This window comes from Microbulbifer sp., assembly GCF_051659245.1.
Taxonomy (GTDB): Bacteria; Pseudomonadota; Gammaproteobacteria; order Pseudomonadales; family Cellvibrionaceae; genus Microbulbifer.
Map to the genome: position 1 here is coordinate 1 of NZ_JBOFOC010000108.1, position 44,587 is coordinate 44,587.

Annotated in this window: 43 protein-coding genes; 19 read left to right on the top strand and 24 right to left on the bottom strand. The window is 62.9% G+C overall.

The annotated features are described in order from the left end of the window. Positions 1–240 precede the first annotated feature (240 nt). A complete protein-coding gene (locus tag ACRC0P_RS11380) occupies positions 241–672 on the top strand; it encodes a TonB-dependent receptor plug domain-containing protein (protein ID WP_438631029.1) in 432 nt (143 codons plus the stop codon). Here ACRC0P_RS11380 and ACRC0P_RS11385 read toward each other — a convergent pair. Then, positions 669–1,625, bottom strand: coding sequence for a nucleotidyl transferase AbiEii/AbiGii toxin family protein (locus tag ACRC0P_RS11385; protein WP_438630950.1), 957 nt, complete (start codon positions 1,623–1,625; stop codon positions 669–671). The two genes, ACRC0P_RS11380 and ACRC0P_RS11385, sit on opposite strands and share 4 nt — an antisense overlap. After that, a complete protein-coding gene (locus ACRC0P_RS11390; protein WP_438630952.1) occupies positions 1,615–2,196 on the bottom strand; it encodes a hypothetical protein in 582 nt (193 codons plus the stop codon). Before ACRC0P_RS11390 ends, ACRC0P_RS11385 begins: the two co-directional genes overlap by 11 nt. Before the next feature lie 420 nt (positions 2,197–2,616). Between ACRC0P_RS11390 and ACRC0P_RS11395 the strand changes: the two genes are divergently transcribed. Further along, positions 2,617–3,447, top strand: coding sequence for a MurR/RpiR family transcriptional regulator (locus ACRC0P_RS11395; RefSeq protein WP_438630954.1), 831 nt, complete (start codon positions 2,617–2,619; stop codon positions 3,445–3,447). A 337-nt stretch (positions 3,448–3,784) separates the two neighbouring features. Here ACRC0P_RS11395 and ACRC0P_RS11400 read toward each other — a convergent pair whose 3' ends face one another. Next, on the bottom strand, positions 3,785–4,975 hold the full coding sequence (locus ACRC0P_RS11400; RefSeq protein ID WP_438630956.1) for an acetyl-CoA C-acyltransferase: 1,191 nt from the start codon (positions 4,973–4,975) through the stop codon (positions 3,785–3,787). Positions 4,976–5,197: 222 nt separating this feature from the next. On the opposite strand from ACRC0P_RS11400, the gene ACRC0P_RS11405 reads away from it, so the two are divergent. After that, complete coding sequence (locus ACRC0P_RS11405; RefSeq protein ID WP_438630960.1) at positions 5,198–5,794, top strand: LemA family protein; 597 nt, start codon at positions 5,198–5,200, stop codon at positions 5,792–5,794. Positions 5,795–5,838: 44 nt separating this feature from the next. Beyond that, a complete protein-coding gene (locus tag ACRC0P_RS11410; protein ID WP_438630962.1) occupies positions 5,839–7,734 on the top strand; it encodes a M48 family metallopeptidase in 1,896 nt (631 codons plus the stop codon). A 54-nt stretch (positions 7,735–7,788) separates the two neighbouring features. Here ACRC0P_RS11410 and ACRC0P_RS11415 read toward each other — a convergent pair whose 3' ends face one another. From ACRC0P_RS11415 to zapE, 9 genes are all read right to left on the bottom strand, one after another. Continuing rightward, positions 7,789–8,403 carry a Yip1 family protein gene (locus ACRC0P_RS11415; protein WP_438630964.1) on the bottom strand — a complete coding sequence of 205 codons (615 nt, stop codon included), beginning with the start codon at positions 8,401–8,403 and terminating at the stop codon, positions 7,789–7,791. Between the two features lie 276 nt (positions 8,404–8,679). Then, complete coding sequence (locus ACRC0P_RS11420; protein WP_438630966.1) at positions 8,680–9,900, bottom strand: GGDEF domain-containing protein; 1,221 nt, start codon at positions 9,898–9,900, stop codon at positions 8,680–8,682. Positions 9,901–10,026: 126 nt separating this feature from the next. Further along, positions 10,027–10,422, bottom strand: coding sequence for a ClpXP protease specificity-enhancing factor (locus tag ACRC0P_RS11425; RefSeq protein ID WP_183456101.1), 396 nt, complete (start codon positions 10,420–10,422; stop codon positions 10,027–10,029). A 165-nt stretch (positions 10,423–10,587) separates the two neighbouring features. Next, a complete protein-coding gene (locus tag ACRC0P_RS11430) occupies positions 10,588–11,214 on the bottom strand; it encodes a glutathione S-transferase N-terminal domain-containing protein (RefSeq protein WP_438630968.1) in 627 nt (208 codons plus the stop codon). 114 nt (positions 11,215–11,328) lie between these two features. Continuing rightward, positions 11,329–13,530: a cytochrome b N-terminal domain-containing protein gene (locus ACRC0P_RS11435; protein ID WP_438630970.1), complete on the bottom strand. Its 2,202-nt coding sequence runs from the start codon at positions 13,528–13,530 to the stop codon at positions 11,329–11,331. After that, positions 13,527–14,126 (bottom strand): ubiquinol-cytochrome c reductase iron-sulfur subunit, encoded by a 600-nt coding sequence (gene petA / locus ACRC0P_RS11440; RefSeq protein ID WP_438630972.1) that lies wholly within the window; start codon positions 14,124–14,126, stop codon positions 13,527–13,529. Before petA ends, ACRC0P_RS11435 begins: the two co-directional genes overlap by 4 nt. 329 nt (positions 14,127–14,455) lie before the next feature. Then, positions 14,456–14,848, bottom strand: coding sequence for a 30S ribosomal protein S9 (gene rpsI / locus ACRC0P_RS11445; RefSeq protein ID WP_183455724.1), 393 nt, complete (start codon positions 14,846–14,848; stop codon positions 14,456–14,458). A 14-nt stretch (positions 14,849–14,862) separates the two neighbouring features. Further along, positions 14,863–15,291: a 50S ribosomal protein L13 gene (gene rplM, locus ACRC0P_RS11450; RefSeq protein ID WP_183455722.1), complete on the bottom strand. Its 429-nt coding sequence runs from the start codon at positions 15,289–15,291 to the stop codon at positions 14,863–14,865. A gap of 454 nt (positions 15,292–15,745) precedes the next feature. Further along, complete coding sequence (gene zapE / locus ACRC0P_RS11455; RefSeq protein WP_438630975.1) at positions 15,746–16,870, bottom strand: cell division protein ZapE; 1,125 nt, start codon at positions 16,868–16,870, stop codon at positions 15,746–15,748. 152 nt (positions 16,871–17,022) lie between these two features. On the opposite strand from zapE, the gene ACRC0P_RS11460 reads away from it, so the two are divergent. Beyond that, on the top strand, positions 17,023–17,481 hold the full coding sequence (locus ACRC0P_RS11460; protein WP_438630977.1) for a YhcB family protein: 459 nt from the start codon (positions 17,023–17,025) through the stop codon (positions 17,479–17,481). 56 nt (positions 17,482–17,537) lie between these two features. Here the strand turns inward: ACRC0P_RS11460 and sat are convergent, their stop codons facing one another. Then, the gene (sat, locus tag ACRC0P_RS11465) at positions 17,538–18,728 is read right to left on the bottom strand and encodes a sulfate adenylyltransferase (RefSeq protein WP_438630979.1); all 1,191 of its coding nucleotides are present in this window, start codon (positions 18,726–18,728) and stop codon (positions 17,538–17,540) included. Positions 18,729–18,901: 173 nt separating this feature from the next. Between sat and ACRC0P_RS11470 the strand changes: the two genes are divergently transcribed. Continuing rightward, positions 18,902–20,050 (top strand): S1C family serine protease, encoded by a 1,149-nt coding sequence (locus ACRC0P_RS11470; protein WP_438630981.1) that lies wholly within the window; start codon positions 18,902–18,904, stop codon positions 20,048–20,050. Positions 20,051–20,153: 103 nt separating this feature from the next. On the opposite strand, the gene hisD is transcribed toward ACRC0P_RS11470, so the two are convergent. The 5 genes from hisD to ACRC0P_RS11495 all read right to left on the bottom strand — a co-directional run bounded on the left by hisD (position 20,154) and on the right by ACRC0P_RS11495 (position 24,542). Next, a complete protein-coding gene (gene hisD, locus ACRC0P_RS11475) occupies positions 20,154–21,455 on the bottom strand; it encodes a histidinol dehydrogenase (RefSeq protein ID WP_438630983.1) in 1,302 nt (433 codons plus the stop codon). 10 nt (positions 21,456–21,465) lie between these two features. Next, on the bottom strand, positions 21,466–22,095 hold the full coding sequence (hisG, locus tag ACRC0P_RS11480; RefSeq protein ID WP_438630985.1) for an ATP phosphoribosyltransferase: 630 nt from the start codon (positions 22,093–22,095) through the stop codon (positions 21,466–21,468). A 99-nt stretch (positions 22,096–22,194) separates the two neighbouring features. Continuing rightward, positions 22,195–23,457 carry a UDP-N-acetylglucosamine 1-carboxyvinyltransferase gene (gene murA, locus ACRC0P_RS11485; protein ID WP_438630987.1) on the bottom strand — a complete coding sequence of 421 codons (1,263 nt, stop codon included), beginning with the start codon at positions 23,455–23,457 and terminating at the stop codon, positions 22,195–22,197. A 103-nt stretch (positions 23,458–23,560) separates the two neighbouring features. Beyond that, positions 23,561–23,794 carry a BolA family protein gene (locus ACRC0P_RS11490; RefSeq protein WP_438630989.1) on the bottom strand — a complete coding sequence of 78 codons (234 nt, stop codon included), beginning with the start codon at positions 23,792–23,794 and terminating at the stop codon, positions 23,561–23,563. A 94-nt stretch (positions 23,795–23,888) separates the two neighbouring features. Further along, positions 23,889–24,542 (bottom strand): MlaC/ttg2D family ABC transporter substrate-binding protein, encoded by a 654-nt coding sequence (locus tag ACRC0P_RS11495; RefSeq protein WP_438630991.1) that lies wholly within the window; start codon positions 24,540–24,542, stop codon positions 23,889–23,891. Positions 24,543–24,782: 240 nt separating this feature from the next. On the opposite strand from ACRC0P_RS11495, the gene ACRC0P_RS11500 reads away from it, so the two are divergent. The 13 genes from ACRC0P_RS11500 to yjgA all read left to right on the top strand — a co-directional run bounded on the left by ACRC0P_RS11500 (position 24,783) and on the right by yjgA (position 35,906). After that, positions 24,783–25,748 carry a calcium/sodium antiporter gene (locus ACRC0P_RS11500; RefSeq protein ID WP_438630993.1) on the top strand — a complete coding sequence of 322 codons (966 nt, stop codon included), beginning with the start codon at positions 24,783–24,785 and terminating at the stop codon, positions 25,746–25,748. Between the two features lie 55 nt (positions 25,749–25,803). Next, positions 25,804–26,778: a KpsF/GutQ family sugar-phosphate isomerase gene (locus ACRC0P_RS11505; protein ID WP_438630995.1), complete on the top strand. Its 975-nt coding sequence runs from the start codon at positions 25,804–25,806 to the stop codon at positions 26,776–26,778. Between the two features lie 462 nt (positions 26,779–27,240). Next, a complete protein-coding gene (locus ACRC0P_RS11510; RefSeq protein ID WP_438630997.1) occupies positions 27,241–27,786 on the top strand; it encodes a KdsC family phosphatase in 546 nt (181 codons plus the stop codon). Then, the gene (lptC, locus tag ACRC0P_RS11515) at positions 27,786–28,352 is read left to right on the top strand and encodes an LPS export ABC transporter periplasmic protein LptC (protein WP_438630999.1); all 567 of its coding nucleotides are present in this window, start codon (positions 27,786–27,788) and stop codon (positions 28,350–28,352) included. The genes ACRC0P_RS11510 and lptC overlap by 1 nt, the downstream gene beginning before the upstream one ends. After that, a complete protein-coding gene (lptA, locus tag ACRC0P_RS11520) occupies positions 28,339–28,881 on the top strand; it encodes a lipopolysaccharide transport periplasmic protein LptA (protein WP_438631001.1) in 543 nt (180 codons plus the stop codon). Before lptC ends, lptA begins: the two co-directional genes overlap by 14 nt. 48 nt (positions 28,882–28,929) lie before the next feature. Further along, positions 28,930–29,655, top strand: coding sequence for an LPS export ABC transporter ATP-binding protein (gene lptB / locus ACRC0P_RS11525; RefSeq protein WP_438631003.1), 726 nt, complete (start codon positions 28,930–28,932; stop codon positions 29,653–29,655). Positions 29,656–29,812: 157 nt separating this feature from the next. Then, entirely contained in the window at positions 29,813–31,258 is a 1,446-nt protein-coding gene (locus tag ACRC0P_RS11530) for an RNA polymerase factor sigma-54 (protein ID WP_438631005.1), read from the top strand. 234 nt (positions 31,259–31,492) lie between these two features. Continuing rightward, positions 31,493–31,804 carry a ribosome hibernation-promoting factor, HPF/YfiA family gene (gene hpf / locus ACRC0P_RS11535; RefSeq protein WP_438631007.1) on the top strand — a complete coding sequence of 104 codons (312 nt, stop codon included), beginning with the start codon at positions 31,493–31,495 and terminating at the stop codon, positions 31,802–31,804. 3 nt (positions 31,805–31,807) lie between these two features. Continuing rightward, complete coding sequence (ptsN, locus tag ACRC0P_RS11540; protein ID WP_438631009.1) at positions 31,808–32,269, top strand: PTS IIA-like nitrogen regulatory protein PtsN; 462 nt, start codon at positions 31,808–31,810, stop codon at positions 32,267–32,269. A gap of 81 nt (positions 32,270–32,350) precedes the next feature. Then, entirely contained in the window at positions 32,351–33,211 is an 861-nt protein-coding gene (rapZ, locus tag ACRC0P_RS11545; RefSeq protein ID WP_438631011.1) for an RNase adapter RapZ, read from the top strand. 18 nt (positions 33,212–33,229) lie between these two features. After that, positions 33,230–33,499, top strand: a complete 270-nt coding sequence (locus ACRC0P_RS11550; RefSeq protein WP_438631013.1) for an HPr family phosphocarrier protein — start codon at positions 33,230–33,232, stop codon at positions 33,497–33,499. A 181-nt stretch (positions 33,500–33,680) separates the two neighbouring features. Continuing rightward, the gene (gene mgtE, locus ACRC0P_RS11555; RefSeq protein WP_438631015.1) at positions 33,681–35,048 is read left to right on the top strand and encodes a magnesium transporter; all 1,368 of its coding nucleotides are present in this window, start codon (positions 33,681–33,683) and stop codon (positions 35,046–35,048) included. A 345-nt stretch (positions 35,049–35,393) separates the two neighbouring features. Continuing rightward, complete coding sequence (gene yjgA / locus ACRC0P_RS11560) at positions 35,394–35,906, top strand: ribosome biogenesis factor YjgA (protein WP_438631017.1); 513 nt, start codon at positions 35,394–35,396, stop codon at positions 35,904–35,906. 25 nt (positions 35,907–35,931) lie between these two features. Here the strand turns inward: yjgA and msrB are convergent, their stop codons facing one another. The 6 genes from msrB to mreC form a co-directional block, all read right to left on the bottom strand. After that, on the bottom strand, positions 35,932–36,465 hold the full coding sequence (gene msrB, locus ACRC0P_RS11565; RefSeq protein ID WP_438631019.1) for a peptide-methionine (R)-S-oxide reductase MsrB: 534 nt from the start codon (positions 36,463–36,465) through the stop codon (positions 35,932–35,934). A 50-nt stretch (positions 36,466–36,515) separates the two neighbouring features. Next, positions 36,516–40,685, bottom strand: coding sequence for a YhdP family protein (locus tag ACRC0P_RS11570; RefSeq protein WP_438631021.1), 4,170 nt, complete (start codon positions 40,683–40,685; stop codon positions 36,516–36,518). A 216-nt stretch (positions 40,686–40,901) separates the two neighbouring features. Then, entirely contained in the window at positions 40,902–42,392 is a 1,491-nt protein-coding gene (gene rng, locus ACRC0P_RS11575; protein WP_438631023.1) for a ribonuclease G, read from the bottom strand. Next, entirely contained in the window at positions 42,389–43,066 is a 678-nt protein-coding gene (locus tag ACRC0P_RS11580) for a Maf family protein (RefSeq protein ID WP_438631025.1), read from the bottom strand. The genes rng and ACRC0P_RS11580 overlap by 4 nt, the downstream gene beginning before the upstream one ends. A gap of 137 nt (positions 43,067–43,203) precedes the next feature. Further along, positions 43,204–43,683 (bottom strand): rod shape-determining protein MreD, encoded by a 480-nt coding sequence (gene mreD, locus ACRC0P_RS11585; RefSeq protein WP_438631027.1) that lies wholly within the window; start codon positions 43,681–43,683, stop codon positions 43,204–43,206. Then, the gene (mreC, locus tag ACRC0P_RS11590; protein ID WP_438631031.1) at positions 43,670–44,536 is read right to left on the bottom strand and encodes a rod shape-determining protein MreC; all 867 of its coding nucleotides are present in this window, start codon (positions 44,534–44,536) and stop codon (positions 43,670–43,672) included. The genes mreD and mreC overlap by 14 nt, the downstream gene beginning before the upstream one ends. Positions 44,537–44,587: the final 51 nt, after the last annotated feature.

The following is a 44,587-nucleotide window of genomic DNA, read 5'->3' on the forward strand; positions in this document are numbered from 1 at the left end:
AATGCCACAGTTATTCATGTCAGTCCCCTTCTGGTTTAAGGCGCTTAGCGACCTTGTGTTTCAAAACTCAACCAGTTTAGGGGACTGACCTCCTACTGAGCTAGATCTTGGCTCGCCGCTTTATTACATCTCCTACAGACAAGCGAACAGCGCCGATCTAGCCGTTATTCCTCCACCACACCCGAAACAAGTTGTGCTTCACGTTCATCGCGCGGGTAACCCCATGTTATCGCTGAACCCCTGCAGCCCATCCCCGGCATTGCCATCGAGCGCAACGGCGGCGAGGGACAGTTCGTCACCGTGCGCAGTTTCGGCCCCAGCTTCAACACCGTGCTGGTCAACGGCCGCCGAATCGTCTCCGAGACCGGCGGCCGCGAATTCAGTTTCGACCTCTACCCCGCCGAACTGATCTCCGGTGCCCAGATCTACAAGAGCGGCGCGGCCAATATCGAAGACGTGGCGAACGGCAGTCTGCTCGCGGAAGGTGAAGCCGACACGCTGGTGGATGCGGAGGCCGGCATGGTAGATGTCAACGTGCAGCGCCCGCTCAACGCGGAAACCGCGGAAGTGGAAGATTGGGAAATTGTCAGCCAGTACGTATTCGATTTCGGCCTCGGCTTCAGCGCCAATGCCACCTTTATGGACTCCAACGTCGGGGTTTCCCCCGACTAGAGTTTGTCGATCTGTTTCCCGATCTTATCGAGGATACTCCCAAAGTCCGGTTGCCCGCTGAAATAGAGGGGCGCAGTAGCCTGGTAGGCAAGGACGTACTGCTCCCGAGTCGCCGGGTCTGCCAATAGAAATGCCTCGTTTTCGGTGATGATCAGCTTGTCACCTTTCCTGAATCGCTGCTCTTTCCGAGTGTGGTATTCCGGGGTGCCGATGAACGCTGTTACGTCCGGATGGTCCAGGAGTTGGCTGATGTCGTAATAGTGGCGCAGGAAGTTTGGCGACAATTCGCCGGTGCTCTGCTGCTGGCGGAATTTGGTGGAGATAGCTTGGAGTTTTTCGACAAAGGTGTAGCCGGGGTGGTAGCAGGATACTTCGATGGCGCGATTGTCACTAACAGCGACGCCTGCCTCGGAGGCGCGATCGAAGGCCCAGGATGAAATGGTCCGCGACATGTTCGGCGTGGTGTCATCGAAGCCGATCTCCAACAAGATGCCTTCCTTGAGACCGACCGGGAGGCCAAAGGGACTCTCGTAATGAAGACGAATTCCGCCACTCCGGTATTTCTCGTCATCGAATGCGTGATCGCGGGTGACGCCAACGATCCCATTGATGTGAATGTTCTCCGCGAGCCAGTCATAGAACTCCCGCCGTGATTCTATGTGCCGCGCCTTCTTGCTCTGATTCGGCGCGGTGAAGACCTCAAAAGGGGCACCGGCGGGGTCGATACGAATGTCGATGTCCTCGGAGAAGCGCTGGATGATGCCGAAACCCTTCGACAGCGAGGTGCCGCCCTTGAGCTCGAAGCCGAAACCCTGGGCACCCAGGCCATAAAGGCAGTGCATGATGTAGTAGTCCTTCTCGACGAGCCCCGGCAGCAAACCACGCTCGTCGGCGACGATTCGGATCAGGTCGACAAAATCGCCACGCTCGTGGAGGAAGGGTTCAGGCGCCATGTGATAACGCCTGCTCGAAGAACTTGCGCGTAGCGACCTTGCCGTAGTCCCGGGCGGCACGCCGGAGCTTGCCAGCGTTCAGTTCCTTCGCTTTGGCCCATGCCCGTTCGCGGACCACAGCCGGATCCTCCGCTAGCTTGGACAGGTTGTTCAGCAGCTCCACGAGCAGGAACTCTTCCGTCAATTGCCTGGGGAAACGGGGCTTCCTGCGGAACTCGAAGGACTTGCCACCCAAGGTGAAGCGACCATGGCGCTTGTGGTTGTAGACCAGGCGGGAGTTGTAGAGCTGCGTAGTACCCACGCCCAAGGCGTTGTAGGCATTGGGGGAGGTAAGCAGGAAGTCATCTTCCTTCAGGAAAGTGCGGACGAGCTCCGTCTCATCGGGCGGAACCCGGCCGAAAGCCGAGACCTTGGGATAGTAGTACAAGCCGTTGCGGAGCTTTTGCAGCACTCCCTGGTCGACCAATTCCCGCGCATGCCGGTCAACACTCTTCGACCACAGCGCAAGGTCCGCACGCCGGTACACGCGGTCGGGACGCAGGTGCCTTTTCAATTGTTCCAAACGATTCATAGCTGTTGCCTCTGTGGGGAAATATAGCCCCGGGAAGTATATCTGGCAATAATTTTAGTAAAAATTCATGCATCCTGAGCGTCTTTCGGTAGCGTAAAACATAGGCAATACAATGACTTAGCAGGCGTATTGGTGCTGGATTGCTCGGCTATGTGCGGGGGCGCCCCAACCGCCGCGGAGCATGTGTTTGGCCAACACGCTGTTCCTGTTCAAGCTCGACCGCCGCCTGCGCGCGGCAGGTTCCCCAGTAACGGCTGTCGGCTGTCATCCCGGTTTCGCCATAACCGACCTTGTCCGTCACATGAGTCACATGCCAGCATCCCGATAGGTCGCAGTTGAGAGATCTTAAACTCCCGGCAGAATTTTTATTTCACCGCGCAATCGTATATTTTAGGCGGTCGCCAATTCACGAGTTGCTCTATGACTACCGAACAAGAATCCCCGGACACGGAAGGCGTCAAGTGGCTGGAACTGCAGGAGCGGATCAAATCCAGCTATCCCTCCATGAGCCGGCGCCTGCAGGAAGTGGCGGCCTATATTCTCGAAAACCCCAAGATGGTGGCCTTCGAGACCATTGCGGTACTCGCTGAACAGATGCGGGTTCCTCCCTCCACTCTGATCCGTTTTGCTTCGGCGCTGGGCTTCTCCGGCTTTAACGAACTGAAGAATATCGTCAAGGAAGACCTGCTGGACCACACCGCCGACTACAGCAACCGCATCCAGCTGATGCGGGACCAGCACAGCTGGCACAGCGACGAACTGCTGCCCCGCTTCGCCAAGGCCAACCGGGATTCCCTGCGCCAGCTGGAGGAAACGGTACAGGAGGAGGATATCCGCCAGGCAGTGGAAATGATGAATCGCGCCAGGCACATATTCCTACTGGGCAACGGCCGCGCCCACACGGTGACCACCTACCTCAATTACGCCCTCAACCATATTCATAAAAAGGTGTTTATGATCGATGGTGCGGGGGGGATGTTCCGCGAGCAGATGTCCAATGTGGAGCGGGGAGACCTGCTGCTGGCGGTCAGTTACAGTCCCTATTCCTCGAATACCTGCGAACTGGCCGCGGAGGCGGCCAATCGCGGGGTCTCGGTGCTATCGATCACCGACAGCCCGGTCTCGCCCCTGGCCAATACCAGTCAGCTGTCCTTCGTGGTACACGAGGCCAGAGTGGATGCCTTCCGCTCGCTGTCAGCCTCCCTGCTGCTGGCCCAGGTTCTGGCGATCGCCCTGGCCGACGCGAGCTGAATGCGGAATGCGGAATGCGGAATGCGGAATGCGGAATGCGGAATGCGGAATGCGGAATGCGGAATGCGGAACAGCATCTAGGGCTCGGGCCTGACCGTCAAACCACCCGTTACGGAGGCTTAGGCGCGGACCGCGCTCCGGCGGAATACACGATGTTCAATCGCGTATTCATGAAGCGCATCCCTGTGCTTCACCCCTTCGGGGCGGCCTTCGGCCGTGTAAATCTGCTCCCGACAGATTTGTCCGCATTCATCATTCCGCATTCATCATTCCGCATTCACCATTCCGCATTCCGCATTCCGCATTCCGCATTCCGCATTCCGCATTCCGCATTTAATCAACCCCGTTCGATAGCCACCGCCGTGGCCTCGCCGCCGCCGATGCACAGGCTGGCAACGCCTTTTTTCAGGTCGCGCTTTTCCATCGCCGCCAACAGGGTGACGATGATCCGCGCACCGCTGGCGCCCAGCGGGTGGCCCAGGGCGCAGGCACCGCCGTTGACGTTGACCTTTTCGTGGGGCAGGTTCAGTTCGCGCATGGCGGACAGGGTGACCACCGCGAAGGCCTCGTTGATCTCGAACAGGTCCACCTCACCCGGAGACCAGCCGGTGTTGCCCAGCAGTCTCTGCATCGCCGCCACCGGCGCGGTGGTGAACCACTCCGGCTGCTGCGCGTGCTGGGCCTGACCGCGCAGTACCGCGAGCACTTTCAGGCCGCGGGCCCCGGCCTCGCTCTCGCGCATCAGCACCAGCGCCGCGGCGCCGTCGGAGATGGAGCTGGAATTGGCGGCGGTGACGGTGCCGTCCTTGCGGAACGCGGGCTTCAGCTGCGGGATCTTGTCCGGGCGGGCGCTGCCGGGGCCCTCGTCCACCTTCACTTCCACGTCGCCGCGGCGGGAGTGCACAGTGACCGGGGCGATTTCCCGCTCGAAGGCGCCGCTCTCGATGGCCGCCTGGGCGCGGGCCAGGGACTCCAGGGCAAAGTTGTCCTGCTCCTCGCGGGTAAAGCCGTACTTGTCCGCGGTGGCCTCGGCGAAACTGCCCATCAGCTTGCCGTCGTAGGCGTTTTCCAGGCCGTCGAGAAACATGTGATCCAGCACCTCGCCGTGCCCCAGGCGCATGCCGCCGCGGGCCTTGGGCAGCAGGTAGGGGGCGTTGCTCATGCTCTCCATGCCGCCGGCCACGATCACCCTGCCCTCGCCCAGCAGCAGCGCGTCCCGGGCCATCATCACGGTTTTCATGCCCGAGCCGCACACCTTGTTCACGGTGCTGCAGGGAACCCCTTCCGGGATGCCCGCACCCAGCGCCGCCTGGCGCGCCGGCGCCTGCCCCAGGCCCGCGGGCAGCACGCAGCCCATCATTATCTCGTCCACGTCCGCGGGCGCCACGCCCGCGTCTTCCAGAGCCCCGCGAATGGCCGCGGCGCCCAGTTCCGGCGCGCTGGCTCCCGCCAGGGCGCCCTGCATGGCGCCCATGGGCGTGCGCGCCATTCCGACTATCACTACGGGATCTGAAGTTACATCGCTCATACCGGCCTCTCCAAAAATCTGTTGGCGGCACAGCCGCCTGTTGTTATTTGCGGTCAGCATTATAACCGAAGGAGGCTTCTCCCCCGATATCCGCTTTGGCAGTAGGGATGGCCCAAGTTTCTCCGTCCTGATGTGACACAGAGCCACATCTCCCAGTTTCCCGCTGAACCCAAAACTTGAGTTAATATCGGCAGCGGACACACAATCATTTCGGGAAGCACTATGGAAATCTCCACCATTGTCTGGCTGGTGGCCATCGCCGCGCTGATGTTCTACGTGGTGGGCATCTACAACAAACTGGTTTCGCTGAAAAACCGCTATAAGAACGCTTTTGCGCAGATAGAAGTGCAATTGAAGCGCCGCTACGACCTGATTCCCAATCTGGTGGAAACCGCCAGGGGTTATCTGAAGCACGAGCGCGAAACCCTGGAGGCGGTCACCAGTGCGCGCAACACCGCGCTCGCCGGCCTCAAGACCGCCGCCGCCCATCCCGACAGCCCCGGGGCCATCACCGAGCTGGGCCACGCCGAGGGCGCACTGGCTGGCGCCCTGGGTCGCCTGAACGTGGTGATGGAGGCCTACCCGGACCTGAAGGCCGACCAGAACATGATGCAGCTCAACGAAGAGCTGACCAGCACGGAAAACAAAGTGGCCTTTGCCCGCCAGGCGTTCAACGATGCGGTGATGTCCTACAACATCTACAAGCAGAGCTTCCCGCCGGTATTTTTCGCCGGCTTCTTCGGCCACCGGGAGGACGCCAGGCTGCTGGAATTCGCCGATTCCGAAAGCTTCCAGACCGCGCCGAAAGTGGAGTTTTGAATCCCCTTGGCCCGCAACCAACAAACCTGATCGGTTCAGCCTGAATGAATTTTTTCGAATACCAGGACCGCGCGCGGCGCAACAGCGCCCTGCTTGTCGCGCTTTTCTCCCTGGCGGTGGTGTCGCTGATTGCCATCACCACTCTGCTGGCGGCGGCGCTGGTGGCCTGGTCCCGCGGCCAGACCTTCTCCCCGGTAGACGGCCAGTTGCTGGGCTGGGATACGGTCGCCGCCATCGCCCTGACAATCGCCGCGGTGATTGCCCTGGGCAGCCTCTACAAGCTGCGCCAACTGGCCGCAGGCGGACGGGCGGTGGCCGAGTCCCTCGGTGGGCGCAAGATCAATATCGCCCCGCACGGTGCGGCGGAGAAGCGCGCGCTCAATGTGGTGGAGGAGATGGCCATCGCCTCGGGTACTCCAGTGCCGGATGTCTATATTCTCGATGACGACGCCATCAATGCCTTTGCCGCCGGCTACAAGCCCGCGGATGCGGTGATCGGCCTGACCCGCGGATGTATCGAAAAACTCAGCCGCGACGAACTGCAGGGCGTGGTGGCGCACGAGTTCAGCCATATTTTCAACGGCGACATGCGCTTGAATATCCGCATCGTCGGTCTGCTCAACGGCATACTGATTATCGGCCTGCTGGGCTACTGGCTGTTGCGCGGCAGCTACTTCGGCTCGGGCCGCAGCCGCAGTCGCGCCGCATTGCTGGGGCTCGGTGCCGGGCTGGCGGTGATCGGCTATACGGGAACTTTTTTCGGCAACTTGATCAAGTCGGCGGTGAGCCGACAGCGGGAGTTTCTCGCCGACGCCTCGGCAGTGCAGTTTACCCGGGACAACAGCGGCATCGCCAGTGCGTTGAAAAAGATCGGCGGTTACAGCGGCGGCTCGCAACTCTCCGCGAACAACGCCGCCGAATTCAGCCATATGTATTTTGCCAGCGGATTGAAACGATCCTTCGCCAATCTGTTTGCCACCCACCCGCCACTGGATGAGCGCATCGCCCGGCTGGACCCACAGTGGAACGGGCGTTTTCCCCGGGTGGAAGAGGCGGCCGCTGGGCCCGCCGTGTCCGCGGAGCGGGATGCCCAGGCAATGGGCATCACCGCGGCCGCGCCTTTCGGTACAGTTGCCGATGCGGTGGACAACAGTATCGGCAACCCCGACGAGCGGCAGATGCAATACGGCCGGCAACTGTTGCAATCGGTGCCCGGGGCGCTGCAGCAGGCCGCCCGCGATCCCTTCGCGGCCCGCGCACTGGTCTACCACCTGTTGCTACACAGGGACGAGGCACAGCGGCAGGCGCAACAGCAACTGCTGCAAGAAATTGCCCACCCTGCGGTGGTGCGGGAAATGCACAAACTGCAACCGCAACTCCAATCGCTGCCCGCCACCGCGCGCCTGCCGCTGCTGGATCTCTGCGTGCCGGCGCTCAAGGCGCTGGCGCCGCAGCAGTACCAGGTGTTCAAGCGCAACCTGATCAAGCTGCTGCGCAGCGACAACCGGGTGGAATTGTGGGAGTGGTCCCTCTACCGGGTACTGATGCATGCGCTCGAAGGCGCGCCGGACCGCCACAGGCACTCGACGAAGTCCGCCGCCACCGGCGACGCCATGCGCTTTATCCTCGCCGCCGTGGCCCACGCCGGAAACCATGCCTACCTGCCGGCCAAACGCGCCTACGAGGCCGGGCTCAGGGCGTTGCAACTGGACATTACACCGCTGCCCGCCGCGGGCGACATCACCCTGCCGCGGCTGGACAAGGCCATCGCCATCGCCGCCTCTATCAAACCACTGCAAAAACCCGCGCTGCTGAAGGCCATGGCTGCAACCATGACCCACGACGGTATGATAGCGGCGGAGGAAATCGAATTGCTGCGCGCGGTGGCGGACAGCCTGGACTGCCCTATGCCACCAGTGATCGGGGACAACCGCCAGTGATCGACGGCCAAAGGAGCCGGCCAAAGGAGCGACTTGCTGCTTATTGACCGTTGATCAACTCTGATAAACCGGCCCCATGCCCAGGCTCCACAGAATCGCTGCCCCGACGCGCACTATTATCAACAGCACCAGACCCACGGTGATTACTGAGTAGGCATACAAAAAAGCCCGCTCCCTGCTCATGTTCATCAGGATCGGGATGCCTTCGAAGATCAGGTAGATGGAGTAGACTCCGGCCAGGCCGGTGACTGCGGCATTCAGCCACAGGTGCGGGTAGAGACCGACAATACCGGAGAGAAAGATCGGTGTGGTCACGAACACCGCCAGTGCGGTGCCCTCGTAGTGGCGCGTGGGTTCGTCGCCCTTAACGCCGTAGGATCTGGACATCCAGTTGATAAATTCACCGAACAGATAGACCCCGATCAGCAGCGAGAAATAAGTCACTATCGCCAGGGCTGCGGCACTGCCGGGAGTCAGCTTTGCCACGTGGCCGCCCACCCGGAAACCCACCAGGGTCACACCGAAATAACCGGCGACGCAGGGAATCAGTGCCAGTATCGGCACATGACTGAAGAATACCTGGGCAAAGGAGTAGCGTTCGTTGCGAATGGCCTCCCACTCTTTGCCGGGATGGATAAAGATGCCGAGGGTGTGGCTGAGGAATCGCACGCTCTGTCTCCCTTCGCTGCCCTGCCTTGCAGTATGGTGGGCGGCGGCGGATTAACCAATAACGAGCGGGAATAGGGCGCCAGTTTGTTGCGGTCCATCCCCTCTCTCCCCGGCGACGTTTGCCCCCCTGCTCTTCTGTAGGGGAGCCCATGGTCGCTGATTGGCCTGCGCTACGAAGCGAGTTCGATCGCGGCCATGGGCGGATGGCCGCCCCGCCGCTCCTACAGGGAAGGGGGACCGTCCCGAATCCCGAATCCCGGGTCCCGGGTCCCGAAATCACTTGTGCACACAGACCTTATTGCGCCCGCCGCGCTTGGCTCGGTACAGGGCTCGATCTGCGGCGCCGAGGACGTCCTCGGGGGATCTCATCTCCCGGCTGCTGCTGGCCAGCCCCACGCTGACCGTGGTCTTGATCACCTTACCGCCGCCCTGCCCGCGCTTTCGAATCGCACGACTGTCGCCCTTGCCGGAGCGGGGGGCACCGCGCAGGCGCAGGGGATAACCGGCGATTTTCTCCCGCATGCGCTCCAGGGAGCGGCTGGCGCGCTCGCTATCTCCTCCCCGCAGAACCACCACAAACTCCTCACCGCCGTAGCGAAAGGCGCGGCCGCCGCCGTAGCGGGCGATCTGACCGGCCACCATGCGCAGCGCCTGGTCCCCCACTTGGTGGCCATAGCGATCGTTGAGCTTCTTGAAGTGATCGATATCCACCACCGCGATGCTGTAGCGCCGTCCCAGCGTAAGCAGGTAGCGGCTGTAGGCGCGGCGCGAGGGAATGCCGGTAAGTTCATCGCGAAAAGCCAGTTCGTAGGCCGAGCGCAGTGCCAGCAGCGTCAGCAGCAGACCGGAGGAGGCCATCAGCAGCACCAGGGTGCCCTCCCCCGCGCCGGCGTAATAGGCCCCAAGCAGCAAGAGCACGCAGGCGAACAGGCCGACCCCGATATGCTCCGGTCGCCAGAAGGCTCTCAGACCGGCGAACGCGGCCGCCGACATCAACAGCAGGTCCTCCGATTGCACCCCCCTCAGGATATCCGGCAGCCAGGGGGGCAGCATCGATCCCACGGGGAAATGCAGCCAGCCGGCCAGTTGTGCGGAGCAGCATCGCTGCAGCTCGGCCAGCGCCGCCCCCTGGGCCGCTATAGCTGCCAGCAGCAGAACACCGAAGCCATTTAGCGGGCTGCGGTCTTCGCTGATGGAAACCAGGGAAATATTGACCGCCGCCAATGCCAGGGCGAGCCCCACAACCGCCTCACTGGCGGGAACCACCTGAAAGAAATCCACCGCCGTGTAACCGGCGAGCAGCAGTGCCGCGACAAAAGCCACCCGGCTCAATTTGAAGAAAATCCCCAGGGACAGGGCAATTCCCAACAGCAGATAGGGCAGCTTTGGCAGCAGCAGTCCGCGGAAACTGAGCAGATTGAAATATTGCGCGGCAACCGCGGCCAACAACAGGCCAGGCAGCCAGCAGTAGCGAAGCCGGTGCAGGAGTAAAGGCATGGCAAGCGAAAAATGTGAAATTTGCCGGCCATTATACCGGGTTGAAAGGCGTGCCTGTGGGAATAGGTCTCAGGCCTTTGAAGTGGCGAGCGATGAGCGAATCTTTCATCCGCTCACCACCGGCTACTACTTGACCACCCGCAACGAGGGCTTTTTCGCGGACTTGCGCCCGAGGCTGGTGGGCGGGGTGGGCTCGGGCGGCTCCGGAGTCTCCTCCGCCTCGAACACCATACCCTGGCCGTTCTCGCGCGCGTAGATACCCACTACGGCACCCACCGGCACCTGGATATCCGTGGGCACACCGCCGAAGCGGGCGTTGAAGCGGATGGCGTAGTTGTCCATGGCCAGGCCGGCCACCGCGCTCTCGGAAATATTGAGCACTATCTGGCCGTCTTCGTTGACGTGCTGCTGGGGTACCAGTACGCCGGGCAGATGAGTGTCCACCAGGATGTAGGGAGTGCACCGGTTGTCGGTTATCCACTCGTAGAATGCCCGCAGGATGTACGGGCGGTTGGACGTCATATCCGGCTTACTCAAGTCGCTCTCCGCTAATATTGCCAACGAGGGGTCAGTGCTTGCCATCCGTGGCGCGAGTTCATGGAGTTCGATCCACCCCCTGCCCCGCCATCCTGGCGGGGCGCCAATCCGCGCACAAAGCGGTGCTTTGTCTACGCGCGGCTTGGTCCCTCAGCGCATTTCCCGTTCGAACTCGGTCAGGCTCTGCTGGAAGGCCTCACGGGAGAACAGGCGATCCATATAGTCCAGTAGTGGTTTCGCCTGTTTGGTTTTCGGCAGGCTGACCTCGAACTGCTCCAAACGCCACAGCAATGGTGCCATACAACAATCCACCAGGGAGAATTCCTCGTTAAAGAAATAAGGCAGATCGGTGAATAGTGGCGCTATACCCGCGAAGCTGTCGCGCAGGTCTTTGCGGGCGGCGGCGACGTCTTTGCCACCGGCGAGAATCTTCTCCACCAGCGGGCACCAGTCGCGCTCGATGCGGTACATGATCTGGCGACTCTGCGCACGGGCCACCGGATAGACCGGCAGCAGCGGCGGGTGCGGGAAACGCTCATCCAGGTACTCCATCATCACCTTGGTCTCGAACAGCACCAGGTCGCGATCCACCAGGGTGGGCAGGGAGTTGTAGGGGTTGAGGTCAGCCAGTTCCGCAGGTTTGTCGTCGGGGTCCACATCTATAATATCGACGGATACTCCCTTTTCCGCGAGCACAATGCGCACGCGATGGCTGTAGTGGCTGCGACCATCGGAAAAGAAGGTCATGGAGGAGCGCTTGTTGGTCGGCACACCCATGTTCTAACTACCTCAAATTGATTGGCGGGCACGGCGGCCGGCCTTCTGTCAAAAAGCAAACAAGGGCGGCAGGCAGGCCCACCACCCTGTGAAAATATAAAGTCTACAGCTGCCTCAGTGGTCAACGTCCTTCCAGTACTCGCGGTTCAGCAGCCAGGCGAAGACAAAGAATACCAGGATAAATGCCAGCACGAAGAAGCCGGTGCGCTTGCGCTCCCCCGCCATCGGCTCGGCGACATACGCCATGAAATTAACCAGGTCATAGACCGCCTGGTCGAACTGAGCCTGGTCCATGGAGCCCTTGACGTCCTTCACCTGAAGGCTGCCGCACTCGGCGTCCATAATCGGGTTGCCCAACTCATCGCGCACCACATGGCCGTGCTCGCGCTTGGGTCCGGGGGCGCACTCCGGCAGACCCTGCAACTCCATCAGCACATGGGGCATGCCCACATTGGGGAACACCTTGTTATTCACCCCGACGGGGCGGCTGTCATCCCTGTAGAAACTGCGCAGGTAAGTGTAGAGCCATTCCGGTGAGCGGGCGCGGGCCACCAGGGTGAGATCCGGCGGCGCGGCGCCAAACCACACCTTGGAGTCCTCCGGGCGCATGGAAATCTGCATCAGGCCGCCGATCTTGTCGTCGCCCAGCACCAGGTTCTGCATCATCAGCTCTTTGGGTATCCCCAGGTCCGTGGACACTCTCTCCCAGCGGGAGAAGTTGGCGCTGTGGCAGCCCATGCAGTAGTTGACGAAATACTTGGCGCCCCTCTGCAGCGAGGGTTTGTTCTGCGGGTCGATATGGATGTAGTCCAGTTCGACCTCGCTCTCGGCGCCCACCGCCTTGATGGGCAGGAAGGCCAGCAGCGCCACCACGATCAGGCCACCGAACAACACACCGAAGGTCTTACCGCCGGAGGGACTGGTGACCCGTTCGGGCTCCGGATGCACCGCGTCGCGGCCGGTGAGCCAGGGCAGCGTCACAAAGAGCGCGGCAAGCAGCAGACTGGCAACACCCACAAAGAGACTGGCTTTCCAGTTGCTGACCGCCATCCACAGGAAGAATACGCCGAAGACACCGCTCACTACCCAGGACGGGATGCCCTTGCGCTCCACCGGGTTGCTCCAGATGGGCATGGTGACGAAATAGGCGAAGTAAAACAGAGTCGCCACCTGCGCCAGGAAATTGCGTCCCGGAGTCGGGGACTGGACACCCAGGTAGCCGAGTACGATAAACACCGCCGCGAACACCAGCAGCAGCGCCTTGGGCAGCGCGCCCTTGTAGCGGATCGAACGCACGGGGCTCTTGTCCAGCCACGGCAGCACGAACAGGATCGCGATGGCCGCACCCATGGCCACCAGGCCGAGGAACTTGGCGGTCAGCGGGCCGATATCGATGGTCACCGCACGCAGGATGGCGTAGAAAGGCGTGAAGTACCAGACCGGCGCGATATGCTCCGGTGTCTTCAGCGGGTTGGCCTCCTCAAAGTTGGCGTGCTCAAGGAAGAAGCCGCCCATCTCCGGGAAGAAGAACACCACCACGCAGAAGATGAACAGGAACACCGCCACACCCACCAGGTCGTGCACCGAGTAGTAGGGATGGAAGGGCACACCGTCTCTGGGTACGCCGTTCTCGTCCTTGTTCTTCTTGATCTCCACGCCGTCCGGGTTGTTGGAGCCCACTTCGTGCAATGCCAGGATATGCAGCACCACCAGCAGCACCAGTACCAGCGGCAGCGCGATCACGTGCAGGGAGAAAAAGCGTGTGAGGGTGATACCGGAGATCAGGTAGTCGCCGCGGATCCACTGCACCAGGTCCTCGCCGATGCCGGGGATGGCACCGAACAAAGACACGATCACCTGCGCGCCCCAGTAGGACATCTGCCCCCAGGGCAGCACGTAGCCCATAAAGGCCTCGGCCATCAGCACCAGGTAGATGCACATACCGAATATCCACACCAGCTCCCGCGGCGGCTTGTAGGAGCCGTACATCAGGCCGCGGAACATATGCAGGTAGACCACCACGAAGAAGGCGGAGGCGCCGGTGGAATGCATGTAGCGGATCAGCCAGCCCCACTCCACGTCGCGCATGATGTACTCAACCGAGGCAAAGGCGCCCTCGGCGGTGGGGTTGTAGCTCATCACCAGCCAGATGCCGGTGATCAGTTGGTTGACCAGCACTAACAGCGAAAATACGCCGAAGAAGTACCAGAGGTTGAAATTCTTGGGCGCGTAGTACTTGCCCATATGCCTGTCCCAGGCTTGGTAGATCGGCAGCCGCTGATCGACCCAATCCCCCAGTGCGCTTAGCCAGTTCATGCGCTGCCCTCCTCATCCACGCCAATCACAATTACGTCGTCGCTCTCATAGGAATAAGGCGGCACGTCCAGGTTGGTGGGCGCGGGCACACCCTTGTACACGCGGCCGGCCAGGTCGTACTTGGAGCCGTGACAGGGGCAGAAGAAGCCGCCCATCCATTCGTCGCCGCCCAGGTCCGCAGCGCCCACTTCCGGGCGATACATGGGGGCGCAGCCCAGATGAGTGCAGAGGCCCACCAATACCAGCAAGTGCGGCTTGATGGAGCGGTTTTCCGGATCCACATAGGGGGGCTGGATGGACTCCTCGGAATCCGGGTCCCGCAGCATGGGCTCCACCTTGACCAGGTTCTCCAGTACCTGTTCGGTGCGGCGTACCACATAGACAGGCTTGCCGCGCCACTCCACAGTGACCATCTGGCCCGGCTCCAGCTTGCTGACGTTGTATTTGACCGGCGCGCCGGCGGCCTTGGCCTTGGCGCTCGGATTCCAGGACTTCACAAAAGGCACAGCGATACCGACTGCTCCGGCACCACCGACTACCGACGTGGCGGCGGTCAGAAAACGACGCCGCCCCGCGTTTACACCGTCATCACTCATGACGTATTTCTCCCATCACAGCGCCCCTTACTTCTGATGAAGAGGTCTGACCCAAACCCAAAAACCTTCCGCACCGCTTTTTCGCGCGAACTTCCGCACCGCTTTTTCGCGCGAATAAACCCCATAAATCAAGCGGATACAAATCCGCGCAATGTTAAAGAAAATGCCAAACTGATACAAGGCAAGCCAGCGGGAACGTCGGGAAACCCGCAGCGAACTGGCGAGAAAATAAGCAAAAATGACAAGAAGTGCTCAGCACCGGAAAACTCTCCCGGCACTGGCCCGAAACAAAAAAACCCGGCTGCAGCCGGGTTTTCCGTAGGAGAAGCTTAACGCTTGGAGAACTGCGGTCTCTTGCGCGCCTTGCGCAGGCCCACTTTCTTCCGCTCCACAGCGCGGGCGTCGCGGGTTACATAGCCCGCGGCGCGCAGCGGCTGGCGCAGTGCTTCGTCATACTGCATCAGGGCGCGGGTCAGGCCGTGGCGGATAGCGCCCGCCTGACCGAAGGAGCCACCGCCCTTCACAGTGACGTTGATGTCGAACTTTTCAGTCATTTCGACCATCTCCAGCGGCTGCCGCACGATCATGCGCGCCACTTCGCGGCCGAAGTATTCGTCCAGGGCGCGACCGTTCACGGTGATCTTGCCCTCGCCCTGCTCGATGAAAACACGGGCGGTGGAGGTCTTGCGGCGGCCGGTACCGTAATATTGAGTAGTTGCCATAAAAGTATTTCCGTTTAGATCGCCAGTTCAATCGGCTGTTGCGCCGCGTGAGGATGTTCGCTGCCTTTGTACACCTTCAGTTTCTTGAACATGGCGCGACCCAACGGACCTTTCGGCAGCATACCTTTTACGGCGCTTTGAATGGTGCGCTCGGGCGCTTTCTCAACCAGCTTTTCAAAGCTGATGGACTTGAGACCACCGGGGTAGCCGGAGTGGCTGTGGTAGATCTTGTCCTTGGCTTTGTTGCCGGTTACACGCACTTTTTCCGCGTTGATCACAACGATGTAGTCACCAGTGTCAACGTGGGGCGTGTACTCAGGCTTGTGCTTGCCGCGCAGACGGGTGGCGATCTCGGCGGAAATACGGCCGAGAGTCTTGTCCGCAGCGTCAACAATATACCAGTCGCGTGTTACCGCTTCCGGCTTGGCACTGTATGTCTTCATGTTATAAAACCTGCAATATGGCCCGAAACGAAAGGGCCGTCCCACAAAAGAGCGCGGATAGTACACAAGAGGTGTATGGTTTTCAAGCGGTTTGGGGGACTCGGGACTCCCCCTGTGCATCCATAACCAAAGCAGCGGATGCGCTTGATGCTTATCCGCCCGACAAGCTTTTCTGAGAGCCTGTTTGAATTCTCCGGAATTCCAGGCCGCAGTGCGAGTCCGGATGGGGTGCCTCTTTCCGGGACACGCTGTGAATACATCCCTGTACGCTCTCCACGGCCATCCATGGCCATGAAAGGTCCCGGAAAGAGGCGCCCCATCCGGCCCGGAGAGTTTTGTGCAAGATTCCAAACAGGCTCTGAGAGCCAGTCGAGACTCCAAGGTCCAATGCGGCGAAGCCCCGGCAGCAGGGCCGCCCGGAAGCCAGCTTACTGGCACCCGGCCCACCCAAACGTCATTCAGGCCGATGCGGCCGCGCCAGGTACTCGTGGGATTGCATCTCCAGCAACCGGCTGACCGTCCGCTCGAACTCAAATTTCAGGTGGCGCCCCCCGTACAGCTGCTCCGCCGGCACCTCCGCGGAGATCACCAGCTTGACGCAGCGGTCGTAGAACTCGTCCACCAGATTGATAAAGCGCCGCGCCTGAGCCTCCATACGCTCGTTGAAGCGCGGCACCTTGGCCAGCAGCACGGTGTGATACTCCCGGGCCAGTTCGATATAGTCATTCTGGGAGCGCGGCCCGTCACACAGGTCACTGAAGTCGAACCAGGCCACGTCATCCGCCACTTTCAGCGCGCGGACGTGCCGGCCCTCAATATCCAGGTTCACCTGCCCCCGCACCTCGCAGCCCTCCACCATCAGCCCGGCGAAACTCCGGGCCAGGCTGACGTCCGCCGAATCGTCCAGCGGCCAGTGATAGAGCTCGGCCATCTCCAGGGCGCGCAGGCGGTAGTCTGTACCGCCATCCACGTTGACCACCTTGGTATGACGCTCCAGCAAAGCGATGGCGGGAAGGAAGCGGGCCCGCTGCAAACCGTCCCGGTACAGCCCCGCCGGCTCGATATTGGAGGTGGCCACCAGAGTGACGCCGCGGCGGAACAGCGCGTCGAGCAGGTTGGCGAGAATCATCGCATCGGTGATATCGGAGACGAAGAATTCGTCGAAGCAGAGCACCCGGGCCCGCCCGGCAATTCGCTCCGCCACCTTCTCCAGGGGATTCCTCTCCCCCGTCAGGGCCTTGAGCTCCCGATGCACCTCGCGCATAAAGCGGTGGAAGTGGGTGCGCTGCTTCTGCTCAAACGGCAGCGACTCGTAGAAGGCGTCCATCAGGTAGGTCTTGCCGCGACCCACGCCGCCCCAAAGATAGAGCCCCCGCTCCGGCTCCCCCCGCCCCCGCCACATAGCCCGCAGGCGCTCCCGCAAGCCGCCCGTCTCTCCCTGCGTCAGCAGGCGCTGGTACAAATCCTGCAGTTCCTCGACCGCAGCTTCCTGGGCCGGATCGGCAATGAAATCCGGGCGCTGCAAGTCGCGCCGATAACGCGCCAGGGGCGAAGGCAACGGGTTATTGGATGGGGACATCTGCGGATATAACCGACTGGCTGGTTGCGAAGGGCGCCACTCTACCAAATTCCCCCAGGCACTCAAAACCGACGCCGGGCTCTGAATTGCGTATAATGACGGCACCGTCACGGATTGTCGGTATCATTGTCAAAGTTGAGGAGAAAGTTTTCGTGCACTCTACATCGGTATTGATTCTGGTCGCTGTTCTCGGCCTGGCGCTGGGCGCGCTGCTGGCCTTTCTCGCCGTCCGTAGCCGCAATGGCGTTGATCGAACCCAGGAACTGGAGCTCCGCCTGCGCGAAGCCAACAGCAAACTGGAGGACTTCCAGTTGCAGGTCAACGAACATTTTGACCAGACTGCCCAGCTGGTCCACAACCTGACCGAGAGCTATCGGGAGGTGCACGAATACCTGGCCAACAGCGCGGTGCGCCTGTCCAGCCAGGATATCGGCCGGCAGATGCTGGAGGCCGGCAGCGGCAAGCTGAGTGACAATGACGAGAGCCAGGCGGTAGCTCCACCGCGGGACTGGGCGCCCAAGGAGCCGGGTGCCAAAGGCACTCTGGCGGAGGATTTCGGCCTGGAAAAAGACCGGACGGAAGAAGAAGCCGAGGGCACCGCGAGCCGCTGATGCCACATCACAATGACCAGTGCCCCCCATAGGCGCCACTGGTCATTGTTCACCCATCACTGCTTCTGGTAGTAATTCATCAGAATCTGAGCCACCTCCGGACGGGAGAACTCCGGGGGCGGCGCAATACCGTCACCCAGCATTTCACGCACTTTGGTGCCGGACAGCAGGATAAAGTCCTCCTTGGTGTGATCCGGCACATCACGCATCATCACCACCTTATTCAACTTTTTTGAGTAGGCCGTGTGGTCGGCGCGGAAGATCTCGATTTCCAGCGCCCCCTCCGGGACCTTCTCGTCGAAGATGGTCTGCGCATCGAAGGCACCGTAGTAATCTCCTACGCCCGCGTGGTCGCGGCCGACGATCAGGTGGCTGCAGCCGCAGTTCTGGCGGAACACCGCGTGCAGCACCGCTTCCCTCGGGCCCGCGTAGAGCATGTCGAAACCGTAGCCGGTCACCATCGCCGTGTTGGCCGGGAAATACAGCTCAACCATCTTGCGAATCGAGGCATCGCGCACCGGCGCGGGAATATCCCCCGGCTTCAGTTTGCCCAGCAGCATATGGATCAGCACGCCGTCGGCATCCACCGCTTCCAGGGCCATTTTGCACAGTTCCTCGTGGGCGCGGTGCATGGGGTTGCGGGTCTGGAAGGCCACCACCCGGCTCCAGCCGTGCTCGGTGAATTCGTTGCGGATCTCCACTGCGGTGCGGAAGGTATCCGGGAAATCGCTCTGGAAATAGCTGAAGTTCAGCACCTCGATGGGGCCGGAAATCAGCTGGCGGCCAGCGGATTTGAAAGTGTTCACGCCGGGGTGCCTGTCGTCCAGGGTGCCGAAAACATGCTCCGCTATGGTGTCCACCTGCTCCTCGGATACCGTCTCGATGGCCTGTACGTCCATAATCGCCAGCACCGGGTTGCCCTCCACATTGGGGTCGCGCAGTGCGATGCGGGAGCAGCCTTCGATCGCGCTGGTATCCTCCACCATGTTCACCACCGGCACGGGCCAGAACAGCCCGTCGACAGTGCGCAGGGACTCCGCCACACTCAGGACATCGGCCAGGTTCATGTAGCCGTGCAGAGGGTTGAAGTAACCCGCCCCCAGCATCACCGCATTGGCCGCCGCCGCGGAGCTGACCACAATCGACGGCAGTGACTCCGCCTCGTGCATCAGTTGATGATGCCTTTCACTGTCGTACACAAACCGAGGCTGCAGCTCGACGCTGCCGTGGGGACGAACCAGGGACATAGAGTTCTCCGAGAATTGATTCAGGGCGTGTTGGAATTTCGAGGCGCCCATTATACGGATCGGGCGCGAATGACCAATGGCCGGTGGCCCGCTCCCTCTCCCCCACCCCTCTCCCGCAAGCGGGAGAGGGGAGCGCCCAGCATGTATAATGGCGTCAAATCGAGGAGTCGAGAGTGTCCCTACAACGTTTTCTGCAAGACTGGATCGCGCCCGTCGGTATTGGCCTGGCAATCGCCGCGGCGCTGTTGCTGCTGTTCCCGCAGTTTCGCGGCGCGCCGGAGGGCCCCACCGGTAGCGCGGCCGAAGGACCGGTGTCCTACGCCGACGCGGTCAACCGCGCCGGCCCGGCAGTGGTCAACATCTACACCCGCAAGGCGGTGCCCCAGCGGCGCCACCCGCTGTTTGACGACCCCCTGTTCCGGCGACTGTTCAACAGCATGAACCTGCCCCAGCAGGAGCGCATGCAGTCCAACCTGGGCTCCGGGGTCATCGTCAGCGACGACGGCTATATCCTCACCAATCACCACGTGGTCGACGGCGCCGATGCTATCGTGGTTCTGCTGGCGGACGGCCGCGAGGCCCAGGCCCAGGTGGTGGGCAGCGACTCGAATTTCGACCTGGCAGTGCTGAAGATTACCCTGTCCAGCCTCACCGTCATCGAGGTGGGCGAGCCGGAGAAAGCCCAGGTGGGCGACGTGGTGCTGGCCATCGGCAATCCCTTCGGTGTGGGCCAGACGGTAACCCAGGGCATCATCAGTGCCACCGGCCGCTACCTGGAAAACAGCGGCACCGGCAGCTACCTGCAGAATTTCCTGCAGACCGACGCCGCGGTCAACCCGGGTAACTCCGGTGGCGCGCTGGTGGACGCCCACGGCCGCCTGCTGGGTATCAACACTTCCATCCTCAACCAGTCCGGCTACTCCGGTGGCATCAGTTTCGCGATACCGTCCAACATCGCCCTCAAGGTCATGCAGGACATTATCGAGTTCGGCCACGTGGTTCCCGGCTGGCTGGGTATCGAGGCCCAGGCCATGAATCCTCAACTGGCGCGCTCCTTCGGCCTCAGTTCCAGCAACGGCGTAATCGTCACCGCCATCTATAACCAAGGGCCGGCGCACAAAGCGGGGCTCAAGCCGGGCGACGTGATCACCCATATCGACGGCATCCCCATCAACGACGGCAGACGCGCAGTGGCCCCCATGGCCGCCATGGCCACCCTGCGCCCCGGCGATACCGTGTCGATCACTTTTATCCGCAACGGCAAGGAAAACACCGTGAACGCCACGGTGTCGGAAAAACCCAAGGCCCAACGGCGCAGCTGAGCAAAACAACACCGGCACCTTTGTGAAACGCAACGGCGAATGGCGGGTCCTGGCCTGGCAGGCGACCAAAATCCCCGATAGTGAATAACTCCGCAGCCGGCTTTTATTCCTTGACCCGGTATTCCGCCGAGCGCGCGTGCGCCTCCAGCCCCTCGCCCCGGGCGAGAGTGGCGGCCACGCGGCCGAGATGGTCGGCTCCCTGTGGCGAACAGTAGATCACCGAGCTGCGTTTCTGGAAATCGTACACCCCCAGTGGCGAGGAGAAACGGGCGGTGCCACTGGTGGGCAGCACGTGGTTGGGGCCGGCACAGTAGTCACCCAGGGCCTCGGCGGTGTGACGCCCCAGGAAGATGGCGCCGGCGTGGCGGATCTGCGGCAGGTAGCGCTCGGGGTTTTCCACCGAGACCTCCAGGTGCTCCGGCGCTATGCGGTTGGCCAGGGCGATCGCCTCATCGATGTTCTCCACCGCGATCAGTGCGCCGCGCCCGGCCAGGGACTCCGCGGCGATATCCCGGCGCGGCAGTTCCGCCAATTGTCTCTGCAACGAATCCGCCACCGCCTTCAGGAAATCCTTGTCCGGGCTGACCAGGATCGACTGGGCCTGCTGGTCGTGCTCCGCCTGGGACAGCAGATCCATGGCGACCCAGTCCGGATCGGTTTTGCCGTCGCAAATCACCAGAATTTCCGAGGGGCCGGCAATCATATCGATTGCCACCTGGCCGAACACCGCGCGCTTGGCGGCGGCGACAAAGATGTTGCCGGGGCCGACGATTTTATCCACCCGCGCAATGGACTCGGTGCCATAGGCGAGCGCCGCCACCGCCTGGGCACCGCCGATGGTGTAGAGCCGGTCCACTCCGGCGATGGCGGCGGCGGCCAGTACCAGGTCGTTCAACTGGTTGTCCGGCGCCGGCACCACCATGGTCACACAGTCGACGCCCGCAACCACGGCGGGAATCGCGTTCATCAAAACAGACGAGGGGTAACTGGCCTTTCCGCCGGGCACATAGATGCCCACCCGCTCCATGGGGGTAATCTGCTGGCCGAGCACAGTGCCGTCGGCCTCGGTGTACTGCCAGGACTGCTGCAACTGGCGCTGGTGGTATTCGCGCACCCGCACGGCGGCCGCTTCCAGGGCCTCACGCTCCGTGGAGGAAATTCGCTCCAATGCGTCAGTCAGCGCTTCCGGCGGCAGGCAAAAATCCTGCGCGCCTTGCAATTCGCGACGGTCGAAACGGTTGGTGTATTCGATCACCGCGGCGTCGCCGCGCTCGCGCACCTGCTGCAGGATTTCCGCAACGGTCGCCTCTACTCCGGGGTCGGCGACGGACTCCCAGGCCAGCAGCTGCTCCAGCTGCGCGCCGAAGTCTTTATCCCGGCTGTGTAACTGGCGAATATTGATCATCGATTACTGGTCATTGTTTATTGACGGCGGCGCTGAGCTTTTCAATCAGCGCGTTGATCGGCTGGTATTTCATTTTCATCGACGCCTTGTTCACAATCAGCCGGCTGCTGATCTGGGCGATGGTATCCCGGGCCTCCAGGCCGTTGGCCTTGAGGGTGTTGCCGGTATCCACGATATCCACGATCTCGTCCGCCAGCTCCATCAACGGCGCCAGTTCCATGGCGCCGTAGAGTTTGATGATATCCGCCTGGCGCCCCTGGGCGGCGTAGTAGCGCTTGGCGCTCTGCACAAATTTGGTGGCCACCTTGATGCGTCCGCGGGGCAGTTCCGCCCCCTTGATCCCGGCGGTCATCAGCCGGCAGCGGGCGATTTCCAGGTCCAGTGGCTCGTAGACATTGTCCCCTGGCTGTTCCAGCAGGGTATCCTTGCCGGCCACCCCCATATCCGCGGCGCCGTGCTGCACATAGGTGGGCACATCCACGCCGCGCAGAATCAGCAGGCGCACACCTTGCCGGTTGGTGGGAAAAATCAGCTTGCGGCTCTTGGAGATATTCTCCAGCGGTTCCAGCCCCGCAGCTGCGAGCAGCGGCAGGGTCTCCTGCAGGATTCTCCCCTTGGTGAGGGCGATGGTAATTTGCATAGTGGTTATCGTTTTTTAGCGTTAACGACCGGGACGCTCTTTTCGAAATCGGAGCGGGCCTGCGGCCCGCAAGCGGAGCTGGAGCTCCGCGCGCCCAGGTTATCCCGGCACCCGCCGGATATTCGCCCCCAACTGCCGGAGCTTCTCCTCGATACACTCGTAGCCGCGGTCGATATGGTAAATGCGGTCCACGATAGTGGTGCCCTCGGCGATCATTCCGGCGATCACCAGGCTGGCGGAGGCGCGCAGATCCGATGCCATCACCGGGGCGCCCTTCAGTTTTTCCACGCCGGTGACTATCGCGGTATTGCCCTCCAGCAGGATATTGGCGCCCATGCGGTTGAGTTCATGTACCTGGATCAGGCGATTCTCGAATACGGTCTCCACAACCGCGCCTTTGCCCTCGGCCACCGCGTTCATGGCGGTGAACTGGGACTGCATATCGGTGGGAAACGCCGGATAGGGGGCGGTGCGGAAGCTCACCGCTTTGGGGCGGTTGCCCTTCATGTCCAGCTCGATCCAGTCGTCACCGCAGGAAATATACGCACCGGCCTCCTCGAACTTGGCCAGCACCGCGTCGAGTATGCCGGCGCGGGTGTGAGTCAGGCGCACCTTGCCACGGGCGGCGGCGGCGGCGGCGAGGAAGGTGCCGGTCTCGATCCGGTCCGGCATCACGGTAAAAGTGCAGGGATTGAGGCGGGACACGCCGTGAACCCGCAGGGTGTCGGTACCCACACCCTCGATCTGCGCGCCCATGGTGATCAGGAATTCCGCCAGGTCGACGATCTCCGGCTCCCGCGCGGCGTTGTGCAGCACCGTGGTGCCCTCGGCCAGTACCGCGGCCATCAGCAGGTTCTCGGTACCGCCCACGGTGACCTTTTCCATCACGATATTGGCGCCTTTCAGGCGGCCGTTGGTGCGTGCACGGATAAAGCCTTCGTCGATGGTGATCTCCGCCCCCATGGCCTCCAGGCCCTTGAGGTGGATGTCCACCGGGCGGCTGCCGATGGCGCAGCCGCCGGGAAAGGACACGTTGGCCACCCCGTGGCGGGCCAGCAGCGGCCCCAATACCAGGATGGAGGCGCGCATGGTCTTCACCAGTTCGTAGGGCGCGGTGAGGTCGTTGACCGGGCGGGGGTCGATCTCTACCCCCAGCTTCTCATCGATCGTGATATCGCAGCCCATGCACCGCAACAGGGTGATCATGGTGGTGATATCGTTGAGATGCGGCAGGTTGTGGATGTGCACGGGGCCATCCGCCAACAGGGCCGCAGCGAGTATCGGCAGCGCGGCGTTCTTGGCGCCGGAAATTTTCAGGGTACCGGAGATTGGGCTGCCGCCCTCGATAATTAACTTGTCCATTCAGTCTCGCGTCTTTTTAACTTGGCCGATCCGGCTTGACCGTGCGGCCTGCGGCGGTACCTCCCTGTGCCACACTATTGACCTTCTCGATTCCGATGCCGGCTTACTGACCGGCTTCTTCCGGGGTAAGGGTCTGCATCTGCACCGCGTGCAGGGTACCGTCGGCGATCTTGTCACCCAGTGCGGCGTATACCAGTTGCTGTTTCTTCAACCGGCTGAGACCGGCGAAGGCGCTGCTCACAACGGTGACCATCAGGTGGCTGCCCTCGAAGGAGACATCCGCATGGCTCTCGGGAATATGCCCCTCGATCAGGGCTTTGATTTCTTCAGGTTGCATAGGCGGGGATTGGTCGGTTTGAAAACGGCGTGCAGTGTAGCGGAATTGAGCGGACAGCGCAGCCGTCACCGCGCTGCCCGACACCGATCGCAGTTCAACTGACCTGGTCGGCCACCTTGTCCGCAGCAGACCAGTTGGCGATCACCTTGTCGATATCACCGTGGGTCTGCATCGCCTGGGCGAACTGGCTGCGGAAGGTCTTGCCCAGGTTGACCCCGTTGAGGATCACGTTGATCAGCTTCCACTGCCCGGAGCGGTTCTGCACCAGGGTATAGGAGACCTTGGTCACCCCCTCGCTGCTTCGCACTTCCTGCAACACATTGACCCGTCTGCCGCCGGGAGCGGAACCGGGATTGACCACCTTGACCTCCATCTCGCCGAAGCTGGCCACGCCGCGGGCAAAGGTGGCCACCAGGTCCTTGCGGAATGTGCTGGTAAAACGCGAGCGCTGTGCGGCGGTGGCCTGCTTGGCGTAGCGACCCATCACCCCGCGGGCGATGAAATCGAAATCCACCACCGGCTCCAATACATTGTCCACTGCGCCGTAATAGCGCTGGGGATCCGAGCTCATGTACTGGGCATTGGCTCGAATCACTCCCAACAGATTCTGGGAGACCCCTTCGATCATGACATACGGGTTCTGCCCGGCACTGGCAAAAGGCGTCCAGCAGGCCAGCAGCAACACCCAGGCCATCACTTTCACCCGCTGTGGGAAACCCACTCGGCTGTAGATATACGATACGGTCACAAAAATTCTCCCATTGGCAAACTCTTCCCTGGATACATACGGCGCACAGAAAGTGCCCTCGCGCGCCGCCAGCCTCCCGCCGTACACCCGCTGCCCGACAAGCCCTCTGGGCAAGGCTGACAGCGGCGGCGGCAAACTATACCATGGCGGCGCCCGGCGGTGTGGCGATGTATCACACCGGTGCAGTGATCTACCGCGCTGCAAGGCACCGCATTTCACATCATTCATTATGAGGTTAGCATGTCGGAAGTCTGGCTGGCGGCGCTGGCGATCCTGGTCGGGCTCGTCGGGTTAGTGTGGAGCGCCGACCGCTTTGTCGCCGGCAGCGCCGCACTGGCGCTGCAGCTGGGACTGTCGAAACTGGTGATCGGCCTCACCATTGTCTCCCTGGGCACCTCGGCCCCCGAAATCATAGTGGCGATCAGTGCGGGACTGAAAGGGGCCGGCGATCTGGCTGTGGGCAACGCCCTGGGCTCCAATCTGGCCAATATCGGCCTGGTACTGGGCATCACTGCCCTGGTGGCACCACTGCCGGCACAGCGCCACCTGCTCAGCCAGGAGGTCCCCGCGCTGCTGGCGGTGACCGCACTGGCGGGCTTCATGCTCTACGATGCACGCCTGACATTCGCGGAAGGGGGCCTCCTGGCCAGCCTGCTGGCACTGCTGCTGTGGCTTACCGTGCGCTACAAAAAGACGCACCACGGACCGGAAGAAGACGACGTGGAAATCCACATCTACACCATCCCGCTCGCCATCGCCTGGTTCTCCATCGGCCTGGCCGCCCTGCTGGTCAGCTCGGAAATACTCGTCTGGGGGGCGCGACACCTGGCCCTGGCCGCGGGAATCAGTCCATTGGTGGTCGGACTCACCGTAGTGGCTGTGGGTACCAGCCTGCCGGAACTGGCGGCTTCGATCGTCAGCGCCCTGCGCGGACACTTCGACCTGGCCCTGGGCAACATCATCGGCTCCAACATCTTCAATATTCTCGCCGTGATGTCGATACCCGGGATTATCGCCACCACGCAGATGGAAGATGCGGTATTCTCCCGCGATTACCTGGCCATGCTGGCGATCACCCTGATGCTGGTGGCGGCGATTGCCGCCAGCCTGTGGCGCCATCCCGCCAGGGGGCGCCTCGGCCGGCGCCTGGGCGCCCTGCTGCTGACCAGCTACATCGCCTATTACTGGCTGCTGTTCCACCCCTGAAACGGCATCCTTCAGGCATCCTATACACTCACAAAATTCGCAACAACGACAGGCCATGACCCAACAAGACCCCATATTGATAGCCGGGCGCCGCACGGTGCTGATGGAAACCGAAGCGGTGGCAGAGCTGGAAAAACGCATCGATGACGACTTCAAGCGCGCCTGCGAACTTATCCTTCAATGTCGCGGGCGCGCCATCGTCACCGGCATGGGCAAGTCCGGGCATATCGGCCGCAAGATCGCCGCCACCCTGGCCAGCACCGGCACCCCAAGTTTTTTCGTGCACCCGGGCGAAGCCAGCCACGGCGACCTGGGCATGATCACCCGCGACGACCTGGTGATCGCCATCTCAAACTCCGGTTCCTCGGCGGAGGTGCTCACCCTGCTGCCGCTGCTCAAGCGCCTGGGTATCCCCATGATCAGCATGAGCGGCAAGTCGGACTCGCCGCTGGCACAAGCGGCGGACGCGAACCTGGATATATCCGTGGAAACCGAAGCCTGCCCCCTGGGCCTGGCCCCCACCTCCTCCACCACCGTCACCCTGGTGATGGGCGACGCCCTCGCGGTGGCTCTGCTGGAGGCCCGCGGCTTCACCGCCGAGGACTTCGCCTTCTCCCACCCCGGCGGCGCCCTCGGCCGGCGCCTGCTGCTGAAAGTGGAAGACGTGATGCACGCCGGCGACGAACTGCCCCGGGTGACCCCGGAAACCCTGCTGTCCAAAGCCCTGCTGGAAATGACCAGCAAGGGCTTCGGCATGACCACCGTGGTGGACAGCGAGGGCGCCCTGCTCGGCGTCTTCACCGACGGCGACCTGCGCCGGGTAATCGACCACAAGGTGGAACTGGACAGCGCCACCATGGACGAAGTGATGAGCCGCCGCCCCAAGACCGTCTCCGCGAATATCCTGGCCGCCGAAGCCCTGCGCATTATGGAAGACAACAAGATCACCGCACTGGTAGTAGAGGACGAAGCACACCGCCCCACCGGCTTGCTGCATATGCACGATATACTGCGCGCCGGGGTGATCTGATCTCGGGGACTCGGGATCCGGGATCCGGGATCCGGAAAAGAATACCGGGACCCGATGCGCAGGCGCTGCTTCCGGGGGCCGTTCGCGAAACGTTTGCCGATGAGGCTGTAGAGCGAACGGCCACCGGCAGCAGCGCCGCCACAGCCCTGGCCAGGAGCCCCCGAATACCGGCATACGGCAAGAGAACGAGGCGCACCGCCCCCACCGGCTTGCTGCATATGCAGCATACTGCGCGCCGGGGTGATCTGATCTCGGGGATCCGGGATCCGGGATCCGGAAAAGAATACCGGGACCCGATGCGCAGGCGCTGCTTCCGGGGGGCCGTTCGCGAAACGTTTGCCGATGAGGCTGTAGAGCGAACGGCCACCGGCAGCAGCGCCGCCACAGCCCTGGCTAGAAGCCCCCGAATACCGGCATACGGCAAAAAAAGCCACCGCCACCCAACAGCTTTTAAGGACCACCGTGATTTCTGAAGAACAACTCAACAGCGCCCTGGCGCGCGTGCGCCACCTGGTACTGGACGTGGACGGCGTGCTCACCGACGGCAGGCTCAGCTTCGACAACAACGGCAACGAACTCAAGAGCTTCCACACCCTGGACGGCCACGGTATCAAGATGCTGCAGAAGACCGGCGTGCAGGTGGCTATCATCACCGGCCGGCGCAGCGCCGTGGTCGAGCGCCGCGCCCACGAACTGGGTGTGGGCAAACTGATCCAGGGGCGCGAGGACAAGTTCACCGCGCTGCAGGAACTCTTTGCCGGTGAGGGCTACCGCCTGGAAGACATGGCCTACATGGGCGACGACTACCCGGACCTGCAGGTGATGACCCGCGTTGGCTGTCCCATTTCGGTCCCCAACGCCGCGCCGGCGGTGCGCGAGCGCGCCCTGTGGGTCACCGGGAAGCGCGGCGGCGAGGGGGCCGTGCGCGAAGTCTGCGATCGCATCATGCAGGTGCAGGGTACATTTGAAGCCGCATTGGCCCCCTACCTCGGAGACGGAGAAAACTGATGCGCACCTGGCTGCCGCTGGTTATCGTCGTCGCGCTCATCAGCCTGGGGCTCTGGTTTGCCGAGAGCCCGCCGGAAGAACTGCTCGGCAAACATCCCACTCCGCAGCAGCACACCCAGGCCGCAGACCTGGTGATTCGCGATGCGCGCACCCGGCACTTCAATCAGGAGGGCACCCTCGCCTACCGGGTGGACGCAGAGCGCATCACCTACTTCCAGTTCGCCCGCCGCGATCGCGCCGATCTCACCGAACCGCGTATACTCTTCTACCAGGACAAACAGCCCACATGGCATACCGAATCGAAAACCGGAGTGGCCCACAACAACGGCCAGCGGGTGGTACTGCACGGCGATGTAAAAATCGATGAATTGCCGGGGCCCGGCGGTGTCCAATTGCGTACCCAGAGCATCACCATCGAGCCCCGCAAGGAATACGCCGAAACGGACAAAGTTGTTACCATTACCTCCGGTCCCAGCCGCACCCAGGGCAAAGGCCTGCGCGCCTACCTGAATGAAGACCGGGTGGAGATCCTCTCCGAGGTAGAAAGCATCTATGAAACCAAATAAGTTCCTGCGGCCGCTCGCCGCCATCTCCGCACTGATCCTGATCGCGCAGGCCATCGCCCTGCCCGGCGATCGCGACCAGCCGATCAAAGTGGACGCAAAACACTTCGAAGGCGACCGCAGCAAAAACCTGTTTGTATACAGCGGCAACGTTGTGATAACCCAAGGCTCACTGCAGATTCGCGCCGACCGGGTGGAAGTCCACGGCAACGCCGAGGGGGAAATCAACCGCGTGATCGCCACCGGCAAACCAGCCCACTTCCAGCAACAGGTCCAGCAGAGCCAGAACCCGGTCAAGGCCCGCGCCGCACGCATCGAGTACACCGTCAACTCCGACGAACTTCACCTCACCGGCGACGCCTACGTGGACCGCGACGGCAACACCCTCACCGCCGAGCGCATCGATTACGACCTGGCCAGCGAGCAGATGCAGGCCCAGGGCCAGTCCGGCGAAGGGCGGGTGGAAATGATCTGGAAACCGGAAAAGAAAAAGACTGAACAGCAGCCCGCAACCGGCGACGAACACCAATAGCCAGCAGCCTGTCGGACCCAGGGCTGCCAGATCAACCGGAATTGAAATATGCCAACGCTGAAAGCGTTACATCTCGCCAAGCAATACAAGAAACGCAAAGTTGTCCAGGACGTCTCCGTCAGCGTCAGCAGCGGCCAGGTGGTCGGCCTGCTCGGCCCCAACGGCGCCGGCAAAACCACCTGTTTCTATATGATTGCCGGCCTGGTGCAGGCGGATGCCGGCCAGGTACTGATCGACGACGAGGACATCACCGGCCTGTCCATGCACGGCCGGGCGCGCAAGGGCATCGGCTACCTGCCCCAGGAAGCCTCGGTATTCCGCCGCCTCACAGTGCGCGACAACATCCTCGCCATCCTGGAGACCCGCAAGGACCTGTCCCGCGCCGAGCGCCTGCAACAGACCCGGGAATTACTGAAGGAATTCAACATCACTCACATCGAGGGCAACCTGGGCATGGCGCTGTCCGGCGGCGAGCGCCGCCGGGTGGAGATAGCCCGCGCCCTGGCCACAGATCCGGATTTTGTACTGCTGGACGAGCCTTTCGCCGGCGTGGATCCGATTTCGGTCAACGATATCAAGCAGATCATCCGCCACCTGCGGAACAGGGGCATCGGCGTACTGATCACCGATCACAATGTGCGCGAGACCCTGGATATCTGCGAGACCGCCTATATCGTCAGCGAGGGACACATCATCGCCGCCGGCACCCCGGCGGAAGTACTCGCCAACCAGCAGGTGCGGGAGGTCTACCTGGGGCATGAGTTCACCATCTAGTGTCCGAATTCGGGGTTCGCCCCTGCCACCCCACCACTCGTCGCCTGACCCAAAAAGCCGGCACAGTTTTTGCTTGCAAGCCGCCCCGCAGAGGGTTAGTCTGCAACATCCTGAATTTTCAGATGATTCATCCGCCGGATGCCTTGCAGTTTCTTCTATGAAGCAGTCCCTTCAAATAAAACTCGGCACTCAGCTGACCATGACGCCCCAGCTGCAGCAGGCTATCCGCCTGCTACAGCTCTCCACCCTGGACCTGCAACAGGAAATCCAGTCGGCGCTGGACAGCAACCCGCTGCTGGAAACCGAGGGCGAGGAGCCCGCAGAGACAGCCAGGGAACAGAACACTCAGGAGCAACAGGCCGACAGCGGCGCCGCCAACGGAACCGAACAGGCTGCCGAAAGCGACTGGAGCCACGACATCCCCGACGACCTGCCGGTGGATACCCGCTGGGACGACATCTACAGCGGCGGCAGCTACAGCGGCGGCGAGGGCGACGACCCGGCCCTGGAACAGCGCAATTCGGTGCCGGACAGTCTGCACAGCCATCTGTTGTGGCAACTCAATCTCACCCCCCTGTCCGAACAGGACAAACTGATCGGTGAGACCCTGATCGATGCCATCGCCCCAAACGGCTTTCTCGAATCCCTCCCGGCGGAACTGGCCCCGGCCCTGAACGCAGAGGAAGACGAAGTCGTCGCGATACTCAAGATCATCCAGCAGTTCGAACCCGCCGGCTGCGGCGCCCGCGACCTGCGCGAATGCCTGTTGTTGCAGCTGCAGCAGCTGCCCGCGAACACCCCCTGGCTGGAGCAGGCACAGATCGTCGTAGGCAGCCACCTGGACCTGCTGGGCAAGCGCGATTTCCGCCAGCTGAGTCGCCGCACACGCCTGAGCGAGGCGCAACTGGGCGAGGTGGTGCGCCTGATCCAGACCCTGAATCCCCACCCCGGGGAGGCTTTCGGCGGCGACGAGACCCAGTATGTGGTGCCGGATATCATCGTCAGCCGCAAACAGCAGCGCTGGCTGGTGGAGCTGAACCCGGAGACCACCCCGAAACTGCGCATCAACGGCGACTACGCGGCACTGATCAAGCGCGCCGACAACTCCACTGACAACAACTTCCTGCGCGACCACCTGCAGGAGGCGCGCTGGTTCCTGAAGAGCCTGCAAAGCCGCAACGAGACACTGCTCAAAGTGGCCTCGAGTATCGTGGACAAGCAGCAGGACTTTTTCGAGCGGGGCCCGGAAGCGATGAAACCCATGGTGCTGGCGGATATCGCCGAGACCATCGGCATGCACGAATCCACCATCTCCCGGGTCACCACCCAGAAATACATGCTCACCCCCCGCGGCGTGTTCGAACTCAAGTACTTCTTCTCCAGCCACGTGAGCACCGACTCCGGTGAAGACGCCTCCTCCACCGCCATCCGCGCCATGATCCGCAAGCTGATCGACTCCGAGGAAGCCCGCAAGCCCCTATCCGACAACAAGATCACCCAGGAACTGGACCGCCAGGGCATCAAGGTGGCCCGGCGCACCGTGGCCAAATACCGGGAATCCATGGGCATCCCCTCCTCCAGCGAGCGCAAGCGCCTGGTCTGATGAGAGACCGCTCACAATCTCCCGACAAGATTTACAGACCAGCGGGACACTTTTAGTCACAGATTTTGACCGATATCGATATGCCGGTCAGTTTTTACAGGCGTCCAACTCCACCCAGCCCGCGACCAACGCCCGAACTTTGAGTGTATCCTTCCATTCTGGCTAACTTCCTAGTAGGGTTGCGGCCCAGACGAGGAGCGGCCGGCTAGCGACGCACTCGATGAGGAGAAGTCCATGCAGATCAACATCAGTGGCCACCACGTGGAATTGACCGACCCCATCCGCGATTACTGCCATAGCAAACTGGAAAAACTCTCCCGGCACTACGACAACATTACCAATGCCCAGGTAATCCTATCGGTTGAAAAACTGACCCAGAAGGCCGAGGCCAGGGTACAGAGGGCCGAGGCCAGGGTGCACATGAATGGACACGACCTCTGTGCCACCTCCGAAGACAAGGACCTGTACGCGGCCATCGACGCCCTCTCCGACAAGCTGGACCGCCAGCTCAAGAAACACAAAGAGAAGTTACAGAACCACCGATAAGCTATGACATTGGAATCCCTACTCTCTCCCCGCCTGAGTCTTTGTCACCTGGCGGGGAGCAGCAAAAAAAAATTGCTGTTAAATATTGCCCAGGCCATCGCCGAAGAATATCCACAACTGGATGCCGACACTATTTTCAACCAGCTTCTCGCCCGCGAGCGCCTCGGCTCCACCGGTATCGGCGAGGGGGTAGCCATCCCCCACTGCCGCCTGCCCGGCTGTGAGCGCCCCATCGGCGTACTCTGCACCACCGAGCCGGCGATCGACTTCGACGCCGCCGACCGCCAGCCCGTGGACCTGCTGTTCGCGCTGCTGGTGCCAGAGGATGCAGAGCAGGAACACCTGGAAACTCTGGCGGAAGTCGCCGCCCTGTTCTCCGACAGCCGGGTACGGGAAAAACTGCGCCAGGCCCAGACCAACGATGAACTCTACGCCCTGGCCATCGACAGCGCCGCGGCGGCCTGAATCAGCGACCAATTAACAATGAACGCCTGGCATTGAGCATCAGATACAATCACAGATCATTGATAATTGGTAATCGAAAAAATGCGCTTAGTGATTATCAGCGGCCGTTCCGGCTCCGGTAAAAGCTCCGCCCTGCAACTGCTGGAAGACGTCGGCTTCAACTGCATCGACAACCTTCCAGCCAGCCTGCTGCCAGAACTGGTGCGGCGGGTGCGCGAACAGCCGCCGGTGGACAACCCCAGGCTGGCACTGGGCATCGATGCGCGCAACCTGTGGCAGGACGTGCAGCAGGCACCGCGGGTCATCGAGGAATTGCGCGAAAGCGGCGTGCAGTGCGATGTCATCTACATGGACGCCCGCTCACCGGTGCTGGTGCAACGCTTCAGCGAAACCCGGCGCAAACACCCCCTCAGCGACAACCGCACCCACCTGCTGGAAGCCCTCAATCGGGAAAAGGAACTGCTCGCCCCGCTGGCGGCCATAGCGGACCTGGTAATCGACACCAGCAGCCTCAGCCTGCACCAGCTGCGCGACCTGGTGAAAACCCGGGTGGTGGGCGAGGAGTCGCCGGGCATGGCGATCCTGTTCCAGTCCTTCGGCTACAAGCACGGCGTACCGGTGGACGCCGATCTGGTGTTCGACCTGCGCTGCCTGCCAAACCCCTATTGGATCGCGGAGCTGCGCCACAAAACCGGCCGCGACCCGGAAGTGATCGAGTTCCTGCGCGCGCAGCCGGAGACCGGGGATATGGAGCGGGACATCAGCCAGTTCCTGCAACGCTGGCTGCCCTCCTACCAGCAGAGCAACCGCAGCTACACCTGTATCGCCGTGGGCTGTACCGGCGGTCGCCATCGCTCCGTGTATATGGTGGAACAGCTGGCGAAAGCCTTCTCCAGCCAGTTCGACAATATACAGATCCGCCACCGCGAACAATCGCAGTAACCCACGTCGAAACAACCCATGCAGAAAAGTCAGATCACCATCATCAACAAGCTGGGCCTGCACGCCCGCGCCGCCAGCAAGTTCGCGCAGACCGCCGCGCGCTTCTCATCCGACATAAAAGTGCACTGCCGGGGCAAGTGCGTGGACGGCAAAAGCGTGATGGCGCTGATGCTGTTGGCCGCCGGCAAGGACTGTGACCTGGAACTGGAGGTCGACGGCTGCGACGAAGAGGCCGCGCTCAGCGCCATCAACGAACTGGTGGCGGACCGTTTCGGCGAAGCAGAGTGAAAGATAATGCGGAATGATGAATGCGGAATGCGGAATAGGGGCCAGCTACCCGCTGTAGGAGCGGCGGGGCGGCCCTCCGCCGCCGGCCGCGATCATGCGCTCAACCGGCCGCCGGCCTCGGTTGCGGCACGAACCACCATTCCGCATTCCGCATTCCGCATTCCGCATTGAAGGAGCCGCCGTGCCCAACCCTCCCCCGGCAGAGATCCAGTTCCGCGCACAGAACCAATTGAGCGAACTGTTCGCTGCCCTCGACAGCGGCACCGGGCGCGAAGTCCGGCGCATGCTGGGCACCCTCACGCCGCAGAGCATCGCCCAGTTGCTGGAGAGTTCGCCGCCGCGGATCCGCCAGGTGATCTGGGAACTGATCGGCAAGGAGGTCGAGGGCGAGGTCCTGCAGGAACTCAGCGACGAGGTGCAGAGCCAGATCCTCGCCACCCTGGACACCGGGGAAATGGTGGCGCTGATGGAGGGCCTGCACGCCGACGATATCGCCGACATACTGCAGCAGCTTCCGGAGCGGGTGATGGCGGAAGTGCTCTCCGCCATGAGCGAGCGCGACCGCCAGCGGGTGGAGCGGGTACTCCCCTACGACGAGGAGACCGCCGGCGGCCTGATGGACACGGACACCATATCCGTACGCCCCAACCTCACCCTCGACGTGGTGCTGCGCTACCTGCGCCGCCACGAGCAGTTGCCGGAATCCACCGACAACCTGTTCGTGGTCAACCGCAAGGACCAGTACATCGGCCTGCTGCCCCTGTCAAAACTGCTCACCACCGACCCCTCGGTCACCGTGCGCGAGGTGATGAGCACCGACGTGGAGCCGATACCGGCGGACCTCGCCGACAGCGAGGTCGCGCGCCTGTTCGAGAAGTACGACTGGATTACCGCGCCGGTGGTGGATCAGGACAATCGCCTGCTGGGTCGCATCACCATCGACGACGTGGTGGACGTGATCCGCGAGGATGCCGACCACTCCTTGATGAGCCTCGCCGGCCTGGACGAGGAGGAGGACACCTTCGCGCCTGTAAGACGCACCGCGCGCCGCCGCGCGGTCTGGCTGGGGATCAACCTGCTCACCGCCCTGCTCGCCTCCTGGGTGATCAGCCTGTTCCAGGGGACGCTCGACAAGGTGGTAGCCCTCGCAGTGCTGATGCCCATCGTCGCCAGTATGGGCGGCGTGGCCGGCAGCCAGACCCTCACCGTGGTGATTCGCGGCATGGCCCTGGGGCAGATAGGCCGCAGCAACCTGAGCTGGCTGCTCTCCCGCGAGCTGGGTTCCGGCGCCCTCAACGCCCTGCTCTGGTCAATGGTGATGGGCCTGGTGGCCGGCCTGTGGTTCGGTGATGCCAGGATTGCCCTGATCATCCTCGCGGCGATGATCATCAACCTGATTACCGCGGCCCTGGCCGGCGCCATACTGCCGGTAGTGCTGCGCGCCATGCGCATAGATCCGGCCCTGGCCGGCGGCGTGGCGCTCACAACCGTCACCGACGTGGTGGGCTTTATGTCCTTTCTCGGTCTGGCGGCCTGGTACTACGGTTAGCTGAAGAATGACCTAAGAGCCGAATGGCACTAAGTTAAGCGATGAGCTTGATGCGAAGGGCCTGCTACCGGGAGCTGTTTGCGGGACTGTCTGCGAGAGGGACCTCGCGGACAAGCCTACAGGGATGTATTCACGGGGGGGCGCCTAGCCCGTGTCCCGCAAACAGCTCCCGGTAGCAGGCCCGCCCGAAAGCCTTAACTTAGTGCCATTCACCTAAGAGCCTGTTTGCTGCACGTCCAGTGCGGGGCCGGGTGGGAAACGAAGAATTCAAACAGGCTCCAAGGTGCGCCTCGCGCGTACCCGAGACAAACGGTGCGCGCGACGCACCTACGGGAAAAAAACAGAATGCACGAATACGACGATTTCGAAGAAGAACAGCCGAAAAGCAAAACCCGGGTAAAAAAGGAAATGCACCAGTTGCAGGACCTGGGTAAACAGCTCACCGAGCTGGGGGCGGCCCAGCTGGCGGAGGTGCCGCTGGACCAGGATCTGCGCGAGGCGATCAATACCCTCCACCGTATCAAATCCAACGAGGCCCGCCGGCGACAGCTGCAGTATATCGGCAAACTGATGCGCAGCGCCGACAGCGAGGCGATCGAGACGGTACTGGCCAGGTTCAGGGAACGGGACCAACAGCATATCCGTTTCGACAAGATGGCCGAAGACTGGCGCAAGCGCCTTCTGGACGGAGACAAGGCTACGCAGAGCGAGTTTTTCGATCGCTATCCGCAGGCGGACCACCAACAGCTGCGCCAGTTGATCCGCGACTCAAACAGGGAAATCCAAACCGGCAAACCGCCGGCCAACCAGCGCAAGCTGTTTCGTTTCCTGCGCGACTTGTTTATGCAGGAATCGTAGGGGCGGCGCCCACAATATCGAATAATCATTCGGTTTTCGCAACCGTTGGTACGAAATCCAATGCCAGGGAATTGAGACAGTAGCGCAGGCCGGTGGGCTCGGGGCCGTCTTCGAACACATGGCCCAGGTGCTCACCGCAGGCGGACAGGACTTCGGTGCGCTTTATCCCCCAGTTGTAGTCTTCGCGCAGCACCACATTTTCCGGATAGGCGATGTCCCAGAAACTGGGCCAGCCGGTACCGGAATCGTACTTGTGCTCGGAACTGAACACGGGCAGGCGGCAGCCGGCAGTCACATAAACTCCCTTCGCCTCATTGTGCAGCCACTTGCCGCTGAAGGCGCGTTCGGTGTCCCTCTCCCATAGTATTTCGTACTGGTCTTCCGGCAGCAGCTGGCGCCACACGGATTTGGGAATCCGCGACAGCTCGGTGCCCGCGGCGATATGCGCCTTCGCTTCTTCCACGGTCATGGACTGATCGCGCCCCTCATCCGCCTCGGTGCAGGCGGGCAGCGCGGCGGCGCCCAGGATGAGCGCAAGCAGCAGAGCGGATCTGTTCATATTCGAAGCCTCTCTACCCACTGGTTCAGAGTCCTTCCCGGCGACACAGCTCAGCCGGCGGGGGGCGGGGACAACTGGCTGGCCTTCGCCGCCGGTTCCCCATCCGGCTGGCCCCGCGCCCGGGCGGCTTCGTTGATCTGTCGCTCGGCGGCACTGCCCTGGCGTCGCGCGCCCTCGTCGTCGAACAGCCTGTCGAAGCGTATCTGGGGATCGGACCAGTCCCCGCTGATACGGTAACTGACACTGGCCATTTTATTCATTTGTTTCTTGAACGCCTTGCTGATCAGGTAGACCCCCGCCGCCGCCGGCAGGCCGCCCGCCAACGCCGCCACCAGGGCCAGGTTGTTGCTCACCGGCAGGGTGGCCACCAGGGTCAGGTTCAGATCCTCCCGTTTCAGGTTGACCCGGCCGGCCATCTGCAACTCGCTGGTGGGCCCCTCCACCTGGATGGGCACGGCGATCAGCAACTGGCCGTCGCCCTCGAAAAACACCTCGCCGCGCACCCGGTCGAAGGCCATGCCGCTCTGGTACAGATCGGAAAAGTCCAGGCGCAGGCGCCGCGCCCAGGTATCGAAGTTGAACAGCGACAACAGTCGCAGCACCGCGGAGCCAGCGTTGTCAGAGGCGCGCAGAAAGCGCCCCTTGCGAATATCGATTTTCAGTTCGCCAGATAGCAGGTTGCCGGCCACACGCGCCGGCGAACCGTCCCAGCGCAACGCTGTATCGAAGGTGGCGGATTCGCTCTCGATCGCCGGCTCCTGGCCCCAGAGCCGCTGCACATACGCCAGGTCGCCCGCGCGCAGGCGACCGATAAACTGCGACGACTCGCTGCCGTCCTCCGCACGCGTCCACATCAGTTGGGCACCCAGCCGGTTTTCGCCCTCACCGCGACCCTCGACAAGCACTCCGCGCAGGGCGCCGCGGATATCGCTCACCACCAGGCGGTCGGGGGACGGGCGCAGATGGAATGACCAGCGGCCGAAATCCTCTTCTCCCAGGTGCAGGCTCTCGGTGCTGAAATCCACCCGCGGCAGACCGGCGAAATCGTAGCCCGACCAGGGGTCCGGCGGCCCGCCCTCTCCTTCGGAATCGGCGCCCTCCGCGGTTCTCTTTTCCAGTGCCGGCAGGCGCAGGTGGCTCAGTTTCAGCTGTAGCGGCGCCTCCCCGTCGAGCGCCCCGCTCAGCCGGCCGGCGGCGGTCTCGCTGTCAAACTGCAGCTGCCAGTCCGCTCCCAGGCCGCGGCCCTGCAGGTGGATATGGTCTATCCCGGTCGCGCCGAGCAGCAACCGGTCGGTACTCAGGTCCAGAGTCACCGGCAGGGGCGACGGTTCAGGTCCTGTCGCCTCCCCGGCGGTCCTCTCGTCTCCATCGTAGACAGCCAGCACCTGGCGCCAGCGAGACAGGTCCACCCGGGACAGATCTCCGGTAATCGCCAGGCTGCGCTCCCCGGGCAGGCGGGCCTCGGCATTGAGCGCGACGGCGGCGCGCTCCAACTGGCCGTCCACTTTCCAGAAACGGCCCTGCAGGTGTTCGCCGTAATCCAGGTGGTAGAGGCTGCCCTCGGCGCCCACGGGCACCCGCACGACGAAGCGGGTCTTGTCTTCCGCCAGTTTGCCCAGCGGCGCGGGCAACTTCACCGACACCCCGGCCAGGTCGGACGTCAGTTCCAGCACCGCCGAATAGGGCTTGTCCTTGGCCTGCGCGGGGATGGTCACCAGGGCGCGGTAGTCGAAATCACCCTCCAGCCAGCCGGTCTCGGGGCGGCCGCTCCACTCCCCCACCGCAGCAACGCTGTTGCGCCCGGTCACCACCACCTGGGTATCACGCATCTCCCCCGCGCCCAGGTGCTGTATCTTGGCGTCCAGTTGGCGACCCCAGAGGTCGCCGCTCAGGCGGGTGCCCTCGAGGCCGGCATCGCTGTCGTAGTGCACCCGCCCTTCCAGGCCGGTGATATCCAATCTGAGATCCTGGAGGCTCAGGGCCCCACCCTGCAGTTCCAGTTCCACATTCTGCCGCGCCGGCAGCGGGGCGCCGCCCAGGGGCTGGGACAGGGTCAGCTCACCACTGATCCCCCCGTCCAGTTTCCAGTCGTCGAAGGCAGCGCCCAACCGTTCGCGCAGGGGCGACTGCCGCAGCAGCTTCAGGCCGTCGGCGGCCGGCCCGGACAGCTGTGCGCGCACCCCCAGCAGCGAGCCCTCGCCCACGGCGCTGGGAGTCACCCCCACCTCGATCTGCCGCGCATCGATGTTCCAGAGCTTGGCTTTGCTGGCGTTGACCACCACCCGGTCGTCATCGACCAGCAGCCGCGCATCCACGTCCCGGGCCGCGGGCCAGCCGCGGGCGTAGTCCAGTTCGCCGCCAGCCAGGTTCGCCGCCAGCTGTACCGTCTGCCGCTCCGGGTGCCGGCCCAGTTGCAGCAGCGCCTCCCTGTCGCCCTCGCGGTAGGATGAGCCCCGGTAGACAAAGCCGGCGCTGGTCACCCGGCCGGGATTGTTCTCCCCCAAACCGCGATTCAGCCAGTCGCGCAGGTCTTCGCTCAGGGTGTAGGGTACCAGCGCCTCCTGCGCGGTAACCGGCGCATCGCGCAGGCCCAGGGCCAGGGTTAATTCGGCGGCGCGGCTGCGGGGAACGAAAGGCAGCTCCAGCAAAAACTGGCCGGCGATTTCGCCTTCGTCACTGTGCAATTGCAGCCGGCCCGAATTGACCGTCACCGCATTGCCCTCACGGTCCACGTTCCAGGCCACAGTGCCGCGGGCGCTGTGGAAGCGGAAAGGCTCTTTGTAGAGCTGCGGGAAATGCGCGCTGAAACCCTCGCCGCTGTCCAGTTCCACCCGGCCGTTGGCGCCATTCAGTTGCAGATAGCCATTCAGCCCCTCCACGGCTGGGGCACCGCGATGGGCGCCGGCGGCGATATTGTGCAGCTGGGCGCCGAGGGTCACCTGCCCATCCGCACTGCGGGCGAGCTGGATGTTGTTCAACTGGCCGCTGGGCTCGAGCGCCTCGAGCCATTCCGCGGCATGTTCCGGGAGACACTCCAAGCGCTGCAGTATCCGGCTCCAGGCGGCCAGCTCGAGACTGTCCAGGGACAGTTGCAAACCGGTTTGCTCACTGCCGCGGGCCTGAAGGTTGAGAGGGGGCATTTCCAGGTCGCGCCAGTCGACACGAATCCCCTGCAACGCCAGCTGCCAGCTAGCCCCCGGCTGCCAGTTGCCGGATATATCACCGGAGAGGGATTGCAGCGGCTCCATCAGTGCCGGTTCACTGGGCGCTTCATCGCCCTCCGGCACGTCGCCCTCTGCCCGGGCCAGGTCCAGGCGGCCCAGGAGGCGGTAGCCCCGCTTGCCCTCACCCTTCAGCCACAACCGCCCCTGCGCCAGCTTGCGCCCGTTCCAGTGGTATTTTTCCGGCAGGGGAGTCAGCTGGTGCAGCAGAGCGACGATGTCTTCGTCCACCAGCAGTTCGTTCAGTTGGAGATAGCCGTTGAGGGAAAAGCGGGACTTGCTCCGGGGATTACCGCGCCCCTCCAGTACCAGGCGCAGGGTCTCGCCTTGGGCCTGCTCGGTATGAGGGACCGTCGCAATGCCGGCCGGCTCGCCGGCGGCGCGGGAGATAAACGCGTGCGCGCTCAGGCGGTGGAAGGAGCCGCTGTTCTCCAGCTGCACCCGGGGCAGCTCGATCTGCGCCGCCTGGCCTTCGGGCAGACGCAGGGTGAAACTGGCGTTGCGCACCTGTACTTTCGGACCCAACAGGAAGATGCGCGCCGGATCACCCAGGTGCAGTTGCCCGGATTCCCCCCGCGGGGTTTGCCCCGGGGCGGCGGGCGGAAAGCCGTCTATATGCCAGCCGCCCTCGGCCGTGCGGCTGAGTTGGGCGCTGAAGTCGTCCACCTGCAGATTCTTCCACACCAGCTCCCGGTTCCACAGGCTGGCCAGCAGGTCCAGGTGGAAGAGGCCGTAGCCCATGTGCACCTCGCCCTTCTCTCCCAGGCGCAGGCCGTCCACCTGCAGCGCCACTTCCAGGGCCTGCCAGCGCAGGGACAGCCCCTGCATCTCCACCGGGGCGCCGAGGCGCTGGGACAACCAGGCGCTGATCTGCGGGCGGTACTCCTCCACCTGGGGCGAGAGGATTCGCCCGGTCTGCACCAGGATGGCGAGCCCGATCACCAGGGCGATCGCCAGCAGCCAGACCTTGCGCGCGAAAAGGCGGAGCCAGCAGATCATTGGGGGGCTCCGCTTGGTCGGGACTCGGAACTCGATTGCGTAAAAACGGGACTCGGGACTCGGGACTCGAGGCTCGGTTTCGCCTGCAAGCAGGCTCCTACAGCGAGCGGGCACGAACAAACGTGAGACGAAGACATTGTCTGGGCGCGGGCAGCCAGCCGCGTCGCGGCACAGGCCCGTATCGCGTTACCGAGTCCCGAGTCCCGAGTCCCGCTCTTACACAAGAACAATGTCATACTGCTCCTGGTTGTAGATAGGCTCCACCTGAAACTGTATCGGCCGTTCGATAAACTCCTCCAGATCCGCCACATTGGCCGACTCTTCGTCGAGCAGCAAATCGATCACCATCTGGCTGGCCAGTACCATGATCTTTTCGCTGTCGTAGGCCCGCGCCTCGCGGATAATCTCGCGAAAGATTTCGTAGCACACCGTCTCCGCGCTTTTCAGGGTGCCGCGGCCCTCGCACACCGGGCAGGGTTCGCAGAGTATCTGCCCCAGGCTCTCGCGGGTGCGCTTGCGGGTCATTTCCACCAGGCCCAGTTCGGATACGCCGGTGATACTGGTCTTGGCGTGGTCCCGCTCCAGCGTTTTCTCCAGGGTGCGCAGCACCTGACGCTGGTGCTCCGAGTCCTTCATATCGATGAAATCGATAATGATGATGCCACCCAGGTTGCGCAGGCGCAGCTGACGGGCGATGGCCGTGGCCGCCTCCAGGTTGGTCTTGAAGATAGTCTCTTCCAGGTTGCGGTGGCCCACGAAGGCGCCGGTATTGACATCGATAGTGGTCATCGCCTCGGTCTGCTCGACGATCAGGTAGCCGCCGGATTTGAGCGTGACCTTGTTGTGCAGCGCCTTGCGGATCTCCTCCTCCACGCCGTAGAGGTCGAACAGCGGCCGCTCGCCGGGATAGTGCTCCAGGCGCCCGGCGATTTCCGGCGCATACTTGCCGGCAAATTCCACCGCGCGGCCGTGGGCCTCGCGGGAGTCGATGCGGATTTTCTCCGTGCAGGGGCGCGCCAGGTCGCGCAGGGCGCGCATAAACAGCGGCAGGTCCTCGAAGATCCCCGAGGGCAGCGGGCGCGCGTCGATGCGCTGCTCCAGGTCCGCCCACAGCTTGTAGAGGAAGGGGATGTCCCGCAGCAGCTCCCCCTCGTTGACCCCCTCGGCCACGGTACGCAGGATAAAGCCGCCGTCCCCGGACTGCCCGGATTCCGCCAGCCTGGCGGAGGCCTGCTCCACCAGACCGCGCAACCGCTCCCGCTCGCCCTCGTCCTCGATGCGGTTGGAGATGCCGATATGGCGGGTCTGCGGCATATACACCAGGTAGCGGGCGGACACCGACAGGTGGGTGGTGAGGCGCGCGCCCTTGCTGCCGATGGGGTCCTTGACCACCTGCACCACCAGCGGCTGGCCCTCGCGCACCAGGGCGCGGATATCCGCCACCTCCGCCGGCTCGCGGGACTCCATGCCCTCTTCATCCAGGGGCGCGATATCCGACGCGTGGATAAAGCCGGCCCGCTCCAGGCCGATATCCACGAACGCCGCCTGCATACCGGGCAGCACCCGCGCCACCTTGCCCTTGTAGATGTTGCCGACGATGCCGCGACGCGCGCTGCGCTCCAGGTAGACCTCCTGCAGTACACCGTTCTCCACCAGCGCCACACGGGTCTCCGTGGGCGCCACATTGATCAACAGCTCTTCGCTCACGTCCTGTCCTTCCCGCTCAAGCCTGTCTCCTCTCCGCTCAAGGCTGTCTCCTCCCCGCTCAAGGCTGTCTCCTCACACCAGTAGGGAATGGCAGCCTTTTCCAGCATCGGCACCAGCGCCTCCAGGGGCAGGCCCACCACATTGCTGTAACTGCCGCTGATGGACTCCACCAGCGCCGCACCCAGGCCCTGGATGCCGTAGCCGCCGGCCTTGTCCAGCGGCTCGCCGGTATCCCAGTAGGCCCGGATCTGTTCATGGTTCAGATGTCGAAAGCGCACCCGGGTTTCCACCAGGCGGCTGAACTGACGCTCGCTGCTGCGCAGGCAGACAGCGGTCAGCACTGAGTGCTCGACGCCGGACAGGGCCAGCATGGTGGATTCGAAATCGGTGAAATCCCGGGGTTTTTCCAGCACGCGGTCGCCCGCCAACACCAGGGTATCGGCGCCCAGGGCCCAGAGCGAGGGGTCCACCGCCCCGGCCGCTTCCAGGCCGGCGGTGGCCTTTTCCCGCGCCAGGCGCTGCACATAGTCCTGCGGGGTCTCGCCATCGGCGCGGATCTCTACCACAGAGGGGGTTACGCGGGTAAAGGGCACGGCGATCTGCGCCAGCAGCTGCGCGCGGCGCGGGGAACCGGAGGCGAGGAGAAGTCGGGTGTCGGCGGAAGAATTACGCACTGATCACTACTTATGGTTATTTCCGATGATGGCCCAGCGACAGATTATAACGGAATTGTTCGAAAAATAACCGTTTCTTTACCCGCCTTGCACAGACGCTGTTCACAATCTGGCGTTTCCGAGCGCGACCCGGCCGTTTACCTGACCTGCAGGCGCCCCGCCGTCAGTTCCAGCCAGGGAACCATCCAGGGCCACAGCAGGGCGCCGGTCACCGCCGGCCACAGGAAAGTCAGGCCGGGCACCGGCTTGCCCGCGAGGCTGTGCACCCAGTTGCCCACCACCTGGTTGATCCCCACCAGGACGAAGACCCACAGCAGCTGCTGGGCCGGGTTGAAAGCGCGGGTGCGGCGGTAGGTGAGCAAACTGAAATAGGCCAGTACCGCCAGTGCCAGCGCGTGGGTACCCAGGGTGGCGCCGGTGACCAGGTCCTCCAGCAACCCCACCACCCAGGCGAAGCCCACCCCCAGGTTCTGCGGCATCCGCGAGACCCAGAAGATGACCAGCAACGCCGTGAACGCCGGGCGGAACCACAGCCAGTTCTGCGGCAGCGGCATCACCGCCAGCAGCAGGGCGGTCAGTACGGTGACGGCGATAAACCAGCGGTTATTCGCCTCCACCGGACGGCTCCCCTTCGCTGATCACCGCCAGCACGAAGTGACTGCGGTTCATGCGCCCGCGGGGCAGTACTTCCACCTCGGCGAAGGCCCGGCCCGGATCCCGTTTCACCGAGATCACCTCGCCCACCGGGTAGCCGGCGGGAAAACGCCCGCCGAGGCCGGAGCTGAGCAGCAGGTCGCCCTCGCGGATATCGCTGGTATTGGCCAGGTGGCGCAGTTTCAGCCGGTACAGGTCACCGGTGCCCTCGGCCACCGCGCGCACACTGTTGCGCAGCACCTGTACCGGCAGCGCGTGGCTGGCATCGGTGATCAGCAGGACCCGACTCACGGAGTCCCCCGCCTCGATCACCTGCCCCAACAGGCCGCTGGCGTCCATGATCGGCGTGCCCGGCCGCACACCGTCGTCGCGGCCCTTGTCGATCATCAGCACATGCTCCAACGGGTCCGGGGACACGCCGATCACCTGCGCCACCAGCACCCGTTCGTCTACGGATTCCGCGGAGTTCATCAACTCTTTCAGCTGGGTGTTTTCCGCCTTCACCGCCGCCAGCAGTTGGCTGCGCTGTTCCAGCAGCAGTATCTGGCGTTTGAGACGGCTGTTCTCCTCCAACAGCTCCTCACGGGTGCGCAGCTGCTCGCCCGCCCAGTCGCCGACACGCTCGGGAGCACCGGTAATCCAGTAGAAAGGGGCGACCAGGTCTGCGGCGCGCTCGCGCAGCGGCTGCAGCCAGTCGGTGTAGAGACCGATAACAATGAGTGCGGCCGCCACAAGACCCAGCACGAGGATGCGGGACTCCGGCGATGGGCCGCGGGTAAATAGCGGTTTAATATCCAGACTCCGTTCAGATGACAGAGGATCGAAGACAGACTATTACTTTGTAGGAGCGGCGGGGCGACCAGCGGC

Coding starts and splice junctions, on each gene's coding strand:
- ACRC0P_RS11385 (WP_438630950.1), bottom strand. CDS start 1,625: ATGGCGCCTGAACCCTTCCTCCACGAGCGTGGCGATTTTGTCGACCTG.
- ACRC0P_RS11390 (WP_438630952.1), bottom strand. CDS start 2,196: ATGAATCGTTTGGAACAATTGAAAAGGCACCTGCGTCCCGACCGCGTG.
- ACRC0P_RS11395 (WP_438630954.1), top strand. CDS start 2,617: ATGACTACCGAACAAGAATCCCCGGACACGGAAGGCGTCAAGTGGCTG.
- ACRC0P_RS11400 (WP_438630956.1), bottom strand. CDS start 4,975: ATGAGCGATGTAACTTCAGATCCCGTAGTGATAGTCGGAATGGCGCGC.
- ACRC0P_RS11405 (WP_438630960.1), top strand. CDS start 5,198: ATGGAAATCTCCACCATTGTCTGGCTGGTGGCCATCGCCGCGCTGATG.
- ACRC0P_RS11410 (WP_438630962.1), top strand. CDS start 5,839: ATGAATTTTTTCGAATACCAGGACCGCGCGCGGCGCAACAGCGCCCTG.
- ACRC0P_RS11420 (WP_438630966.1), bottom strand. CDS start 9,900: ATGCCTTTACTCCTGCACCGGCTTCGCTACTGCTGGCTGCCTGGCCTG.
- ACRC0P_RS11425 (WP_183456101.1), bottom strand. CDS start 10,422: ATGACGTCCAACCGCCCGTACATCCTGCGGGCATTCTACGAGTGGATA.
- ACRC0P_RS11430 (WP_438630968.1), bottom strand. CDS start 11,214: ATGGGTGTGCCGACCAACAAGCGCTCCTCCATGACCTTCTTTTCCGAT.
- ACRC0P_RS11435 (WP_438630970.1), bottom strand. CDS start 13,530: ATGAACTGGCTAAGCGCACTGGGGGATTGGGTCGATCAGCGGCTGCCG.
- petA (WP_438630972.1), bottom strand. CDS start 14,126: ATGAGTGATGACGGTGTAAACGCGGGGCGGCGTCGTTTTCTGACCGCC.
- rpsI (WP_183455724.1), bottom strand. CDS start 14,848: ATGGCAACTACTCAATATTACGGTACCGGCCGCCGCAAGACCTCCACC.
- rplM (WP_183455722.1), bottom strand. CDS start 15,291: ATGAAGACATACAGTGCCAAGCCGGAAGCGGTAACACGCGACTGGTAT.
- zapE (WP_438630975.1), bottom strand. CDS start 16,870: ATGTCCCCATCCAATAACCCGTTGCCTTCGCCCCTGGCGCGTTATCGG.
- sat (WP_438630979.1), bottom strand. CDS start 18,728: ATGTCCCTGGTTCGTCCCCACGGCAGCGTCGAGCTGCAGCCTCGGTTT.
- hisD (WP_438630983.1), bottom strand. CDS start 21,455: ATGATCAATATTCGCCAGTTACACAGCCGGGATAAAGACTTCGGCGCG.
- hisG (WP_438630985.1), bottom strand. CDS start 22,095: ATGCAAATTACCATCGCCCTCACCAAGGGGAGAATCCTGCAGGAGACC.
- murA (WP_438630987.1), bottom strand. CDS start 23,457: ATGGACAAGTTAATTATCGAGGGCGGCAGCCCAATCTCCGGTACCCTG.
- ACRC0P_RS11490 (WP_438630989.1), bottom strand. CDS start 23,794: ATGCAACCTGAAGAAATCAAAGCCCTGATCGAGGGGCATATTCCCGAG.
- ACRC0P_RS11500 (WP_438630993.1), top strand. CDS start 24,783: ATGTCGGAAGTCTGGCTGGCGGCGCTGGCGATCCTGGTCGGGCTCGTC.
- ACRC0P_RS11505 (WP_438630995.1), top strand. CDS start 25,804: ATGACCCAACAAGACCCCATATTGATAGCCGGGCGCCGCACGGTGCTG.
- lptC (WP_438630999.1), top strand. CDS start 27,786: ATGCGCACCTGGCTGCCGCTGGTTATCGTCGTCGCGCTCATCAGCCTG.
- lptA (WP_438631001.1), top strand. CDS start 28,339: ATGAAACCAAATAAGTTCCTGCGGCCGCTCGCCGCCATCTCCGCACTG.
- lptB (WP_438631003.1), top strand. CDS start 28,930: ATGCCAACGCTGAAAGCGTTACATCTCGCCAAGCAATACAAGAAACGC.
- ACRC0P_RS11530 (WP_438631005.1), top strand. CDS start 29,813: ATGAAGCAGTCCCTTCAAATAAAACTCGGCACTCAGCTGACCATGACG.
- hpf (WP_438631007.1), top strand. CDS start 31,493: ATGCAGATCAACATCAGTGGCCACCACGTGGAATTGACCGACCCCATC.
- ptsN (WP_438631009.1), top strand. CDS start 31,808: ATGACATTGGAATCCCTACTCTCTCCCCGCCTGAGTCTTTGTCACCTG.
- rapZ (WP_438631011.1), top strand. CDS start 32,351: ATGCGCTTAGTGATTATCAGCGGCCGTTCCGGCTCCGGTAAAAGCTCC.
- ACRC0P_RS11550 (WP_438631013.1), top strand. CDS start 33,230: ATGCAGAAAAGTCAGATCACCATCATCAACAAGCTGGGCCTGCACGCC.
- yjgA (WP_438631017.1), top strand. CDS start 35,394: ATGCACGAATACGACGATTTCGAAGAAGAACAGCCGAAAAGCAAAACC.
- msrB (WP_438631019.1), bottom strand. CDS start 36,465: ATGAACAGATCCGCTCTGCTGCTTGCGCTCATCCTGGGCGCCGCCGCG.
- ACRC0P_RS11570 (WP_438631021.1), bottom strand. CDS start 40,685: ATGATCTGCTGGCTCCGCCTTTTCGCGCGCAAGGTCTGGCTGCTGGCG.